Origin of the sequence: Streptomyces sp. NPDC032198, from assembly GCF_040636975.1 — a bacterium.
Lineage (GTDB): Bacteria > Actinomycetota > Actinomycetes > Streptomycetales > Streptomycetaceae > Streptomyces.
Genome location: NZ_JBEZVL010000002.1, coordinates 282,790 through 338,530, shown reverse-complemented (window position 1 = coordinate 338,530; position 55,741 = coordinate 282,790). Strand labels below are relative to the sequence as shown.

At 69.7% G+C, this 55,741-nt stretch carries 52 protein-coding genes and 1 tRNA gene; 21 read left to right on the top strand and 32 right to left on the bottom strand.

Going from position 1 to position 55,741, the window contains the following annotated elements:
• The first annotated feature begins 78 nt into the window (after positions 1–78).
• Positions 79–903, top strand: a complete 825-nt coding sequence (locus tag AB0E78_RS06710) for a maleylpyruvate isomerase family mycothiol-dependent enzyme (RefSeq protein ID WP_361829041.1) — start codon at positions 79–81, stop codon at positions 901–903.
• A gap of 20 nt (positions 904–923) precedes the next feature.
• Here the strand turns inward: AB0E78_RS06710 and AB0E78_RS06705 are convergent, their stop codons facing one another.
• Positions 924–2,231 carry an MFS transporter gene (locus tag AB0E78_RS06705; protein ID WP_361829039.1) on the bottom strand — a complete coding sequence of 436 codons (1,308 nt, stop codon included), beginning with the start codon at positions 2,229–2,231 and terminating at the stop codon, positions 924–926.
• A complete protein-coding gene (locus AB0E78_RS06700) occupies positions 2,228–2,902 on the bottom strand; it encodes a GntR family transcriptional regulator (RefSeq protein ID WP_361829037.1) in 675 nt (224 codons plus the stop codon). Before AB0E78_RS06700 ends, AB0E78_RS06705 begins: the two co-directional genes overlap by 4 nt.
• A 167-nt stretch (positions 2,903–3,069) precedes the next feature.
• On the opposite strand from AB0E78_RS06700, the gene AB0E78_RS06695 reads away from it, so the two are divergent.
• Complete coding sequence (locus tag AB0E78_RS06695; protein ID WP_361829036.1) at positions 3,070–3,960, top strand: D-alanyl-D-alanine carboxypeptidase; 891 nt, start codon at positions 3,070–3,072, stop codon at positions 3,958–3,960.
• 115 nt (positions 3,961–4,075) lie between these two features.
• Here the strand turns inward: AB0E78_RS06695 and AB0E78_RS06690 are convergent, their stop codons facing one another.
• From AB0E78_RS06690 to pdhA (AB0E78_RS06680), 3 genes are read right to left on the bottom strand one after another with little or no spacing between them, the layout of a single operon-like run.
• Entirely contained in the window at positions 4,076–5,599 is a 1,524-nt protein-coding gene (locus AB0E78_RS06690; RefSeq protein ID WP_361829035.1) for a dihydrolipoamide acetyltransferase family protein, read from the bottom strand.
• Between the two features lie 11 nt (positions 5,600–5,610).
• Positions 5,611–6,591 carry an alpha-ketoacid dehydrogenase subunit beta gene (locus AB0E78_RS06685; RefSeq protein WP_361829533.1) on the bottom strand — a complete coding sequence of 327 codons (981 nt, stop codon included), beginning with the start codon at positions 6,589–6,591 and terminating at the stop codon, positions 5,611–5,613.
• 2 nt (positions 6,592–6,593) lie between these two features.
• Positions 6,594–7,772: a pyruvate dehydrogenase (acetyl-transferring) E1 component subunit alpha gene (gene pdhA, locus AB0E78_RS06680; protein ID WP_361829033.1), complete on the bottom strand. Its 1,179-nt coding sequence runs from the start codon at positions 7,770–7,772 to the stop codon at positions 6,594–6,596.
• A gap of 381 nt (positions 7,773–8,153) precedes the next feature.
• Here pdhA (AB0E78_RS06680) and AB0E78_RS06675 point away from each other — a divergent pair, with 381 nt between their 5' ends.
• Positions 8,154–8,816, top strand: coding sequence for a response regulator transcription factor (locus tag AB0E78_RS06675; RefSeq protein WP_361829532.1), 663 nt, complete (start codon positions 8,154–8,156; stop codon positions 8,814–8,816).
• Between the two features lie 103 nt (positions 8,817–8,919).
• Positions 8,920–9,357: a pyridoxamine 5'-phosphate oxidase family protein gene (locus AB0E78_RS06670; RefSeq protein WP_361829032.1), complete on the top strand. Its 438-nt coding sequence runs from the start codon at positions 8,920–8,922 to the stop codon at positions 9,355–9,357.
• Between the two features lie 120 nt (positions 9,358–9,477).
• Here AB0E78_RS06670 and AB0E78_RS06665 read toward each other — a convergent pair whose 3' ends face one another.
• The gene (locus tag AB0E78_RS06665) at positions 9,478–11,058 is read right to left on the bottom strand and encodes a protein kinase (protein WP_361829030.1); all 1,581 of its coding nucleotides are present in this window, start codon (positions 11,056–11,058) and stop codon (positions 9,478–9,480) included.
• A gap of 295 nt (positions 11,059–11,353) precedes the next feature.
• Between AB0E78_RS06665 and AB0E78_RS06660 the strand changes: the two genes are divergently transcribed.
• Entirely contained in the window at positions 11,354–12,985 is a 1,632-nt protein-coding gene (locus tag AB0E78_RS06660) for a protein kinase (protein ID WP_361829028.1), read from the top strand.
• A gap of 94 nt (positions 12,986–13,079) precedes the next feature.
• Here the strand turns inward: AB0E78_RS06660 and AB0E78_RS06655 are convergent, their stop codons facing one another.
• The 9 genes from AB0E78_RS06655 to pdhA (AB0E78_RS06615) all read right to left on the bottom strand — a co-directional run bounded on the left by AB0E78_RS06655 (position 13,080) and on the right by pdhA (AB0E78_RS06615) (position 23,219).
• Positions 13,080–13,622 carry a bacterial proteasome activator family protein gene (locus AB0E78_RS06655; RefSeq protein WP_361829027.1) on the bottom strand — a complete coding sequence of 181 codons (543 nt, stop codon included), beginning with the start codon at positions 13,620–13,622 and terminating at the stop codon, positions 13,080–13,082.
• 120 nt (positions 13,623–13,742) lie between these two features.
• A complete protein-coding gene (locus AB0E78_RS06650; protein ID WP_361829025.1) occupies positions 13,743–14,174 on the bottom strand; it encodes a hypothetical protein in 432 nt (143 codons plus the stop codon).
• 186 nt (positions 14,175–14,360) lie between these two features.
• Entirely contained in the window at positions 14,361–15,338 is a 978-nt protein-coding gene (locus AB0E78_RS06645; protein WP_361829023.1) for an NAD(P)H-quinone oxidoreductase, read from the bottom strand.
• A gap of 39 nt (positions 15,339–15,377) precedes the next feature.
• The gene (locus tag AB0E78_RS06640) at positions 15,378–16,490 is read right to left on the bottom strand and encodes a potassium channel family protein (RefSeq protein WP_361829021.1); all 1,113 of its coding nucleotides are present in this window, start codon (positions 16,488–16,490) and stop codon (positions 15,378–15,380) included.
• Positions 16,487–18,076: a molybdopterin molybdotransferase MoeA gene (locus AB0E78_RS06635; RefSeq protein ID WP_361829019.1), complete on the bottom strand. Its 1,590-nt coding sequence runs from the start codon at positions 18,074–18,076 to the stop codon at positions 16,487–16,489. Before AB0E78_RS06635 ends, AB0E78_RS06640 begins: the two co-directional genes overlap by 4 nt.
• Positions 18,073–19,185 carry an NTP transferase domain-containing protein gene (locus AB0E78_RS06630; protein ID WP_361829018.1) on the bottom strand — a complete coding sequence of 371 codons (1,113 nt, stop codon included), beginning with the start codon at positions 19,183–19,185 and terminating at the stop codon, positions 18,073–18,075. Before AB0E78_RS06630 ends, AB0E78_RS06635 begins: the two co-directional genes overlap by 4 nt.
• A 340-nt stretch (positions 19,186–19,525) precedes the next feature.
• Entirely contained in the window at positions 19,526–21,031 is a 1,506-nt protein-coding gene (locus tag AB0E78_RS06625) for a dihydrolipoamide acetyltransferase family protein (RefSeq protein ID WP_361829017.1), read from the bottom strand.
• Positions 21,013–22,041, bottom strand: a complete 1,029-nt coding sequence (locus tag AB0E78_RS06620) for an alpha-ketoacid dehydrogenase subunit beta (RefSeq protein ID WP_361829016.1) — start codon at positions 22,039–22,041, stop codon at positions 21,013–21,015. The genes AB0E78_RS06625 and AB0E78_RS06620 overlap by 19 nt, the downstream gene beginning before the upstream one ends.
• On the bottom strand, positions 22,038–23,219 hold the full coding sequence (gene pdhA, locus AB0E78_RS06615) for a pyruvate dehydrogenase (acetyl-transferring) E1 component subunit alpha (protein WP_361829014.1): 1,182 nt from the start codon (positions 23,217–23,219) through the stop codon (positions 22,038–22,040). Before pdhA (AB0E78_RS06615) ends, AB0E78_RS06620 begins: the two co-directional genes overlap by 4 nt.
• A gap of 190 nt (positions 23,220–23,409) precedes the next feature.
• Between pdhA (AB0E78_RS06615) and AB0E78_RS06610 the strand changes: the two genes are divergently transcribed.
• Positions 23,410–23,934 carry an Lrp/AsnC family transcriptional regulator gene (locus tag AB0E78_RS06610; RefSeq protein WP_361829013.1) on the top strand — a complete coding sequence of 175 codons (525 nt, stop codon included), beginning with the start codon at positions 23,410–23,412 and terminating at the stop codon, positions 23,932–23,934.
• Positions 23,935–23,937: 3 nt separating this feature from the next.
• On the opposite strand, the gene AB0E78_RS06605 is transcribed toward AB0E78_RS06610, so the two are convergent.
• On the bottom strand, positions 23,938–24,531 hold the full coding sequence (locus tag AB0E78_RS06605) for a TetR/AcrR family transcriptional regulator (RefSeq protein WP_361829011.1): 594 nt from the start codon (positions 24,529–24,531) through the stop codon (positions 23,938–23,940).
• Positions 24,528–26,045: a 3-hydroxyacyl-CoA dehydrogenase gene (locus AB0E78_RS06600; protein ID WP_361829010.1), complete on the bottom strand. Its 1,518-nt coding sequence runs from the start codon at positions 26,043–26,045 to the stop codon at positions 24,528–24,530. Before AB0E78_RS06600 ends, AB0E78_RS06605 begins: the two co-directional genes overlap by 4 nt.
• 196 nt (positions 26,046–26,241) lie before the next feature.
• Between AB0E78_RS06600 and paaN the strand changes: the two genes are divergently transcribed.
• Positions 26,242–27,933, top strand: a complete 1,692-nt coding sequence (gene paaN, locus AB0E78_RS06595; protein WP_361829008.1) for a phenylacetic acid degradation protein PaaN — start codon at positions 26,242–26,244, stop codon at positions 27,931–27,933.
• A 22-nt stretch (positions 27,934–27,955) separates the two neighbouring features.
• On the opposite strand, the gene AB0E78_RS06590 is transcribed toward paaN, so the two are convergent.
• From AB0E78_RS06590 to AB0E78_RS06580, 3 genes are read right to left on the bottom strand one after another with little or no spacing between them, the layout of a single operon-like run.
• Positions 27,956–28,735 carry a TrmH family RNA methyltransferase gene (locus tag AB0E78_RS06590; RefSeq protein WP_361829007.1) on the bottom strand — a complete coding sequence of 260 codons (780 nt, stop codon included), beginning with the start codon at positions 28,733–28,735 and terminating at the stop codon, positions 27,956–27,958.
• 16 nt (positions 28,736–28,751) lie between these two features.
• Positions 28,752–30,017, bottom strand: coding sequence for an HTTM domain-containing protein (locus AB0E78_RS06585; protein WP_361829005.1), 1,266 nt, complete (start codon positions 30,015–30,017; stop codon positions 28,752–28,754).
• Entirely contained in the window at positions 30,014–30,838 is an 825-nt protein-coding gene (locus AB0E78_RS06580) for a DUF5819 family protein (RefSeq protein WP_361829004.1), read from the bottom strand. The genes AB0E78_RS06585 and AB0E78_RS06580 overlap by 4 nt, the downstream gene beginning before the upstream one ends.
• Positions 30,839–31,062: 224 nt before the next feature.
• Between AB0E78_RS06580 and paaA the strand changes: the two genes are divergently transcribed.
• The 6 genes from paaA (at position 31,063) to AB0E78_RS06550 (ending at position 35,916) form a co-directional block, all read left to right on the top strand.
• A complete protein-coding gene (gene paaA, locus AB0E78_RS06575; RefSeq protein WP_361829003.1) occupies positions 31,063–32,061 on the top strand; it encodes a 1,2-phenylacetyl-CoA epoxidase subunit PaaA in 999 nt (332 codons plus the stop codon).
• A complete protein-coding gene (gene paaB, locus AB0E78_RS06570; protein ID WP_160506146.1) occupies positions 32,058–32,348 on the top strand; it encodes a 1,2-phenylacetyl-CoA epoxidase subunit PaaB in 291 nt (96 codons plus the stop codon). Before paaA ends, paaB begins: the two co-directional genes overlap by 4 nt.
• Complete coding sequence (paaC, locus tag AB0E78_RS06565) at positions 32,345–33,094, top strand: 1,2-phenylacetyl-CoA epoxidase subunit PaaC (RefSeq protein ID WP_361829002.1); 750 nt, start codon at positions 32,345–32,347, stop codon at positions 33,092–33,094. Before paaB ends, paaC begins: the two co-directional genes overlap by 4 nt.
• Positions 33,088–33,579 (top strand): 1,2-phenylacetyl-CoA epoxidase subunit PaaD, encoded by a 492-nt coding sequence (gene paaD, locus AB0E78_RS06560; RefSeq protein WP_361829000.1) that lies wholly within the window; start codon positions 33,088–33,090, stop codon positions 33,577–33,579. The genes paaC and paaD overlap by 7 nt, the downstream gene beginning before the upstream one ends.
• Positions 33,579–34,655 carry a 1,2-phenylacetyl-CoA epoxidase subunit PaaE gene (gene paaE / locus AB0E78_RS06555; protein ID WP_361828999.1) on the top strand — a complete coding sequence of 359 codons (1,077 nt, stop codon included), beginning with the start codon at positions 33,579–33,581 and terminating at the stop codon, positions 34,653–34,655. Before paaD ends, paaE begins: the two co-directional genes overlap by 1 nt.
• 127 nt (positions 34,656–34,782) lie before the next feature.
• On the top strand, positions 34,783–35,916 hold the full coding sequence (locus AB0E78_RS06550; RefSeq protein ID WP_361828998.1) for an acyl-CoA dehydrogenase family protein: 1,134 nt from the start codon (positions 34,783–34,785) through the stop codon (positions 35,914–35,916).
• A 40-nt stretch (positions 35,917–35,956) separates the two neighbouring features.
• On the opposite strand, the gene AB0E78_RS06545 is transcribed toward AB0E78_RS06550, so the two are convergent.
• The 4 genes from AB0E78_RS06545 to AB0E78_RS06530 all read right to left on the bottom strand — a co-directional run bounded on the left by AB0E78_RS06545 (position 35,957) and on the right by AB0E78_RS06530 (position 39,139).
• Complete coding sequence (locus tag AB0E78_RS06545) at positions 35,957–36,304, bottom strand: rhodanese-like domain-containing protein (protein ID WP_361828997.1); 348 nt, start codon at positions 36,302–36,304, stop codon at positions 35,957–35,959.
• A 21-nt stretch (positions 36,305–36,325) separates the two neighbouring features.
• Complete coding sequence (locus AB0E78_RS06540) at positions 36,326–37,150, bottom strand: J domain-containing protein (protein WP_361829530.1); 825 nt, start codon at positions 37,148–37,150, stop codon at positions 36,326–36,328.
• A gap of 190 nt (positions 37,151–37,340) precedes the next feature.
• Complete coding sequence (locus tag AB0E78_RS06535; RefSeq protein WP_361828996.1) at positions 37,341–38,813, bottom strand: DUF2252 domain-containing protein; 1,473 nt, start codon at positions 38,811–38,813, stop codon at positions 37,341–37,343.
• Positions 38,814–39,052: 239 nt separating this feature from the next.
• A tRNA-Leu gene (locus AB0E78_RS06530) sits at positions 39,053–39,139 on the bottom strand.
• A gap of 393 nt (positions 39,140–39,532) precedes the next feature.
• Here AB0E78_RS06530 and AB0E78_RS06525 point away from each other — a divergent pair.
• From AB0E78_RS06525 to pknB, 6 genes are all read left to right on the top strand, one after another.
• The gene (locus AB0E78_RS06525) at positions 39,533–40,435 is read left to right on the top strand and encodes a DUF3662 and FHA domain-containing protein (protein WP_361828994.1); all 903 of its coding nucleotides are present in this window, start codon (positions 39,533–39,535) and stop codon (positions 40,433–40,435) included.
• A 10-nt stretch (positions 40,436–40,445) separates the two neighbouring features.
• Positions 40,446–40,970: an FHA domain-containing protein gene (locus AB0E78_RS06520; protein ID WP_361828992.1), complete on the top strand. Its 525-nt coding sequence runs from the start codon at positions 40,446–40,448 to the stop codon at positions 40,968–40,970.
• A 131-nt stretch (positions 40,971–41,101) separates the two neighbouring features.
• Positions 41,102–42,658, top strand: a complete 1,557-nt coding sequence (locus AB0E78_RS06515; protein WP_361828990.1) for a Stp1/IreP family PP2C-type Ser/Thr phosphatase — start codon at positions 41,102–41,104, stop codon at positions 42,656–42,658.
• A gap of 26 nt (positions 42,659–42,684) precedes the next feature.
• The gene (locus tag AB0E78_RS06510; RefSeq protein WP_361828988.1) at positions 42,685–44,112 is read left to right on the top strand and encodes an FtsW/RodA/SpoVE family cell cycle protein; all 1,428 of its coding nucleotides are present in this window, start codon (positions 42,685–42,687) and stop codon (positions 44,110–44,112) included.
• Between the two features lie 179 nt (positions 44,113–44,291).
• Positions 44,292–45,749: a penicillin-binding protein 2 gene (locus AB0E78_RS06505; protein ID WP_361828987.1), complete on the top strand. Its 1,458-nt coding sequence runs from the start codon at positions 44,292–44,294 to the stop codon at positions 45,747–45,749.
• Between the two features lie 168 nt (positions 45,750–45,917).
• Complete coding sequence (gene pknB, locus AB0E78_RS06500) at positions 45,918–47,924, top strand: Stk1 family PASTA domain-containing Ser/Thr kinase (RefSeq protein ID WP_361828985.1); 2,007 nt, start codon at positions 45,918–45,920, stop codon at positions 47,922–47,924.
• A gap of 132 nt (positions 47,925–48,056) precedes the next feature.
• On the opposite strand, the gene AB0E78_RS06495 is transcribed toward pknB, so the two are convergent.
• Genes AB0E78_RS06495 through AB0E78_RS06470 form a run of 6 tightly spaced genes read right to left on the bottom strand, consistent with a single transcriptional unit; the run spans position 48,057 to position 52,536 of the window.
• The gene (locus AB0E78_RS06495; protein WP_361828983.1) at positions 48,057–48,821 is read right to left on the bottom strand and encodes a class E sortase; all 765 of its coding nucleotides are present in this window, start codon (positions 48,819–48,821) and stop codon (positions 48,057–48,059) included.
• 24 nt (positions 48,822–48,845) lie between these two features.
• Entirely contained in the window at positions 48,846–50,168 is a 1,323-nt protein-coding gene (locus tag AB0E78_RS06490; RefSeq protein ID WP_361828981.1) for a class E sortase, read from the bottom strand.
• On the bottom strand, positions 50,165–50,818 hold the full coding sequence (locus AB0E78_RS06485) for an aminodeoxychorismate/anthranilate synthase component II (protein WP_361828979.1): 654 nt from the start codon (positions 50,816–50,818) through the stop codon (positions 50,165–50,167). Before AB0E78_RS06485 ends, AB0E78_RS06490 begins: the two co-directional genes overlap by 4 nt.
• Before the next feature lie 23 nt (positions 50,819–50,841).
• Positions 50,842–51,084: a hypothetical protein gene (locus AB0E78_RS06480; protein WP_361828977.1), complete on the bottom strand. Its 243-nt coding sequence runs from the start codon at positions 51,082–51,084 to the stop codon at positions 50,842–50,844.
• Positions 51,035–51,727: a class E sortase gene (locus tag AB0E78_RS06475; protein ID WP_361828975.1), complete on the bottom strand. Its 693-nt coding sequence runs from the start codon at positions 51,725–51,727 to the stop codon at positions 51,035–51,037. Before AB0E78_RS06475 ends, AB0E78_RS06480 begins: the two co-directional genes overlap by 50 nt.
• 38 nt (positions 51,728–51,765) lie before the next feature.
• A complete protein-coding gene (locus tag AB0E78_RS06470; protein WP_361828973.1) occupies positions 51,766–52,536 on the bottom strand; it encodes a DUF881 domain-containing protein in 771 nt (256 codons plus the stop codon).
• Positions 52,537–52,628: 92 nt separating this feature from the next.
• Here AB0E78_RS06470 and crgA point away from each other — a divergent pair, with 92 nt between their 5' ends.
• Positions 52,629–52,883, top strand: a complete 255-nt coding sequence (gene crgA, locus AB0E78_RS06465) for a cell division protein CrgA (RefSeq protein WP_160506128.1) — start codon at positions 52,629–52,631, stop codon at positions 52,881–52,883.
• 289 nt (positions 52,884–53,172) lie between these two features.
• On the opposite strand, the gene AB0E78_RS06460 is transcribed toward crgA, so the two are convergent.
• Together AB0E78_RS06460 and AB0E78_RS06455 are read right to left on the bottom strand one after the other, a co-directional pair.
• On the bottom strand, positions 53,173–54,069 hold the full coding sequence (locus AB0E78_RS06460; RefSeq protein WP_361828971.1) for a rhomboid family intramembrane serine protease: 897 nt from the start codon (positions 54,067–54,069) through the stop codon (positions 53,173–53,175).
• A gap of 118 nt (positions 54,070–54,187) precedes the next feature.
• Complete coding sequence (locus AB0E78_RS06455; RefSeq protein WP_361828969.1) at positions 54,188–54,721, bottom strand: peptidylprolyl isomerase; 534 nt, start codon at positions 54,719–54,721, stop codon at positions 54,188–54,190.
• 250 nt (positions 54,722–54,971) lie between these two features.
• Here AB0E78_RS06455 and AB0E78_RS06450 point away from each other — a divergent pair, with 250 nt between their 5' ends.
• Positions 54,972–55,694 carry a DUF5324 family protein gene (locus AB0E78_RS06450; protein WP_361828967.1) on the top strand — a complete coding sequence of 241 codons (723 nt, stop codon included), beginning with the start codon at positions 54,972–54,974 and terminating at the stop codon, positions 55,692–55,694.
• Positions 55,695–55,741 lie beyond the last annotated feature (47 nt).

Here is a 55,741-nt window from a genome sequence, read left to right as displayed (position 1 = left end):
ATTTTCCGGGGGACTCCCCCGGGCCCCCACAACGCGTCTCAGTCACCCACCGCCCGCGTACGACCGTCGAGGGGTCCCGTGAGTCTCCATCCCAGCCTGCAAACCTACGCCGACGCCTGGACCCAATCCGTATCAGCCATATCCGAGCTGGTGTCACCGCTCGCCGAGGGTGAGTGGAACTGGGCCACGCCCTGCCCCGGCTGGTCGGTGCGGGATGTCGTCTCCCACGTCATAGGCCTGGACTGCGAGATGCTGGGCGACCCGCGGCCCATCCACACCCTGCCCCGCGACCTGTACCACGTACAGACCGAGGGCCAGCGCTACATGGAGGTCCAGGTCGACGTCCGGCGCCACCACACCGCGCCCGAGATGACCTCCGAGCTGGAGTACACGATCATCCGCCGCTCGCGGCAGCTGCGGAACGAGTCGCGCGACCCCTCCCACAAGATCCGCGGCCCGCTCGGCACCGAGCAGACCCTCGAACTGGCCACGCGGATGCGGGCGTTCGACGTCTGGGTGCATGAGCAGGATCTGCGGGCGACGCTGAAGAAGCCCGGCAACCTCGACTCCCAGGGGGCGTACGTGGCGCGCGACCTCCTCCTGCACGGACTGCCCAAGGTGGTCGCCAAGAAGGCCGCGGCACCGGCGAACTCGGCGGTCGTGCTCGACGTCAGCGGCCCCGTCGAGTTCCTGCGCACGGTCCGTGTCGACGCCGACGGGCACGCGACGGTCGACAGCGCCCCCTCCCTCGGCCCGCTCGCCACGCTGAGCCTGGACTGGGAGACGTACTTCCGCCTCGCGTGCGGTCGCGTCACGTATGCCTCGGTGGCCGACCGGATCAAGATCGAGGGCGATCACGGTCTGGGCGAGGCGATCCTGCGGGAGTTCGCGGTCACGCCGTAGCCCTGGGGCCGGTTCCCGGCTCAGACAGGGACGTGCACGGCCTCGACGCGGCTGGCGACAAGACGCTCCTTCTCCCGGCGCACCGCGCGCGTCCGCAGCCGCAGGATCTGGCTGAGGCCGACCGCCTCCAGGACGAAGACGGCGGAGAAGGCGATCCGGTAGTTGTCGCCGGTCGCGTCCAGGAGCACGCCGATGGCGAGCAGCGTCGTCATGGAGGCGACGAAGCCGCCCATGTTCACGATGCCGGACGCGGTGCCCTGCCGCTCCGGCGGGTTCGCGGGCCGCGCGAAGTCGAAGCCGATCATGGACGCGGGCCCGCAGGCGCCGAGCACGGCGCACAGCGCGATGAGCAGGCCCATCGGGGCGTGGTCGCCGGGGTAGTGGATCGTGACCGCCCACATCGTGGCCGTGGCCGCGACGGTGCCGATGGCCAGGGGCGTGCGGGCCGCGTGGTGCCGGGCGACGATCTGGCCGTAGACCAGGCCCACCATCATGTTGGACAGCACGACGAGCGTGAGCAGCGTCCCGGCCGTCGCCCGCGAGAGCCCCTGCGCCTCGACGAGGAACGGCAGCCCCCAGAGCAACAGGAACACCATCGCGGGGAACTGCGTGGTGAAGTGCACCCACAGCCCCAGCCGGGTGCCGGGCTCGCGCCAGCTCAGGGCGATCTGCTTGCGCACGAAGGCCCCGCCGGTGTGCCGCGCCGGCTCCGGCTCGTGCCCCTCGGGGTGGTCCTTGAGGAAGAGGGTCATCAGGACGAGGACGACGACCCCGCAGAGGGCGCTGCCCGCGAAGGCCGCGGTCCAGCCGACGGAGTGCAGGAGCCGGGCGAGGACGAGGGTGGAGACGAGGTTGCCCGCCATGCCGACCAGGCCCGCGAGCTGGGCGACCAGGGGGCCGCGGCGGGCCGGGAACCAGCGGGTGCCCAGGCGCAGCACGCTGATGAAGGTCAGCGCGTCACCGCAGCCGAGCAGCGCGCGGGACGCGAGCGCCATTCCGTACGAGGGGGAGAACGCGAAGCCGAGCTGCCCGAGCGTGAAGAGCACGACTCCGATGGTCAGCACGCGCTTGGTGCCGAGCCGGTCGACCATCAGGCCGACGGGTATCTGCATGCCCGCGTAGACGAGGAGCTGGAGGATCGAGAAGGTCGAGAGCGCGGACGCGTTGACGTGGAACCGGTCGGCGGCGTCGAGCCCGGCGACCCCGAGGGAGGTCCGGAAGATGACGGCGACGAAGTAGACGGCGACACCGATCCCCCAGACGAGCACGGCCTTCTTGCCACCGGGAGGGTCACCGGGGAGGGAAACGGGGGCGGAGGCCGAGCTCATCGCACATCCCCTCGCGCGAGATTCTGGAACCACCCGACGTGCCGGGTGACCACCGCCTCCGCGGCATCCGCGTCCCCGCCGCGCAGGGCGTTCAGGATCTCCTCGTGCTCGGCGAGCGTCTTGGCGATCCGGTCGGGATGGGAGTGCATCACGGCGACGCCCATCCGCAGCTGCCGGTCACGGAGCTGGTCGTAGAGACGGGCAAGGATTTCGTTCCCGCCGCTCCGCACGATCTCGGCATGGAAGCACCGGTCGGTCACGGCGGCGGCGGAGAGGTCCCCGGCGGCGGCCTGCTCGCGCTGCTGCCGCAGCAGCTCCTCGAGGCGGGCGATCAGCGCCCCGGGCGCGGGCACCGCCTTGCGCACCGAGTGCGTCTCCACCAGGAGCCGCGTCTCGACGACATCGGCGATCTCCTGCACGGACACCGGCAGGACCAGCGCACCCTTCTTCGGATAGAGCCGGAGAAGCCCCTCCACCTCCAGCTTCAGGAGGGCCTCGCGCACCGGCGTGCGGGACACCCCGACGGCTTCGGCGAGCTCACCTTCGGTGAGCAGCGTGCCGCCCTCGTACCGGCGGTCGAGTACCCCTTGCTTGACATGCGCGTACACACGCTCGGCGGCGGGCGGTTGCTTCAGGGCGCGAGTGGGGGGCGAGGCGGGTGCGACAGGCATGCGCACAGCATAGATACAACACGTACCCATGAGGTCGTCCATTCCACGATCCGGACATCACCCATATAGGACCTCGTTCAGACGCATCCATTTGCCTCTCTCGTGTGTCTCACTATCAAGCGGCACCCTCATGTGGCCGCATTCCAGGGGCATTTGGAGCATTGAACTTGAAAACCCCCATTAAGGGCATTCGCCGCGCATCGGCCGTTATCGTCACCGCGAGTGCGGTTCTCGCGGGCGGAGCCCTCACGACCCCGGCCCATGCGGCCTCGCTGCCCAAGCCGTCGATCGTCGCCAAGGGCGGCTTCGTCATGAACAACGGCACGGGCAAGACGCTCTTCACCAAGTCGGCGGACACACGCCGGTCCACCGGCTCCACCACCAAGATCATGACGGCGAAGGTGGTGCTCTCGCAGCCGAACCTCAACCTCAACTCCAAGGTCAAGATCGAAAAGGCCTACAGCGACTACATCGTCAGGAACACCGCCTCGTCGGCCCGGCTGATCGTCGGCGACAAGGTCACCGTCCGCCAGCTCCTGTACGGCCTGATGCTGCCGTCCGGCTGCGACGCGGCGTACGCCCTCGCGGATAAGTTCGGCAAGGGCTCCACCCGCTCCGCCCGCGTGAAGTCGTTCATCGGCAAGATGAACACCCAGGCCAGGAGCCTCGGTCTGCGCAACACGCACTTCGACTCGTTCGACGGCATCGGCGGCGCGGGCAACTACTCGACGCCCCGCGATCTGACGAAGCTCGCCAGCAGCGCGATGAAGAGCTCCACGTTCCGTACGGTCGTGAAGACGAAGTCGACGAAGCAGAAGGTCACCACGAAGAGCGGCGGCTACCGCTACATGTCGTGGTCGAACACGAACAACCTGCTCAGCAGCTACAGCGGCGCCATCGGCGTGAAGACCGGCTCCGGCCCGCAGGCCAAGTACTGCCTGGTCTTCGCCGCGACCCGCAACGGCAAGACGGTCATCGGCACGGTCCTGACCTCGTCCTCCGTGAACAACCGCACGAAGGACGCGAAGAAGCTGATGGACTACGGCTTCAAGGTGTAGCCCGGAAGCAGCACTTAAGCAGTTCTTGCGATACGCCGACGGGGCCCCGCCACGATGTGTGGCGGGGCCCCGTCGGCGTATGCGTCCAGGTGTACCCGGACGCTGTACTCAGGTGCTATGCCCAGCTGATGAGCCGCTTGGGCTGCTCCAGGATGGCCGCCACATCGGCGAGCACCTTGGAGCCGAGCTCGCCGTCGACCAGGCGGTGGTCGAAGGAGAGCGCGAGCGTCGTCACCTGGCGCGGCTTGACCTTGCCCTTGTGGACCCAGGGCTGGAGCTTGATCGTGCCGACCGCGAGGATCGCGGACTCGCCGGGGTTCAGGATCGGCGTGCCGGTGTCGACCCCGAAGACGCCGACGTTCGTGATGGTGACCGTGCCGCCCTGCATCGCGCCCGGCGACGTCTTGCCCTCGCGGGCCGTGGACACCAACTCGCCGAGCGACTCGGCCAGTTCGGGCAGCGTCTTGGCGTGCGCGTCCTTGATGTTCGGGACGACCAGGCCGCGCGGTGTCGCGGCGGCGATGCCCAGGTTCACGTAGTGCTTCTGGACGATCTCCTGATTCGCCTCGTCCCAGGACGCGTTGACCTCCGGGTTCCGCCGGATCGCCACGAGCAGCGCCTTGGAGATGAGCAGCAGCGGATTGACCCGCAGGCCCGTGAAGCCGTACTTGTCTGCGTCTCGCTTCAGCTCATCGACCAGCTTCATCGTGCGCGTCACGTCCACCGTCACGAACTCCGTGACGTGCGGCGCCGTGAAGGCCGAGCCGACCATCGCCTGGGCGATCGCCTTGCGGACGCCCTTGACGGGGATGCGGGTCTCGCGGGCGTCACCGCTCACCCCGGGGGCGGCGACCGGTGCTTCGGCCTGCGTCCGCTGCGGGGCGGGGGCGGGGGCTTCCGCGGGTGCCGCCGGCGCGGAGGCTGCCGGTGCGGCGGAGACCGGGGCCACCGCCGCGTGCACGTCCTCGCGCGTGATGATCCCGTCGGCCCCGGACGGCACGATGGCCGCGAGGTCGACGCCCAGGTCCTTGGCGAGCTTGCGCACCGGCGGCTTGGCCAACGGCCTGCTGCCCACCGGGGCGGTGGGAGCGGGGGCCTGGGGCGCGGCAGCCGTCCCTGAGCCGTTCAGCTCGGCCTGGACCGCGGCCGCGTAGTACGTCCCGGCCGCATCGGCCTGGTCCTGCGCCGACTTGCGCGCGCGGCGCTTCGTCGAGGACTCGGCGACCCCATAGCCGACCAGCACCGGCTGGCGGCCCTGCGGAGCCTCCTCCTCGGCATCGGGCTCCTGGGGAGCGGCTTCGCGGGGAGCGGCTTCGCGGGGAGCGGCTTCCTGCGCCGGGGCGGCGGCTGCCTCCGCGGACGCGGCGGGCGCGCTGCCGCCGGAGACGTCCACCGCGATGATCACCTGGCCGACATCGACCGTGGTGCCCTCGGGGAAGCGCAGTTCACGCACGACACCGTTGAACGGAATGGGCAGCTCGACGGCGGCCTTGGCCGTCTCGACCTCGCACACCACCTGCCCGTCGGTGACCGTGTCGCCGGGCGCCACGAACCACTTGAGGATCTCCGCCTCGGTGAGCCCCTCGCCCACGTCGGGCATCTTGAACTCGGCCAGCGCAGCGTCTGTCATCGTCGTCACGACCCTCTCCCTCAGAACGCCAGCGAGCGGTCGACAGTGTCGAGCACCCGGTCGAGACCCGGCAGGTACTCCTCTTCCAACCGCGCCGGCGGATACGGCGCGTGGAAACCGCCGACCCGCAGCACGGGAGCCTCAAGGTGGTAGAAGCAGCGCTCGGTGATGCGCGCCGCGATCTCCGCGCCCGCACCCAGGAACACCGGGGCCTCATGGACCACGACGAGCCGCCGCGTCTTCTCGACCGACGTCTGCACCGCGTCGAAGTCCATCGGCGACATGGAGCGCAGGTCGACGACCTCGAGGGACTTGCCCTCTTCGGCGGCTGCCGCGGCGGCCTCCAGACAGACCTTCACCATCGGGCCGTACGCGACGAGCGTCAGGTCCGTGCCCTCACGGGCGACGCGCGCCTTGTGCAGCGGCGCCGGGATGGCTTCGGTGTCGACCTCGCTCTTGTCCCAGTAACGCCGCTTCGGCTCGAAGAAGATCACCGGGTCATCGCTCTGGATGGCCTGCTGCATCATCCAGTAGGCATCCGACGAGTTCGACGGCGAGACGACCTTGAGGCCCGCCACGTGCGCGAACAGCGCCTCGGGCGACTCGCTGTGGTGCTCGACGGCGCCGATGCCGCCGCCGTACGGAATGCGGATGACGACCGGCATCTTGATCTTGCCGAGCGCGCGGGCGTGCATCTTCGCGAGCTGCGTGACGATCTGGTCGTACGCCGGGAAGACGAAGCCGTCGAACTGGATCTCCACCACCGGGCGGTAACCCCGGAGAGCCAGGCCGATGGCCGTGCCGACGATGCCCGACTCGGCGAGCGGGGTGTCGATGACACGGTCCTCGCCGAAGTCCTTCTGCAGCCCGTCCGTCACCCGGAAGACGCCGCCGAGCTTGCCGACGTCCTCGCCCATGATGAGGACCTTGGGGTCGGTGTCCAGCGCCGTACGCAGCGATTCGTTGATCGCTTTGGCAAGGGGAAATTTCTGTACGCCCATGGTCACTTACCGCCTTCTTCAGCGAAAGACGCCTGGTAGGCGGCGAACTGCGCGCGCTCCTCGTCGACCAGCGCATGCCCGTCCGCATACGCGTTCTCGAAGATCGCCATCAGATCCGGATCCGGCATCGCCCGCACCACCTCTCGCACTCGCTTGCCCAACGCTTCGCTCTCCGCCTCGAGTTCCGCGAAAAATCCCTCATCCGCGTGACCTTCGGCCTCGAGGTAGGTCCGCAGGCGCAGGATCGGGTCCTTCGCCTCCCAGGCCTCGCGCTCGTCGTCGCTGCGGTACTTGGTCGGGTCGTCCGAAGTGGTGTGGGCGCCCATGCGGTAGGTGAACGCCTCGATGAGCGCCGGTCCCTCGCCCGTACGCGCCCTCTCCAGGGCCCACTTGGTGACGGCGAGCACGGCGAGGACGTCGTTGCCGTCGACCCGCACACCCGGGAAGCCGAAGCCCTGCGCACGCTGGTAGAGCGGCACCCGGGTCTGCTTCTCGGTGGGCTCGGAGATCGCCCACTGGTTGTTCTGGCAGAAGAACACGACGGGAGCGTTGTAGACCGCCGAGAAGGTGAAGGCCTCGGCGACGTCGCCCTGGCTGGAGGCGCCGTCCCCGAAGTACGCGATCACGGCCGAGTCCGCACCGTCCTTGGCCACACCCATCGCGTAACCGGTGGCGTGCAGGGTCTGCGAGCCGATGACGATCGTGTACAGGTGGAAGTTGTTGGTGTTCGGGTCCCAGCCACCGTGGTTCACACCGCGGAACATCCCGAGCAGATTGGTCGGGTCGACCCCGCGGCACCAGGCGACGCCGTGCTCGCGGTAGGTCGGGAAGACGTAGTCGTCCTGGCGCGTGGCACGGCCGGAGCCGATCTGGGCGGCCTCCTGGCCGAGCAGAGACGCCCACAGGCCCAGCTCGCCCTGGCGCTGCAGGGAGGTGGCCTCGGCGTCGAAGCGGCGGGTGAGGACCATGTCGCGGTACAGGGCGCGCAGGTCATCGGCGGTGATCCCGGCGACGTACTGGTCGTACTCGGCGTTCTTGACCCTCTTGCCCTCGGGGGTCAGCAGCTGTACGAGCTGGGGCTCCGTGCTCTTCTTCGGCGCGGCCTTCTTGGCGCTGGCGCGCTTCCCGCCGCTCGTACTGCTGCGGCGCGGTGTGCGCGCGGCGGTGCTCTCCACGGTCACGTGTGCTCCTCCGTCGGTCCGGCCCCCGGGATTACCGGGTAAGCCAGTGCGGCTCGCCTGATCCGTGCCCGCGCACGGGGTGGGTGCGACTCGGCCGGGAACAGGCGTGACAGGTGCCCCGGCGAGCGCCCTGCACAATGCACGTTACCCAGTGCTTCCCAATTCTGTGAAACCCCATCTGACCTGCGAATTTGCTTGGATTTCCAAGTATCTGACTGCTTGGATTTCCGAGTAAATGCAGAAAGTCGGGAACAGTTCCTGGTCACAGCACTGATCACAGCCTGGCAGGGGGCCGGAACACCGGCACGTTATCCCGGCCACCCCGCGCACGGGAAGAGTTCAGCTCAGGCACTGGGAGAGATCATGTGTGAGACTGGCTCCGTGCGCGAAGACGGAAAAATTACGGTATTTCTCCTCGACGACCATGAAGTGGTCCGCCGTGGAGTCCATGAGCTGCTCTCCGTGGAATCCGACATCGAGGTGGTCGGAGAAGCCGGAACAGCGGCGGACGCCCTGGTCAGGATCCCGGCGACACGGCCGGACGTGGCCGTTCTCGACGTGCGCCTGCCGGACGGCAGCGGCGTGGAGGTCTGCCGCGAGATCCGTTCGCAGAACGAGGACATCAAATGCCTGATGCTCACCTCGTTCGCTGACGACGAGGCTCTCTTCGACGCGATCATGGCCGGCGCTTCCGGCTATGTCCTGAAGGCCATTCGCGGCAATGAACTCCTCTCCGCCGTTCGCGACGTGGCAGCCGGAAAGTCCCTGCTCGACCCCGTCGCCACGGCCCGCGTCCTGGAGCGGCTGCGCGACGGGAACACCCCCAAGGGCGACGACCGTCTTGCGAACCTCACGGACCAGGAGCGGAAGATCCTCGACCTGATCGGCGAGGGACTGACCAACCGGGTGATCGGTGAACGGCTGCACCTCGCCGAGAAGACGATCAAGAACTATGTGTCCAGCCTGCTCTCCAAGCTCGGCATGGAACGCCGCTCCCAGGCCGCCGCGTACGTGGCACGCATGCAGGCGGAACAACAGCACTGACACGCTCGGTCACGTTTTGTGACCGAAAAGGGGACTTACGTCCCCGTCCCCTAGGGGCGGGATCCCCTTCCCCGGCCCCCCGCCGGTGCCCGAGGGTGGACGCATGCCCTCCGAAGATCAGGAACAGGACGAACGGCTCGCCTTCGAACTGCTCGACCGCACCGACTACGGCCGGGTGGCGACCAGCATGCGTGCGCTGCCCTTCCTCGCCGCGGCCCGCCACGTCGTCGTGGACGGGCGCATCCTCCTGCGGATGCACAAGGGATACGGCTACCACGAGGCCTGCATCGGCAGTGTCGTCGCCTACGGGGCGGACAACCTCAGCGCGGAGACCGCGCGCACGGGCCAGTGGACCGTGCAGTTCGTCGGCCTCTGCGAGGCCTTCGAGCCGACCACCGCCGAGCTCGAACTCTTCGGCCCCGGCCCGCACTACGTGGACGGCGAGCTCTACGACCCGGTCTACATGCGCATCGAACCGCAGCTGGCCACGGTGCACACCCTCCACGGCGGCCGGCAGCGACAGCTCCAGCGCACCTTCTGAACGAGTGACTCTCCGAGACGACTGACTCTCTGAGGCGACTGAAGACGACGCACGCGCGCGTGGGGCCCTTTCGGGGCTCCACGCGCGCGTGCGTCTCGTTTACGGGCTGTGCGCCTGGGCTCAGCCGTCACCCTCGTTACCGGCGACGTCACCGGTGCCGCCGTTCGTCACCGGCGGGTCCTCGCTCTCCGGGGAGCTGGGGTCGTCCGTCGGCTCGGTGGGGTCGTCCGTCGGCTCGGTGGGCTCGTCCGTCGGCTGCGTCGGGTCGTCCGACGGCTCGGTCTCGGTCGGCGTCGTGGGCGCCGTCGGGCCGGTGGTGTTCGGCGCGGACGGGGTCCAGTCGCCCTGACCGCCGGAGCCGTCGCCGGGCGTCGCGGAATCGTCCGAGGTCTCCTCGTCCGCGCTCTTGCTCGGCTTCTTCGACTCCGACTGCTTCGTCGGCGCCTTGGTCGGGGTGTCCTTGTCCTTCGTCTTGTCGTCGCCGGCCGTCAGCGCGAACGCGACACCCACGGCGATCGCGATGACCGCGAGCACGGCGAGGATCCACACCTTGCCGCGGCCGCCGCCGTTCCCGTCGCGGTGACCGCCCTCGAAGCCGCCGTCGTCGCCGCCCGGCGGGCGCAGCATGGCGCCCGGGATCTGCGCGGTGCCGGAGTCGCCCGGGTGCTGCATCGCGGTGGTGCCCGCGACGCCCATCGCCGGGGTGCTGCCGCCCTCGTGCATGCCCGCCACGCCGACGGGGCCGGTGTTCCAGGTCCCGGTGTGGCTGCCCTGCTCGTGCAGCATCTGCAGGCCGTACTGGACCAGGCCGCGCATCTCCTCGGCCGTCTGGAACCGGTCGTCCGGGTCCTTGGCGAGCGAACGCATCACCAGGCCGTCCAGCTCCGGCGGCGACCCGTCAGAGGTCTCCGACGGCGGTACGGGGATGTCCTGGACGTGCTGGTAGACCACGGAGAGCGGCGTCTCACCGGTGAACGGGGGCCGCAGCGCGAGGAGTTCGTAGAGCAGACAGCCGGTCGCGTAAAGGTCGGAGCGGTGGTCGACCGCCTTGCCGAGCGCCTGCTCCGGGGAGAGGTACTGGGGCGTGCCCATGACCATGCCGGTCTGGGTCATCGTCGACTGCGCGCCGTGCAGCGCACGGGCGATGCCGAAGTCCATCACCTTCACCGCGCCGGTGTCGGTGATGATCACGTTGGCGGGCTTGATGTCGCGGTGCACGATGCCGTGCTGGTGCGAGTACGCGAGCGCCTCGAGTACCCCGGAGACGATGATCAGGGCCTGCTCGGGGCCCGGCGCCTCCGCGTTGAGCAGCAGATCGCGGATCGTCCGGCCCTCGACGATCTCCATGACGATGTACGGGACGACACTCGGCCCGACGACGTCCTCGCCGGAGTCGTAGACCGCCACCACCGCATGGTGGTTGAGCCCCGCCACCGACTGGGCCTCACGCGTGAAGCGGGCCTTGGAGACCGGGTCCTCCGCGAGGTCGGAGCGGAGGAGCTTGACGGCGACCGTACGGCCGAGACGTACGTCCTCGGCCGCGAACACCTCCGCCATGCCGCCCCGGCCGAGTCTGTGGGTCAGCCGATAACGGCCGTCTCCAACAAGTCCGCCGTTACCCCACAACTCCGGCGCGTCTGACATGCCGCCGCCACTCGCCTCGGGGTCGGACGGGCCCTGAGCGCGCTGCGTCTGTGCCATCAGTCCTCGCCGTCGTTTCTGGTCGTGGTGCTCGGTGGTACCGGGGGAACCCCGCCGGGCCACGCTACAGCCTTCGCGCGGCGCGGCGGTTCGAGGTGGACCGGACATCAAACCCGCCGAGTGCTCTCCCGCGCAAACTTGTAACGCTTCCGAGACGCTTCTTGCGCGTACGGTCACGGAACGGGCATCGAGCTTGACGTGTCGGTGCCCTCGGGCAGACTTGGCCAGGAATAGCGGGAATCGATCACAGATCGCGGAGCCGTCCGGCACACCGCGCCGATGGGGGACGCACGACATGAGCAGCCAGGACGGCGCACAGGGACGGTATGCGGGACGCTCGCTGGCCGGTGGCCGGTACCAGCTGCGCGATCTTCTCGGTGAAGGCGGCATGGCCTCCGTTCACCTGGCGTACGACTCGGTGCTCGACCGTCAAGTAGCGATCAAGACGCTTCACACCGAGCTCGGCCGCGAACAGTCCTTCCGCGAGCGCTTCCGCCGCGAGGCCCAGTCGGTGGCCAAGCTCACGCACACGAACATCGTGTCGGTCTTCGACACCGGCGAGGACGACCTCGACGGCGCGACCATGCCGTACATCGTCATGGAGTACGTGGAGGGCAAGCCGCTCGGCTCCGTGCTCGACGCGTCCGTCGCCCAGTTCGGCGCGATGCCCACCGACCAGGCGCTGAAGATCACGGCCGATGTGCTGGCCGCTCTCGAGATCAGCCACGAGATGGGCCTCGTCCACCGCGACATCAAGCCCGGCAACGTGATGATGACGAAGCGCAACGTCGTCAAGGTCATGGACTTCGGCATCGCCCGCGCCATGCAGTCCGGCGTCACCTCCATGACGCAGACCGGCATGGTCGTCGGCACCCCCCAGTACCTCTCCCCGGAGCAGGCGCTCGGCCGCGGCGTGGACGCCCGGTCCGACCTCTACTCCGTCGGCATCATGCTCTTCCAGCTGACGACCGGGCGGCTGCCCTTCGAGGCGGACTCGCCGCTGGCCATCGCGTACGCGCACGTCCAGGAGGAGCCGATCGCTCCGTCCTCGATCAACCGCTCGCTGCCGCCCGCGGTCGACGCGATCATCGCCCGCGCGCTCAAGAAGAACCCGAACGAGCGCTTCCCCACCGCCGAGGCCATGCGCGACGAGTGCCTGCGCGTCGCCCAGTCCCTGCAGGCCGCCACGCCGAGCATCGTGCCGGGCGCCCAGACCGCGAGCGGCGCGGGCGTCGGCGCCGCCGTCTTCCCGCCGGTCGACTCCTCGCTCCCGCAGCAGGGCGGCGTCCAGACGCCGTACCAGTCGGGTCCTTACGGCCCGCCCACCCCTGCCCCGGGCCCCGTCACGCCGGGGTACGGCTACCCGCAGCAGGGTGGCTACCAGACCCCGGCGCCCGTGAACGCGTACGCCCCGCAGTCCGCGCAGACCCCGCCGCCGTACTCCCTCACGCCGCAGCAGCCGACGCAGACGTCGGCGCAGGGCGGTGGCTCGGGCGGCGGCAAGCGGAACATGCCGGTGATCGTGGGCTCGATCATCGTCGCGCTGCTCGCCATCGGCGGCCTGATCACGGTGATGTCCCTGAACGGCGACGACGACAAGGGCGACAAGGGCAAGGAGTCGAAGGCGCCGGTGGCGGGGCACCGCGGTCCGGACCGGTCGAAGACGATCGACACCGAAGAGTGCACCGAGCCCGACACGGCGTACAACGACGAGACCAAGATCAAGGTCCCTGACTTCACGTTCCAGGACTGGCGTTCCGTGCAGAAGTGCCTGCAGGCGGCGGGCTGGCAGTTCGACAAGCGCACGGTGGACGAGAACACCTACGGGCAGGACACGGTCATGATGCAGTCCCCCAAGGAGGGCTCGGACATCGACCCGGACGACGTGAACATCGAGTTCACCATCTCCACGGGCAACCCGGCCTGATCTGCCTCAGCCGCAGCCGCAGCCGCAGCCGCAGTAATCGAAGCGAAGGGCCCGGTCACAAGGTGACCGGGCCCTTCGCGTTGTTTCAGAAGGCTTAGAGGTAAGGCCCTCCGGTCCGTCCCGCGATACCGCCGTCCTCTTCCTCCTCGCCGCCGCCCACGCCGGGCGGCAACGCACGCCGCATCGACTCCAGCTGCGCCCGCGCCGCCATCTGCTGCGCGAAGAGAGCCGTCTGGATCCCGTGGAAGAGACCTTCGAGCCACCCCACCAGCTGGGCCTGCGCGATACGCAGCTCGGCGTCGCTGGGCACTCCCTCGTCGGTGAAGGGGAGGGAGAGACGCTCCAGTTCCTCGACGAGCTCGGGGGCGAGACCGTCCTCGAGCTCCTTGACCGAACTGGCGTGGATCTCCTTGAGCCGCACTCGGCTCGCCTCGTCGAGAGGTGCCGCCCGCACCTCCTCGAGCAGCTGCTTGATCATGCTGCCGATGCGCATGACCTTCGCCGGCTGTTCGACCATGTCCGTCACCGGGACCTCGCGGGATTCGTCGTCTCCGCCGCCGCCGAGCGCCATTCCGTCCTGTCCAACGACCAGGACCTGGGGGCTCTCCGGCGACCTTTCGTTCCTCGGCATCTCCATGCCGCCATTCTCTCGCACCCGTACGTCACACATCGGTGGTGCCCCCATTTGCCACTGATCCACCCTGTACGACCGTGTACGAAGGGTCCGGTCGTGTCGGCGTCCGCCGGTCCGTCCGGGTCAGCCCCGCCGCAGCCGCACGGCGAAGGACCCGAGACCGAGGCCGATGAGGACCAGGCCGCTGCCGAGCGGGAGCACACGGAGGCCGGGCACAGCGGGCTGGGCTGCTGTCCGCCGGGTGATGTCGGACGCGGTGGTGGACTGCCCCGGGGGCCGAACCGGCTGCGCCGGCCGTACCGGCTCTACCGGCTGTGCGGGCTTCACCGCGGGCGTGGGGGCCTGCGTCGCCGGCCTCGGGGGCGGCAGGGACGTCGCGGCCGACGGCGCGGGGTCATCACGGCCGGGCCTGGCACGGCCCTCGCCGGGGACGCTTCCGGCACGGGTCTCACGGGGTGAGGGCTCGACCGCGTATGCGAGGGAGCACGCGAAGGAGACAGGTGCGACGGCGATCAGCACCGTAAGGATCAACAAGGGGCGAAGCCATGGAGTCACCGCGCCGACTCCCTCCCGCTACCGGGTCGGAGAGATCACTGAAGCGTGGATCAAGCCTCACATGGTGACGCTCGTCCGGCATCTCGAGTTCCCCGCGCCCAAGGTGGGGCGCGGGGAACCGCGCGACACGCCACGGATCACCCGCAGCCAACGGCAGCGCTCAGCGGACGTCCTCAGCGCCCGCCCTCAGCGGACGAGCAGCACCTTCCCGATGTGGTTGCTCTCCTCCAGTACGCGATGGGCGGTCGCCGCGTCATTCATCGGCACCGTCTGGTCGACGATCGGGCGAACGTGTCCCGCGGCGATCAGCGGCCACACGTGCTCGCGCACCGCGGCAACGATCGACGCCTTCTCCTCGGCGGGCCGCCCGCGCAGCGACGTCGCGGTGACGGCGGCGCGCTTGGTGAGGAGTGCGCCGATGTTCAGCTCGCCCTTGGCGCCGCCCTGCATGCCGATGATCGCGAGACGACCGTTGGTGGCAAGGGACTGCACGTTCCGGTCCAGGTATTTGGCGCCCATGTTGTCGAGGATGACGTCCGCGCCCGCGCCGTCCGTCGCGTTCTTGATCTCCTCGACGAAGTCCTGCTCGCGGTAGTTGATGAGGATGTCCGCGCCGAGCTCCGCGCAGAAGCCGAGCTTCTCCTTGGTGCCCGCGGTGACCGCCACCCTGGCGCCGACGGCCTTCGCCAGCTGGATCGCCATGGTGCCGATACCGCTGGAACCGCCGTGCACGAGGAACGTCTCGCCGGGCCGGAGGTGGGAAATCATGAAGACGTTGGACCAGACCGTCGACGTCACCTCGGGCAGCGCGGCCGCGGTGACGAGATCGACGCCCTCGGGAACGGGCAGCAACTGACCGGCGGGGACGACGACCTGTTCGGCGTAACCGCCGCCGGCGAGCAGCGCGCACACCTCGTCGCCGATCTTCCAGCCGGAGACGCCCGGCCCGATGTCGGTGACGCGGCCCGCGCACTCGAGCCCCGGATACGGGGACGAGCCGGGTGGCGGGTTGTAGAAGCCCTGGCGCTGGAGCAGGTCGGCGCGGTTCACGGCGCTGGCCACGACGTCGACCAGCACCTCACCCTCACCGGGTACGGGATCGGGGACCTCGGCCCATACGAGCGCTTCGGGTCCACCGGCTTCGGGGATCGTGATCGCATGCATGCGGGCGAGGCTACTCCCTGCGCATTCCGGCCGGTCCGACTACGTGCGCAGGCCTCCGCGCGGCGGATTCGACCGGGCGTCGGGTGCCATCGGTGACGTCGGCGTCGCCCGCACGATGGTGATCAGACGGTCCATCAACTGCAGCTTCCCGACGGCCGGATCGTCGTACCCGAGCACCCGGTGCCCGCGTACGACACTGACGACGAGGTCGTCCGTCTCGCGCACGCCGAGCCCCACCTCGGCCTTTATCACCGGCCGCTCGACGAGATCGAGGCCGCTGCCCTGCTGGATCAGGTCCTCCATGACCATGCCCGCGCTGGGGCTGAGCACGGAGAGGCCGAGCAGCCGTCCCGCCGCGCTGGCGCTGGTGATCACCGCGTCGGCGCCGGACTGCCGAAGCAGCGGCGCGTTCTCCTCCTCGCGCACCGCGGCCACGATCTTCGCCGCGCGGTTCATCTGCCGGGCGGTCAGCGTCACCAGGACGGCGGTGTCGTCCCGCTGGGTCGCGATGATGATCTGCCGGGCGCGCTGCACCTCGGCACGGAGGAGCACGTCGCTGCGCGTCGCATCGCCGATGACGCCCGCGTACCCCTCCGCTGTGGCGGCGTCGACGACCTTCGCGCTCGGGTCGACCACCACGATCTGCTCGGGCTTCAGACCGGTCGCGCAGACGGTCTGGATCGCCGAGCGACCCTTGGTGCCGAAGCCGACGACGACGGTGTGTTCACGCAAGTTGGACCTCCAGCGGTTCAGACGCCATTCCTCGCGCGTACGTTCCGTGAGTACTTCAAGGGTGGTGCCGACCAGGATGATCAGGAAGAGCACGCGCAACGGCGTGATCAGGAGGATGTTGCTGAGCCGCGCGCTGTCGCTGTACGGGACGATGTCGCCGTAGCCGGTGGTCGAGAGCGTGACGGTGGAGTAGTAGGCGGCGTCGAGGAAGTCGAGCCTGTCGTCGGAGTTGTCGTGATAGCCGCCGCGGTCGATCCAGACGATGAAGGTCGTCAGGGCGAGCACCGCGAGCGCCATCAGCAGCCGCTTGCCGACCTGCAGCAGGGGCCGCTCGACGACCCGGCGGGGCAGCTTGATCCGGTGGGTGACGAGGTGCTCGTCGGGGTTGCGGGCGATGGCGTCGTGGCCGGGAAGTTTCACGTGAAACACTCCCCGGCCGGGTCAGCGCCTGCCTGAGGTCCTGCGTTTGTGGCGCCTTGGGTGGTTGCTTGGCCAGTTGCTTCCGGCAGAGCCCAAGGGAGGTCGAGGACCTCCAGCTCCTGGCCCCGGCGCGCGCCGCCCGGCGGGACCACCGCGAGCCCGTCGGCCACCGCGATCCCGCGCAGCATCGCCGGACCGTTGTAGCGCAGGGGCACGGCGTGATCGGCGTGGAGGGTGACGGGGACGAGGCGGGTGTCGTGCGGGTGCCCGTGGACGTCCTCGCGCAGCACCGCGGTGTACGGCGATGTGGCGGGGCGCCCGGAGAGCGTGCGCAGCAGGGGCTCGGCCAGGGTCAGCAGGCCGGAGACCGCGGCCAGCGGATTGCCGGGCAGGCCGACGAGGTGCTGGTCGGGGCGGATGCGGGCGAGCAGCATGGGGTGCCCCGGGCGCACCGCGACGCCGTCCACGAGGAGCTCGGCGCCGATGCGGCTCAGGGTGGGGTGGACGTGGTCCACCGGGCCGGAGGCGGTACCGCCGGTGGTGACGATGAGGTCGGCGGCGGAGGTGGTGATCGCCTGGTGGAGCGCCTCGGCGTCGTCACCGAGCCTGCGTACGGCGATGACGTCCACGCCGAGCGAGCGCAGCCAGGGCGGCAGCATGGGCCCGAGCGCGTCCCGGATGAGGCCCTCGTGGGGGAGTCCGTCGGTGAGCAGCTCATCGCCCAGGATCAGCACTTCGGCGCTGGGCCGGGGGACCACGGGCAGTTCGTCGTATCCGGCGGCTGCCGCGAGCCCGAGCACCGCTGGGGTCACGAGGGAGCCGGGCGGCAGGAGGTGTTCTCCGGAGCGGCACTCCTGGCCGCGGGGCCGGATGTCCTGGCCCTGCGTGACGTCACGCCGGGGGTGCAGCCGCCCCTTGTCGTCGGTGAGGCCGTGCTCGCTGCGGATGACGGCGGTGGCCTCTTGCGGGATCCGCGCGCCGGTCGCGATGCGCACGGCTTCCCCGTCGGAGAGCGAATCCGGCCGCTCGTGCCCGGCGAGGATTCCGTCGGCCTGGACTTCCCAGGGGCCTGGCCCCGCGACGACCCAGCCGTCCATCGCGGAGGTGTCGAAGGAGGGGAGGTCGGTGAGGGCGACCAGGGGCGCGGCGAGAACGAGACCGAGCGCCTGCCCCAGAGGGACGGTGACGGCCGCGGAGGTGGAGGGCACTGGCCGCGGGGCCCGCCCGGCGGCGGTGCGGGCCGCGGGCCAGGGGGTGGTCTTGGGGTCGTCGGGGTTGCCGGGATTGCCGGGGTGGACGGGGTCGTCGGGGTGGCCGGGGTTGCTGTTCGGGGTCGGCCCTTGCCTTCGGGGGGCCGGGGCGGCGGATGCGGTGGGGGCGGGCGTGGCCGACGGGTGGGGCCCGCTGCCGTGCCCACTGTCCTGCCCTCTGTCGTGCCCCGCGTCGCCCGAGGCATCCGGCGTGCCCCGAAGGTCACCGCCGACGGGCTCGTCGTCGGCGCGCCTGCCGGTCCTGCGGCCATGGTCGTCGTTCACCAGGGCAAGAGCCTCGTCGAGCTCGGCGTCCGGCGCGGGCTGCCCACTCATCCGGCGTCCGGCCGCATGTCGGCCCTCGCGTCCTGACCCGGGTCGGGGTGGTCGCCCGGCGACGTCAGATCCGGCCCAGCCGCCGGTTTTCCGGCGACCGCACCCGGCGCCCCGCCGGCCCCCGCGTCGGGCGCCGAGTCAGGCTTCGAGTCGGGCGCCGAGTCGGGATCGCCCTCCTCCGCCCACCGCGTGGCCAGCGCCGCCGCCTTACGGACGGCCGCGGCCACCGCTTCGGGCCCACCGCCCTCGGAGGCCCGCGCCGCCGCGTATCCCACCAGGAAGGTGGTCAGCGGAGCCGCAGGCCTGGCCACACCGTGCGCGGCGTCGCGGGCGAGGTCGAGCAGGAGGCCGGTGTCGACGTCGAGCTCGATGCCCAGTTCGTCCTTGACTGCGGTAATCCATTCATCCAGCACGTGACCATGCTCCCTGATACGGGCCCTGGCGGCCGTGATGTCGTCCCAGGTGTCGCAGTCGAAGGACGCCACGGCGTCGGTGACCCTGGTGAGTTCGAGCCGCGCGGTGAGCGATCGCAGCGGAAGGCCCGTCAGACCGTCGTGCCCGGCGGCGAGCTCCGCGATCTCACGCTTCAGCGAGGCACTGCGATAGGCCGCGACCAGCGGCTGGTCCCGGCCGCCGGGATCTCTCAGCACCGCACCGTCCGCGCCGCTCTCGCGCAGCGCGGTGAGGAGTCCGCCCACCGTCCGCTCCTCCAGGAACGGCAGATCGGCGGAGAGCACCACCACCTGCTCCGCCCCGGTACACCGCAGCCCCGCGTCGAGCGCGGCGAGCGGCCCCGCCCCCACGGGTTCCTCGCGCGCCCACACCACGGGGCGGGCGGTCGAACGGGGTGCGGCGACAACCACGGTCGTCCCAGCGCCGGAACACGCGCCGAGCACCCGGTCCAGCAGTGCGCGGCCGCCCACCCGAAGGCCCGGCTTGTCCACACCGCCGAGCCGTCTGGCACCGCCGCCCGCGAGCACCACCGCGTCGTACGGGATGACGTGCGGCGAGGCGTGCGAGCCATCGGAAGGGGCGGCGCTCGGGACGTCGGTCGGGGCGGCGTGCGAGGCGGCGGATTCGGCGCCACCCGGGGCCCTCTGCGCGGTCATCCCCCGAGTATGGGCGTACGAAGGATCAATGCCACCCTCCGTACGGGCTCTCACCTCACCTCTGTACGCAGACTCACACCGCCGCTGTACGCAGACTCACCCGATCTCTGTACGCAGGTTCACGTCACCTCCTCCGCCGCTGTTCGCCTCTGTCCGCAGAATCACGTCACCGCTGTCCGCAGAATCACGTCACCGCTGTCCGCAGAATCACGTCACCGCTGTACGCAGACTCGCGTCACCGCTGTACGCGACTCGCGTCACCGCTGTACGCGACTCGCGTCACCGCTGTACGCAGACTCGCGGGACCGCGCCAGGGTGCACACCGCCGCCCTGGGCCTCCTCACACCGCCCGCAGCAGGACCGCGGGCTGCTCCACGCAGTCCGCCACGAACCGCAGGAACCCGCCCGCGGTGCCGCCGTCGCACACCCGGTGGTCGAAGGTGAGCGAGAGCTGCACGACGTGCCGCACCGCCAACTCCCCTTGGTGCACCCACGGCTTGGGCACGATCCGGCCCACGCCGAGCATGGCCGCCTCGGGGTGATTGATGATCGGCGTGGAGCCGTCGACCCCGAACACCCCGTAGTTGTTCAACGTGAACGTGCCGCCCGTCAGTTCCCCCGGCGTCAGCTTTCCGTCCCGCGCCGACTCCGTGAGCCGGATCAGCTCGTCGTTGACCGATTCGGTGGTCCGCGTGTTCGTGTTCCGGACCACGGGGACGACCAGACCACGGTCGGTCTGCGCCGCGAAGCCGAGGTGGACGTCGGCGAGCCGGACCACCTCCCGCGCCTCCATGTCCACGGTGGAGTTGAGCATCGGGTAGCGGGCCAGTGCGGCCACGCTGATGCGGGCAAACAGCGCGAGCAGCGAGATCTTGTGCCCCTCGCCCTGCTTGACGGCGGCGTTCATCGCGGCGCGCGCCGCGAGCAGTTCCGTCGCGTCGGCGTCGACCCAGCAGGTGGCTTCCGGTATCTCGCGCCTGCTGCGGGACATCTTGTCCGCGACGAGGCCCCGGATGCCGGTCAGCGGATAGCGCTCTTCCCCCGCCGTGCCCGCTCCCGCTGCCGCCGGCGTGGGCGTGACCGAGGTGGTGGGGGTGACCGAGGCAGCGGGCGCGGCCGTCGGCCCCGCCGCTATGGCCAGCTCCGCCGCGATGGCCGCCTCCACGTCGGCGCGCATGATCAGCCCGTCCGGGCCGGTCCCCGTCAGCTCGCGGAGCTCCACGCCGTTCTCACGCGCCAGCTTGCGCACGAGAGGGGAGATCACCGGTATCGGACCGTCCGGGCGCTGCAGGGCGCCAGGGCCCGCGGCGGCGCAGGTCCCGGCGAGCTCCTGCGGGGCGGACGGGAGTGGTGGGGCAGGTCGCGCGGCAGGCTTCGGTGTGCCGTTCGTGACGGCTCCCGCAGCCCGCACCCTCCTGCGCCGCGCGGGCGCCGCCGCCGTGCCGTACCCGACCAGGACGTTGCCGGAGGACTCCTCGGCGGCAGCCGACTGCAGGGCTCGCTCCGCCGGCTCCTCGGGAGCCGGAGCCTGAGCCTGAGCCGCGGCCGCGGCCCCGTCCCCGGCAGGTGCGCCGACGGCGACCGTCAACAGCGGCGCTCCCACCGGCAGTTCCGACCCCTCCTCACCGAAGCGGGCCGTCACCACGCCTCCGTACGGGCAGGGCACCTCCACCATCGCCTTGGCCGTCTCCACCTCGACCACGGGCTGGTCCACGGCGACGACGTCACCGACCTGCACGAGCCAGCGGGTGATCTCCGCCTCCGTGAGCCCCTCACCGAGATCGGGCAGCTTGAACTCGAGGCTGTTCACACTCAGACCGGGCGCCATCAGTTGTCCGCCTCCCACTGCAACCGCGCGACCGCGTCCAGGATCCGGTCCACGCCCGGCAGATGATGCCGCTCGAGCATTGGCGGCGGATAGGGAATGTCGAAGCCGGCGACGCGCAACACCGGCGCCTCCAGGTGGTGGAAGCACCGCTCGGTGACGCGAGCGGCGATCTCTCCGCCGGGTCCGCCGAAGCCGCCCGACTCGTGCACGACGACCGCGCGCCCGGTCCGCCGCACGGAGGCGGCCACCGTCTCGTCGTCGAAGGGGACGAGGGAGCGCAGATCGACCACTTCGAGGTCCCACCCCTCGGCGACCGCGGCCTCGGCCGCCTCCATGCAGACGGGCACGGACGGCCCGTACGTGAGGAGGGTGGCGCTGCGCCCGGTGCGCCGCACCACTGCCTTGCCTATGGGTTCAACGGCCTGCGGCGCGTCCGGGTTCCAGTCCGCCTTGGACCAGTAGAGGCGCTTCGGCTCCAGGAAGACGACCGGGTCGTCGGAGGCGATGGAGGCCCGCAGCAGGCCATACGCGTCGGCGACCGTGGCGGGCGTGACGACATGGAGCCCCGGAGTCGCCATGTAGTACGCCTCGGAGGAGTCGCTGTGGTGCTCGACGCCGCCGATGCCACCGCCGTAGGGCACGCGCACCGTGATGGGCATCGGCATCGCGCCCCTGGTGCGGTTCCGCATCCGCGCCACATGGGAGATGAGCTGCTCGAAGGCGGGGTAGGCGAACGCGTCGAACTGCATCTCGACGACGGGCCGGAGTCCGTACATCGCCATGCCGACGGCTGTGCCCAGGATGCCCGCCTCGGCGAGCGGGGTGTCCGTACAGCGGTCCTCGCCGAACTCCTTGGTGAGTCCGTCGGTGACCCGGAAGACTCCGCCGAGCGCCCCGACGTCCTCTCCGAGGACGTGCACGGCCGGGTCCTCGGCCAGGGAGTCGCGCAGCGCGCGCCCGAGCGCCTGCGCCATGGTGGCCGGTTTGGCTGCCTTCTTGGTGGCCCGTTCGGCCGCGACCGTACTCATCGCGCGTTCTCCTCGCCGTCCGTGCCGTCTGTTCCGTCTGTTCCGTCTGTGTGCTCTTCGTTCGACGCCTCGAGCTCGGCCCGCAACTGGGCCGCCTGCTCGCGCAGTTGTGTCGTCTGCTCGGCGTACACATGGCGGAAGAGGTCCATGGGGTCGAGTTCGGGGTCCTGGTTCATCCGCCCCCGCAGGTCGGCCGCCATGGCCTCGGCGTCGTCGCGGGCCGCCCGCATCCGGTCCTCGTCGAGGAGCCCGCGCTCGGTCAGCTCCCGCTCCAGGAGCACGATCGGGTCGTGCGCGCGCCAGGCCTCGACCTCGGCGTCCCCGCGGTAGCGCGTGGCGTCATCGGCGTTCGTGTGGGCGTCCATGCGGTACGTCACCGCCTCGACGAGCGTGGGGCCGCCGCCCTCACGCGCGCGGGAGACCGCTTCGCCCAACACCTCGTGCACCGCCGCCGCGTCGTTGCCGTCCACCAGGCGTCCCGGCATTCCGTACCCGACGGCCTTGTGGGCCAGGGACGGGGCGGCCGTCTGCTTGTCGAGCGGCACGGAGATCGCGAAGCCGTTGTTCTGCACCAGGAAGACGACGGGCGCCTGCCAGACGGCCGCGAAGTTCAGCGCCTCGTGGAAGTCGCCCTCGCTGGTGCCGCCGTCGCCCACCATGGCGAGCGCGACCACGTCGTCGCCCTTCAGGCGGGCGGCGTGCGCGAGCCCCACGGCGTGCGGGAGCTGGGTGGCCAGCGGGGTGCACAGGGGAGCTATGCGGTACTCACGCGGGTCGTAACCGGTGTGCCAGTCGCCGCGCAGCAGGGTCAGTGCCTGGACGGGGTCGAGGCCGCGGGCGACCGCGGCGAGCGTGTCCCGGTAGCTGGGGAAGAGCCAGTCCCGCTCCTCCAGGACGAGCGCGGCGGCGACCTCACACGCCTCCTGGCCGGTGCTGGAGGGGTAGACGGCGAGCCTGCCCTGCTTGGTGAGGGCGGTCGCCTGCGTGTTGTACCGCCGTCCGCGCACCAGCTGGGCGTACAGGCGGCCCAGGAGCTCCTCATCGGCCTTGCCCGCGGCCTCGGTACCCAGGACGCGGTACGGCTCGGCGTCGGGCAGCAGCGGGGCGGGATCGGTCCTGAGCTGCCATGCGGGTGGCGGGGTGGGCCGGTAGACGCCCCGCTGCTCCATGACCGTCATGTCGGCACCTCCATGTGGAAGCGATCTCCTCTTGGGAGCGGCAAAAGAGGCGCGGCAATGTGAGGCGCCTCACCTACCGATTGTTCGGTCGTCGGCACATTTTGGCTACAGGCACCTCCAGGCTGTGGACAAACGGTTCTGCACAGCCTGGGATGGATGCAGTACGTCCATGGTAGGGAGGCGGGGGGACATGGCATCTGAACGAATGGCCGACGGACGCGACGGTGATCGTCCGGAGGTTCGGCCCGGCGACCGTCAGGAGCCCCTGCCCCGGCCGCTGGACTCGATCGACCGCGACATCCTGCAGATCCTGCACACGGACGGTCGCGCGTCGATACGGGCCGTGGCCGAGCGGGTGCACGTGTCGCGCGCCAACGCGTACGCGCGCATCAACCGCCTCATCGACGACGGGGTCATACGCGGATTCGGCGCCCGGATCAACCATGAACGAGCAGGTCAGGGCGCTTCCGCGTACATCACGCTCAAGATCGTCCAGAACACCTGGCGCACGGTCCGCGAGCATCTGCGCACACTGCCGGGCGCCTCTCACATCGCGCTGGTCAGCGGCGACTTCGACGTGCTGCTCCTGGTGCACACGCCGGACAACCGCGCGCTGCGCGAGCTGGTCCTGACCCGGCTGCAGTCCATCCCCGAAGTGCTCAGCACGCGTACGTTGCTGGTCTTCGAGGAGGACGACCTGGAGCCGGAGAAATGACCCTCAGATACCGCTGCGCAGCCCCGCGAAGGCCATCTGCACGACGGCGTCGGCGACCTGCTCGCCCGAGGAGGCACCCCGGGCGTCGGGGCGGTACCACTCCACGATGGAGTTGATCATGCCGAAGAGCAGCCGGGTGGCGAGGCGCAGCTCGACGTCGGAGCGCAGGTCGCCGTCGGCGACGGCTTCCTTGAGCAGGTCGGCGACCTGCTGGTCGAACTCCCTGCGCCGCTCCATGGCCCACCGCTCGGTGTCCGTGTTGCCGCGCACGCGCAGCAGCAGCGTCACATAGGGCAGTTCCGCGATCAGCACCTCGACGGTGCGCCGCGTGACGTGCTCCAGGCGCTGCACGGCGGTGCCCACGCGCGCGTGCTCCTCGGCGAGGATCCCGAAGAGACCGTCGAGCGCACGGCTCACCGCGCGGCGCAGCAGCTCCTCCTTGCCGGAGACGTGGTGGTAGATCGACGACTTGGAGATGCCGGCCGCCTTGGAGAGGTGCTCCATGGAGGTGCCGTCGTACCCGCGCTCGTTGAAGACCCGGACCGCCACCGTGAGGAGGGTCTCCGGGGTGTACGTGTCGCGCCTGGTGGTGGTCATGCGTTGAGGTCCTCTCGCGCTGCCGCGCGGCGCAGCGCCTGGGACGGCGCGTAGCGGCCGGTGGGGTACTCCTGGTGCAGGCATTCCAGGGTGTCGATGGCCCAGAGCGCGCCGAGCGCCTCGCCCCATGCGAGCGGTCCGCGGGGGTAGTTGACGCCCAGGAGCATCGCCGTGTCGATGTCTTCTCTGCTGGCGACACCGCGCGCGACGGCGTCCTGGGCGAAGTCGACGAGCATGGCGACGGTACGGGCCACGATCATCCCCGGGACATCGGCTATGACGCTGACCTGCTTGCCCAGCGCCTGGAAGAGGCCCACGGCCTCCTGGAGCTGGTCCTCGCCCACCGCCGCGGAGGGAGCCAGGGCGATCCTGGTCGCGGAAGGGTAGTCCAGCGCGAGATCGAACTGGATCACCGCCGTCTCGGCGTCGTTCCCGGTGGAGCCGTCGCTCAGGAACATCCGCACGCCGCTGGGCAGTTCGATCCAGCCGGGGCGGTCGGGGTCGAAGGGCTCCTTGTGCACGAGGTCGATCCCGGCGTCGTCGATCAGCCCGACAAGGTCGTGCGCCTGGAACAGGTCCCCGTGCACCGCGACGGACGCCGGGGCCGGTGCGGGCGCCGCCGTGTGCGGCTCCGCGCGCGGGGCGTCGTCGCCGTACGCATACCAGCCCTGACCCGACTTGCGGCCCAGGCGGCGGGATTCGACGAGGCGGCGCTGGGCGAGTGACGGCGTGAACTTGGGGTCCTGGAAGAAGGACTCCCACACGGAGCGGGTGACGGCCTCGTTCACGTCCTGGCCGATGAGGTCGGTGAGCTCGAAGGGGCCCATCTTGAAGCCGCCGCATTCGCGAAGGACGGCGTCGATGGTGGCCGGGTCGGCGGCCCGCTCCTCGTGGAGGCGCAGCGCCTCGGCGTAGAAGGGGCGGGCGATCCGGTTGACGATGAAGCCGGGGGTGTCCGCGCTGCGCACCGGCGTCTTGCCCCAGGCCCGCGCTGTCTCGTACGCGCGCGTGGCGGCCGTTTCGTCGGTCGCGAATCCGCTGACGACCTCGACGAGGGGGAGGAGCGGGGCGGGGTTGAAGAAGTGCAGGCCGACGAAACGGCCGGGCTTCTTGAGGGTGCCCGCGATGGCGGTGACGGAGAGGGAGGACGTGTTCGTGGCGAGGAGACAGTCCTCGGCGAGGGCCTCTTCCAGCTCTTCGAAGAGGCGCTGTTTGACGGCCAGTCGCTCCAGGATCGCCTCGATGACGAGTCCGCACCCGGCCAGCTCGGCGAGGCTCTCGACCGGCGCGAGGCGCTCCCCCGCGGCGGACCGGTCGCCGGCAGTGAGCCTGCCCTTTTCGACCAGTCGGTCCAGGCGTGCGGCGATCGTGGCGGCCGCGGCCTTGGCCTGGCCCTCCACGGCGTCGTACAGCCGCACGGGGTGGCCCGCCAGCAGGGCGACCTGGGCGATGCCCTGGCCCATGGTGCCGGTGCCGACCACGGCAACGGGGCTGCTGAGCTCGAGTGCTGTCATGCTCGCGATCCTCCCGCACGAGGTGTCCGCCGGAGGGTGCGGGGGTGCCCGGCGAGAAGTTGTCCACAGGTTCGGCGGACCCCCTTGTCCCGACCGATCGTTCGGTTACTCTAGCTCTGTCCGTCCGTTCCTGCCCACTGCCCTGCCCAGCTCGCCGGCTCGACGAAGAGCCGGCTCGACGAGGAGTTGGTCCGATATGGCCGCCGAACTCACCGCGCACCAGCTGATCGCCACGCACCGGCCCACACTCGACCAGGCGCTGGAGACGATCCGCACGCGCGCGTACTGGTCGCCGCACCCCGAGCACCCCAAGGCCTATGGAGAGAACGGCAGCCTGAGCCTGCCCGAGGGCAAAGCCGCCTTCGACGCCCTCCTGGGCAGCCGCTTCGAGCTCGGCCAGCCGGGCACGGACGACTGGACGGGCGCGGAAGTCTCTCCGTACGGGCCCGAGTTGGGCATCACGTACCCCCACCCGGACATCGACACGCTGCTGCCCGCCATGCGCACCGGAATGCGCGCCTGGCGCGACGCGGGCGCGGAAGTGCGCGCGATGGTCTGTCTGGAGATCCTGTCGCGCATCAGCGCGCGCACGCACGAGCTGGCGCACGCGGTCATGCACACCAGCGGCCAGGCCTTCATGATGGCCTTCCAGGCGGGCGGCCCGCACGCCCAGGACCGCGGCCTCGAAGCGGTGGCGTACGCGTACGTGGAGCAGGCCCGCACCCCGGACAACGCGGAGTGGTCCAAGCCCCAGGGCAAGCGCGACCCGATCGCCCTGGACAAGCGCTTCACGCCCGTGGGGCGGGGTATCGCGCTCCTGATCGGCTGCAACACCTTCCCGACGTGGAACGGCTATCCGGGCCTGTTCGCCTCCCTGGCCACCGGCAACCCCGTCCTGGTCAAGCCCCACCCGCGGGCGGTGCTCCCGCTCGCGCTGACGGTGCGCATCGCGCGCGAGGCCCTCGCCGACGCGGGCTTCGACCCGAACCTGGTGTGCCTGGCCGCCGAGCGGCCGGGCGAAGGCATCGCCAAGACCCTCGCCGTCCGCCCCGAGGTCAAGATCATCGACTACACAGGTTCGACGGCCTTCGGTGACTGGCTGGAGACCAACGCCCGCCAGGCGCAGGTCTACACGGAGAAGGCCGGCGTGAACACGGTCGTCGTCGACTCGACGGACAACTACAAGGGGATGCTGTCCAACCTGGCCTTCTCCCTGTCCCTCTACAGCGGCCAGATGTGCACGACCCCGCAGAACCTCCTGATCCCCCGGGACGGCATCACGACGGACGCCGGCGCGAAGTCGTACGACGACGTGGTGTCCGACCTGGCCGCGTCGGTGAACGGCCTGCTCGGCGACGACGCCCGGGCGAACGGCATCCTCGGCGCCCTGGTCAACCCGGATGTGAAGGCCCGCCTGGAGGCCGCGTCCGGACTCGGCGAAGTGGCTCTCCCCTCACGGGAGATCAGCAACCCCGAGTTCCCGGACGCTGTGGTCCGCACCCCGGTCATCGTCAAGCTGGACGGCGCGAAGCCGGACTCCGAGGCGGTCTATCTGAACGAGTGCTTCGGACCCGTCTCCTTCGCGGTCGCGGTCGACTCGTCCTCGGACGCCGTGGACTTGCTGCGCCGCACGGTGCGCGACAAGGGCGCGATGACGGTCGGCGCGTACACGACGTCGGACGAGGTGTCCGGCGCCGTGGAGGAGACCTGCCTGGAGGAGTGCGCCCAGCTCTCCTTGAACCTCACGGGCGGCGTCTATGTGAACCAGACGGCGGCGTTCTCGGACTTCCACGGCTCGGGCGGCAACCCGGCCGCGAACGCCGCCCTGTGCGACGGCGCCTTCGTGGCCAACCGCTTCCGTGTGGTGGAGATCCGCAGGGACGCCTGATTCCTGACGCCTGACGGCGGGTTCAGGCCTCCGCGCCCGGGGGCCTGCCCGCCGACCAGTGGAAGAGCGTCATCCCGACGCTGGTGGCCAGGTTGTAGCTGGAGACCTGGGGCCGCATCGGCAGGGACACCAGGTGATCGGCGCGCTCCCGCAGCCGCGCGGACAGCCCGCTCCGCTCGGACCCGAAGGCCAGCACGGCGTCGTCCGGCAGCTTGAGGCCCCGGATGTCCACGCCTTCCGCGTCGAGCGCGTACACCGGGCCCTGCGGCAGCTCGTCGACGTCCATCCGCTCGACGGCCGTGGCGAAGTGCAGGCCCGCGCCACCGCGTACGACCGTGGGATGCCAGGGGTCGAGCGTGCCGGTCGTGACGACGCCTGTCGTCCCGAACCCCGCGGCGAGCCGGATCACGGCCCCGGCGTTGCCCAGATTGCGCGGATCGTCGAGGACGACGACCGGCGCGGTCCTCGGCATGCGGGCCAGGGCGTCAAGGTTGGCCGCCCGGGACGGCCGTACCGCGAGAGCGGCCACCCCCGTGGGGTGCAGACGCGGCACAAGGGCGCGCAGGGCGGCGTCCGCGACCTGGACGAGGAGCGTGTCGAGGGCGTCCTTGACGTCGGGCGCGAGCTCGTCGGCGAGGGCGAGGACGGCGGCCTTGTCGCTGGTCAGCGCCGAAGGGATGAGCGCCTCGAACCGCAACGCGTGCTTGATGGCGTGGAAGCCGTCGAGCAGCACCGAGGTGTCGGCGAGCCCCCGCCAGGCACGGACGGCGCCGTCCGGGTCACTCTGCCGCGTCCCGTTCATCCCGCACACGTCCCGTTCACGAAGGAAAGCCTACGCGCGCGTGCTCGACGGATTCCGGTGCCGGTTCCTCGTCCGCCCCGCGCTGCCCCGGCACCGCCCCACCGCGCGGCAACCGCGAGAACAGCGCGTCACGCGCGCGCGTGACCTGGCCGCCGACGCGGCGCAGGAACGACGTCGGCAGGAACACCGCGTCGGCCGCGATCATGGCGAGCGAGAAGAACGGCAGGCCGAGGACGACCGCGATGACCGCGTGCTCGAAGATCATGGCAGCCAGAAGGACGTTCTTGACCCGCCTGTTGAAGAGAGTGAAGGGGAAGGCGACCTGCACGGCAACCGTCCCGTACGTCACCAGCATCACCATGAGACCGTGCGAGGCGAGCAGGTCGGAGAGCGCGGGCCAGGGGGAGAAGTAGTCCAGGCGCAGCGGGTAGTAGATGGCCGTGCCGTCCTGCCAGCGGCTGCCCTGGATCTTGTACCAGCCGGCCGTCGCGTAGATCAGACACGCCTCGACCATGATCACCAGCAGTGCGGCGTTGTGCGCGAGCCTGATGATGACGTCGAGCAACTCGCGCGCCTCGCCGTCGGGCGCGCGCCGTCCGACGGCCCACCACAGGCCGTGCGCGAGCCACAGCCCCCAGAAGACCAGCAGCCAGCCCCCGCTGAGCTCCCCCATGAACGTCACCACGGAGAGAGCGAGCCCCAGGACCCACCACAGGACGGGGCCGGTCCTGTCGGCCTTGTCGACGGGGCGGGCCGTCTTCTCCAGGTCGAGCGGTGCCTCCCCTGGCTCGGCAGGCGCCCTACGCGCGCGTGCCGCGCGCCGGGCGTCGAGCGACCAGACCTGGCCACAGCGCGTGAACACCAGGTAGGTGGCCATGAGGTGTATGACGTTGTCGCCGCCGTCGCCCATGAAGATGGAGCGGTTCTGCAGCGAGAGCACGCCGATCATGAAGAGCACGGACATCGTGCGGGTGCGCCAGCCGAGCACCAGCAGGGCGCTGCTGAGGACGGCGAGGGCGTAGACGACCTCGAACCAGAGGCGCCCGTCCGACCACATCAGGACCGTGAAGGCGTCGTTCTCCGCGATGAGCTGCTGGGCCATGTCCCAGTTCCACGGGCCGTCGGGCCCGTAGAGCTCATGGCGGTGGGGGAGTTCGCGCAGCAGGAAGAGCAGCCAGGTGGCGGCGAATCCGATGCGGATCACGGCGGTCTGATAGGGCCCGAGAGCGGACGCGGTGATCCGTTCGATGCCGCGCCCGAGCAGGGAGCCGAAGCGGTTCATCGGGCGTCCCCCTCGGTTCCCTGCGCCTTGCCCAGGGGCATGTCGTCGGGCGTCACGGACCACCACGGCAGCTGGCGGAGCGCCGGTTTCGTCGTGACTTTCTCATCGCTCCACTCGGGGGGCGGCACGTTCGTGGTTCTGGAGCGGACCTGGACGCGCTCGACGGTGGCGCCCCGGTCCAGGGCCCCCTCACGCTCGACGCGCATCATCGCGATGCGGCGGATGTAGCGCTCCGAGAGCTGTCCGCGCAGGCCGCGGGGACGATTCTGCGTGTCGTGGGCGGCGACGTAGAAGTCCCAGGCCCTGCGCAGTTCGTTCTGCTGCGTGTGGCTGGGCAGCAGATTGCCGTCGATGGCGGCGCCGTCACGTGCGGAGAGGTCGTACCAGCCGGTGGTCCGGGTGGTTCCGTCCTTTGTACGGATCTGGGCGCGGGCCTGCACAGCGATGTTCTGCTGCATCGGGTTGGGCGCGAAGAGCTTCCAGTTCTGCTCGAACTCGGGGTAGATCCAGTCGTCGACGGCCTGCCCGTGCTGCTTGGTCATGGTGTTCGCGGGGGCGACGTGGAGGAAGAGCATCCCGACGTGGACGCAGGCCGTGACGGCGATGAGCGCGAGCGCGAGGGCGGCCGCCACCTGGTAGCGCGGGGAGAGGGCGGCGATGCCGCTGCGGGGCGCGGGTGCGGGCGCGATGCCGCTGCGGGGTGCGGGCGCGATGCCGGGGGCCGGGGGCGGCGGGGCGGCGGTGTTGCCGTCGGGAGACGCGTGGACGGCGTCGAAGGACGGGGACGGCGGCTCGCTCGCGTTGCTGTCGTTAGCGTCCATTCCGCCCCGATTCCCGATTCCGCACGGTGATGCGCCTGTCGGCCCGCCCGTCACACGGCTCTCTGCCCGCCCGTCGCAGCGGAACGGTACTCATGCCTGCGCGCCAGGCACAGCGTCCGTGAAGTTATCCACAGGGTTGACACCTTATGGCGCTGAGCCGCACCATTGAATTCCACGAACCGAACGATCGGTCGGTAGCTAGCTAAAGGTCGAGGGGGACCGCGATGGCGACAGCAGCCGAGCATCAGACGGCCCGGTCCGAGCCGGACCAGGCAGCGGCCGACGCCGCACGCACGGCGGAGCACGAGGCGGCCTTCGACGCCGCCGTCGCGGCCGACGAGCGCATCGAGCCGCGGGACTGGATGCCCGACGCCTATCGCGCCTCGCTGGTCAGGCAGATAGCGCAGCACGCGCACTCCGAGATCATCGGCATGCAGCCGGAGGCCAACTGGATCACGCGCGCCCCGTCCCTGCGGCGCAAGGCGATCCTGATGGCCAAAGTGCAGGACGAGGCCGGCCACGGCCTGTATCTGTACAGCGCGGCCGAGACCCTGGGCACCAGCCGGGAAGAGCTGCTCGACAAACTGCACTCGGGCCGCCAGAAGTACTCATCGATCTTCAACTACCCGACGCTGACCTGGGCCGACGTCGGCGCGATCGGCTGGCTGGTGGACGGCGCCGCGATCACGAACCAGGTCCCGCTCTGCCGCTGTTCGTACGGCCCCTATGCCCGCGCGATGGTCCGCGTCTGCAAGGAGGAGTCGTTCCACCAGCGCCAGGGATATGAGTCCCTGCTCGCCCTCAGCCGGGGCACCGAGGCCCAGCACGCGATGGCGCAGGACGCCGTGGACCGCTGGTGGTGGCCTTCCCTGATGATGTTCGGCCCGCCCGACGACGAGTCGTCGCACTCCGAGCAGTCGATGACCTGGAAGATCAAGCGCCACTCGAACGACGAGCTGCGCCAGCGCTTCGTGGACATCTGCGTCCCCCAGGCCGAGTCCCTCGGGCTCACGCTGCCCGACCCGGACCTCGTGTGGAACGAGGAGCGGGGACAGCACGACTTCGGCGCGATCGACTGGACGGAATTCTGGGCGGTCCTGAAGGGGAACGGCCCCTGCAACGAACAGCGGATCACTCAGCGCAGGAGCGCGCACGAAGAAGGCTCGTGGGTGCGCGAGGCAGCAGCGGCATTCGCCGCCAAGCACGGGGAGGCGAAGGCATGAGCAGCTCGACCGACTGGCCGCTGTGGGAGGTGTTCGTGCGCTCCCGCCGCGGGCTCTCCCACACCCACGCGGGCAGCCTGCACGCGCCGGACGCGGAAATGGCCCTGCGCAACGCCCGCGACCTGTACACCCGCAGAAGCGAAGGCGTCTCGATCTGGGTCGTGCCGTCCACCCAGATCACCGCCTCCTCGCCCGACGAGAAGGACTCCTTCTTCGAACCGGCGGGCGACAAGCCCTACCGCCACCCGACCTTCTACGACATCCCGGACGGGGTGAAGCACCTGTGACCGCACCGCTGGCCCCGACGGCCACCGCCACCGCCCTGGCTCTGGGCGATGACGCGCTGGTGCTCTCGCACCGGCTGGGGGAGTGGGCGGGCCACGCCCCCGTCCTCGAGGAAGAGGTCGCCCTGGCGAACATCGCCCTCGACCTGCTCGGCCAGGCACGCGTCCTGCTCTCCCTGGCCGGGGACGAGGACGAACTGGCCTACCTCCGCGAGGAGCGCGCCTTCCGCAACCTCCAGCTGGTCGAGCAGCCGAACGGCGACTTCGCCCACACGATCGCCCGCCAGCTCTATTTCTCCACGTACCAAACGCTGCTGTACGGCCAGTTGGCGACCGGAGAGAGCACGTTCGCCCCGCTGGCGGCGAAGGCGGTCAAGGAAGTCGCCTACCACCAGGACCACGCGGAGCAGTGGACACTGCGGCTCGGCGACGGCACGGCGGAGAGCCACGAGCGGATGCAGCGCGGGATCGACGCGCTCTGGCGGTTCACCGGCGAGATGTTCCAGCCGGTCGAGGGCCTCGACGGCGTGGACGGCTCCGCGAGCATCGACTGGTCGGCGCTGCACACCAGTTGGACGGCCTCGGTGACCTCCGTCATCGAGAAGGCGACCTTGACCGTGCCCACCGGCCCGCAGGAAGGGGCCTGGGCCGCCGGTGCGGGCCGCCAGGGCCTGCACACCGAATCCTTCGGGCGGATGCTCGCCGAGATGCAGCACCTGCACCGCAGCCACCCGGGGGCGTCATGGTGACCACCGCCCTGGAGGAAGAGCTTCTGGCCCTAGCGGGCTCCGTGCCCGACCCGGAGCTGCCGGTCATCACGTTGGCCGAGCTCGGAGTGCTGCGCGGCGTGCACGTCCGCGGCATCGGCAAGGTCGACGTCGAACTGACCCCCACGTACACCGGCTGTCCGGCCATCGAGGCCATGACCGCCGACATCGAGCAGGTCCTGCGTGCCCGCGGCATGGCGGAGGTCTCCGTGCGCACCGTGCTCTCCCCCGCCTGGTCGACGGACGACATCAGCGCCGAGGGCCGCCGCAAACTGGCGGAGTTCGGCATCGCGCCCCCGCGCCCGCACAGCGCGGGCGGGCCGATACCCCTCACCCTCTCCGTCCGCTGCCCGCACTGCGGATCGACCGACACCGAGCTGCTCAGCCGTTTCTCGTCGACGGCCTGCAAGGCCCTGCGCCGCTGCGTCTCCTGCCGCGAACCGTTCGACCACTTCAAGGAGTTGTGATGGCGCGCTTCCACCAGCTCCGGGTAGCGGCCATCGAGCGGCTCACCGACGACTCCGTGACGCTGACCTTCGACGTGCCCCCCGCCCTGCGCGAGGAGTACCGCTTCGTACCGGGCCAGCACCTCGCCCTCCGCCGCTTCGTCGACGGCACCGAGATCCGGCGTACGTACTCGATCTGCGCACCCGCGCCCCGCCCCGAAAGCCCCTCCGAGCCGCGGACCCTGCGGGTCGGAGTGCGCTTCGTCGAAGGCGGCGCCTTCTCGACGTACGCCCTGAAGGAAATCGCCGTCGGCGATGAACTCGAGGTCATGACCCCGGCCGGGCGCTTCACGCTGGACCCGGCACCCGGGCGCTATGCGGCGGTCGTCGGCGGCAGCGGGATCACCCCGGTGCTTTCCATCGTCACGACGCTCCTCGAACGCGAACCGCAGGCCACGTTCTGCCTCATCCGCAGCGACCGCACGGCCGCGTCGACGATGTTCCTGGAGGAGGTCGCCGACCTCAAGGATCGCTGGCCGGACCGGTTCCAGCTGGTCACCGTGCTCTCCCGGGAGGAGCAGCAGTCCGGGCTCGACTCCGGGCGGCTCGACGAGGAGCGGCTCGGCAGGCTGCTGCCGGCCCTGTTGCCCGTCGAGGAGGTCGCGGGCTGGTTCCTGTGCGGTCCGTTCGGTCTGGTGCAGGGCGCGGAGAAGACGCTGCGCGGCCTGGGCGTGCCAAGGCAGCGCATCCACGAGGAGATATTCCACGTGGACGGCGGCCTCACGACCCCGGTCCCCGCAGCCACGACGGCCGCCCCCGCGCACAGCACCGTGACGGTAACGCTCGACGGGCGCTCCGGCACGTGGCCGGTCCAGGACGGGGAATCCCTCCTCGAGACCGTGCTCCGCAACCGCGCGGACGCTCCGTACGCCTGCAAGGGCGGGGTGTGCGGGACCTGCCGGGCCTTCCGGGTCTCGGGCGAGGTGCGGATGGACCGCAACTTCGCCCTGGAGCCGGAGGAGACCGAGGCGGGGTATGTGCTCGCGTGCCAGTCCCATCCGGCCACGGACACGGTGGAGTTGGACTTCGACCGCTGAGTGCTCCAGCGGCTCGGAAGGCCGCCACTGTTCCCTTCCCGTAGAACCTGTTCTATCTTGACGACCCGTCAGAAACGGCGGGCGCAGCAAGGACAGACCGTCGGGCCGGTGCGCGGGAGGACAAGCAGTGGACTTCACCTTCACCGAGGAACAGCAGGCGGCCGTCGAGGCGGCGAAGGCGCTCTTCGCCTCCGTCGCACCCGACGAAGTGCCGAGTCCCGCCCTCGTGCCGGGCGCCGTCGCCGAGGACTTCGACCGCACCCTGTGGGCCAAGCTCGCCGGAGCCGATCTACTGAGCCTGCTCATCGACCCCGAGCACGGCGGTGCCGGCCTCGACGCCATCGCCCTCTGCCTGGTCCTGCGCGAATCGGCGAAAAAACTCGCCCGCGTCCCGCTCCTGGAAAGCAGCGCAGCCGCGTATGCCGTACAGACCCACGGCAGCGAGGAGTTGAAGCAGCGGATCCTGCCGAAAGCCGCCCGCGGCGAGCTCGTCCTGACCGTCGCGGCGAACGGCCGCAGCGGGCACGACCCCGCCGAACTCGCCGTCACCGCACGGCAGGACGGCGACGACTGGCTGCTCGACGGCACACAGACGGCCGTGCCCTGGGCACAGAACGCCGACCTCATCGTGGTGCCCGCCCACACACCGGCCGGCCGGACCGTCCTCACCCTGATCCCCCGCGAGCACGACGGCCTCACCCTCGCCGACCAGGTGTCCACCAGCGGTGAGCGCCTCGGCGAGCTCAGCCTGGAGTCCGTCCGGATCGTCGGCGCCGACGTCATCGAGGCCGAAGGGGCCTGGGACTGGCTGCGCGACCTGCTCGCCACCGGGACGTGCGCGCTCGCACTCGGCCTCGGTGAGGGCGTACTGAGCATGACCAGCGAATACACCGGAAAACGCGAGCAGTTCGGCTTCCCCGTCGCCACCTTCCAGGCCGTGGCCGTGCAGGCGGCCGACCGTTATATCGACCTGCGCGCGATGGAGGTCACCCTCTGGCAGGCCGCCTGGCGCATCAGCACCGGCGCGAGCGGCGCCCTGCCCGCCTCGGGAGACGTGGCCGTCGCCAAGATCTGGGCGTCGGACGGCGTACGCCGGGTGGTGCAGACGGCACAGCATCTGCACGGCGGCTTCGGCTCCGACACCGACTACCCCCTCCACCGCTACCACGCATGGGCCAAGCAGCTGGAGCTGTCCCTCGGCCCGGCAGCGGCACACGAGGAGGCACTGGGCGACCTACTGGCCGCCCACCCCCTCGGCTGAAGCCGAAGCCGAACCAACCGAACCAGCGGAAGCCGACGAACTAGATGACGACGCCCGGCTGGCCCTTGTCGTCGACGACGGGCCGGCCCGCGGCCTCCCAGCTCTGCATGCCGCCGTCCACGTTCAGCGCGTCGATGCCCTGCTGGACGAGGTACATGGCGACCTGCGCCGAACGTCCGCCGACCCGGCAGATGACATTGACCTTGCCGTCCTGAGGGGCCGCCTCGGTCAACTCGCCGAAGCGGGCGACGAACTCGCTCATCGGGATGTGCAGCGCACCCGCCGCGTGGCCCGCCTGCCATTCCTCGTCCTCGCGGACGTCGAGGATGAAGGCGTCGGGCGCGAGTTCGCCGATCCCGACCGTGGGCACCTGTGATCCGAAAGCCATGCCCCGACGCTACCCGACCGGCTAAGCGCTCAGCCGCGCAAGCTCCGCCTCGCGCTCGGTGACCTGCGAGAGCAACTGCTCGGCGATCTCGTCGAGGAGCTGGTCCGGATCGTCCGGAGCCATCCGCAGCATCGCGCCGATCGCCCCTTCCTCCAGCTCCCGGGCGACGACCGTGAGCAGCTCCTTGCGCTGGGAGAGCCACTCGAGACGGGCGTAGAGCTCTTCGCTCTTGCTCGGCCACTGCTGCTCGGGCACCGGTCCCGCGGCCCACTCCTCGGACAGCTCCCGCAGCAGGGGCTCGTCGCCACGCGCGTACGCGGCGTTCACCCGCGTGATGAACTCCTCGCGCCGAGCGCGTTCCTGGTCGTCCTGGGCCAGGTCGGGGTGGGACTTGCGGACGAGCTCGCGGTAGAGCTTGCGGGCCTCGTCGCTGGGCCGCACCCGCTGCGGCGGCCGCACCGACTGATCGGTCAGCATCGCGGCGGCCTCCGGATAGAGGCCGTCGCCGTCCATCCAGCCGTGGAACAGCTCCTCGACCCCGGGCATCGGCATGACCCGCGCCCGCGCCTCGTCCGCCGTGCGCCGGTCCTCCGGGTCACCACTGAGGGCGGCCCGGGCCTCGGCGATCTCCGCGTCCAGCTCGTCGAGGCGCGCGTACATCGGGCCGAGCTTCTGGTGGTGCAGCCGGGAGAAGTTCTCCACCTCGACGCGGAACGTCTCGACGGCGATCTCGTACTCGATCAGCGCCTGCTCGGCCGCCCGGACGGCCTTCTCCAGCCGGTCCTCCGGCCGCGCGGCACCGCCCTGCCCCGCCGCCCCGTCAGGAGCCTCGCGACCGGCGGTCACGGGATCGGGATCGGGCGTCTGGGGCTGCGTAGGCTCGGCTTCCGGGGTCGTCACCCGTCCAGCGTAGGCCACCGCGACACCGCCCTGTCAGCGTGCTGGCCCATGCCGCCCGAGGCCCGCCGAAGCCTCGCCACCCAACCTCTCCGGGGGGCCTCCCCTCCCCCCTCCCCACCCCCTCACCCCACCCCCCTCAAACCCCCGCCTCCGCCTCCACCCGTCCCTCCTTGACCGCGCGCACGAGCTCCGCGTGGTCGGCCTCGGTGCGGTTCGCGTAGGTCACGGCGAACGCGGACACCGCCGTGTCCAGCTCGTCGTTCTTGCCGACGTATCCCGCGATGAGCCGTGGGTCGGCGCTGTGCGCGTGGGCGCGGGCCAGCAGGGCTCCGGTCATCCGGCCGTAGTCGTCGATCTGGTCGGCTGCCAGCGCCGCCGGGTCCACGCTGCCCTTGCGGTTTCTGAACTGCCGTACCTGGAAGGCCCGCCCGGCCACCGTCGTCCACCCCAGCAGGAAGTCGCTGACCACCTGCATCCGCTTCTGTCCGAGCACCACCCGGTGTCCTTCGTGCGCGACCTCGGGCACCGTGAAGCCCACCGTGGGCAGATGCGGAAGCAGCGCGGAGGGCCGTGCCTCCTTGACCTGGAGGACCAGCGGCTCGCCCCGGTGGTCGAGCAGCAGCACCACGTACGACCGCAGGCCGACGCTGCCCGTGCCCACGACGCGGAACGCCACGTCCTGGACCGCGTACCGCTCGAGCAGCGGCAGCCGGTCCTCGGGCAGCGTGCTCACGTACTCCGCGAGGGCGGACGCGACCTCGGCCGCTTCCGCGTCCGGTATTCGCCGCAGCACCGGCGGGGCGTCGACGAAGCGGCGTACCGCGTGGCCGGCCTCGTCCTCGACGCGCTCGGTCGACTTGGCGGCGAACCGGGCGCTGGTGTTCTGCCGTGCCTTCTCGGAGACGCTCTCCAGGGTGCCGAGGAGGTCCCGCGCGTCCGTGTGGGAGACCAGTTCCTCGTCCGCGATGGCGTTCCAGGCGTCGAGCGCGGGGAGTTTCGCGAGCAGCCGCATCGTGCGCCGGTACGCCCCCACCGCGTCGAACGCCGCTTCCTTGCAGATGTCCTCGTCGGCTCCCGCCTCGCGTCCCGCGAGCACGAGGGATGCCGCGAGGCGCTTCACGTCCCACTCCCAGGGTGCGTGCACCGTCTCGTCGAAGTCGTTCAGGTCGATGACGAGGCCGCCGCGCGCGTCCGCGTAGAGACCGAAGTTCGCGGCGTGGGCGTCTCCGCATATCTGGGCGCCGATCCCCGTCACGGGGGTCCGCGCGAGGTCGTACGCCATCAGTCCGGCGGCTCCGCGCAGGAAGGCGAAGGGCGACGCGGCCATCCTGCCCATGCGGATCGGTGTGAGCTCGGGGAGCCTGCTTCGGTTGGACTCCTCCACGGCTTCGACCGGATCGGGGCGGTTGTCGTCCTCGGCGAACCACTCGTGCGAGGCACGGCTGACGCGTGCCCGCAGCGCCTTGCCCTCCCGCTTCGGCGAACCCGCCGAGCCGGAACCGCCCGAGCCCGCCGAGCCGTCAGAACCGCCCGAAGCCGCCCCGCTCTGTGAGGGCCACCGCGCGAACCCCTTTACGTAAGGCAGCCGCGCACCCTTGAACTCCGTCATGCCCACCCCCAGCCGTCCGGGCGGCCCCCCGAGGGCCTCACCTGGCATGAAGGTACCGCCGGGTGCCGAACAGCGTCAGAGCCTGTGGACAACCCGCGGCGTGTGGACAACTCGGCGCACCGAACCGATGGCCGGTGACATACATCACCGTGCGGGGGCGCCCACGGCACGGCACCCCGCGACACAACGAGAAGCGGGCCCCCACCAGGACTTTCATCCTGGTGGAGACCCGCTCCACATGGTGCGCGAGGGGGGAGTTGAACCCCCACGCCCTTTCGGGCACTGGAACCTGAATCCAGCGCGTCTGCCTATTCCGCCACCCGCGCATGGGTGTTGTCTTGGGTCTCTCACCGCTTGGTGTGTGGTGCGAGCGCCTGCCGACATCCAGAAGATTAGCACGCTGCAGACGGTGGATTCACATCCGTATTCGCGGGCACCTGCCCTGGTGATCCGGAGAGATACGGGCCCGGCCGACCGACTTGCGCCGTACCCGGCGATGGTCCGCAGTCGGGTGCGCGACACTGGTTTGAGGCCCCCTCTACGATCCCTGGTAGAGGAGCCTGAGAGGAGCCCGGACGGATCCCGGAACCCTGGTGCGGGCATGCCTTGTGAGAGGCGACACTCATCGACTGGGCGGACAGGGGGAACCAGCCGATTTCCCGGCGCGTGGATACGATCAGTAAGCAGTACCAGGATGACTACGACGGAGGAGGTGCCCCATGGGAGTCATGAAGAAGTTCGAGCAGCGACTCGAAGGTCTCGTCAACGGCACCTTCGCCAAGGTGTTCAAGTCCGAGGTCCAGCCCGTCGAGATCGCCGGCGCCCTGCAGCGCGAGTGCGACAACAACGCGACGATCTGGAACCGCGAGCGGACCGTCGTCCCCAATGACTTCATCGTGGAGCTCAGCGCGCCCGACTTCGAGCGCCTGAGCCCCTACTCGGGGCAGCTCGGCGACGAGCTCTCCGGGATGGTGCGCGAGTACGCCAAGCAGCAGCGGTACAGCTTCATGGGTCCCATCAAGGTCCACCTGGAGAAGGCCGAGGACCTCGACACGGGCCTGTACCGGGTGCGCAGCCGCACGCTCGCGTCCAGCAGCTCGCAGAGCCCTGAGCGTGCCCCTGCGGGCCCCTCGGGTCCCGCGGGCGCCGGCCACAGTCCCGCCAGGCCGCCAGCCGGCGGCGCAGGCGGCGCGGGTGGCGGCTACGGCTACCCACAGCCCCCTCAGCCCTCCAGTGCCCCTCCCATGCCCGCCGCGCCGCCTCCTGGCGGTCGTCCCGGCGGGGCCGCACCGGCTCCGAGCCGCCCTCAGGGGTCCGGCGCGGGGCCTCTTCCGGGTGCGCAGGTGCGGCGCTGGGTCGAGATCAACGGCAATCGCCATCAGATCTCCCGCCCGACGCTGGTGCTGGGACGCAGCACCGACGCCGATGTGCGGATCGACGACCCCGGCGTATCGCGCCGGCACTGTGAGATCCGGACCGGAACGCCCTCGACGATCCAGGATCTCGGGTCTACCAACGGCATCGTGGTAGACGGGCAGCACACCACCCGCGCTACGCTCCGCGACGGCTCGCGGATCGTCGTGGGCCAAACCACCATCGTTTACCGGCAAGCCGAAGGGTGAAGCGGGGGCAATGTCAGAGCTGACCCTGACGGTCATGCGGCTGGGTTTCCTAGCCGTTCTGTGGCTGTTCGTGATCGTGGCCGTCCAGGTCATCCGCAGCGACCTGTTCGGTACGCGCGTCACACAGCGCGGTTCGCGCCGTGAGAACGCACGACCGCAGCAGGCCGCACGCCAGCAACAGCAGGCGGCGACACCACCTCCCCAGCGCCAGCAGCAGGGCGGCGGGCGGCAGCGCCGTGGCGCCCCCAGCAAGCTGGTCGTATCCGAAGGGATCCTGGCGGGCACGACGGTCGCCCTGCAGGGTCAGACGATCACGCTGGGCCGTGCGCACGATTCGACGATCGTGCTGGACGACGACTACGCGTCCAGCAGGCATGCCAGGATCTACCCGGACCGTGACGGCCAGTGGATCGTCGAGGATCTCGGGTCCACCAACGGCACGTATCTGGACCGGACCCGACTCACCACCCCGACGCCCGTTCCGCTGGGCGCGCCGATCCGCATCGGCAAGACCGTCATCGAGCTGCGGAAGTAGTACTACGTCATGACAGAGCGCGAGCGGAGCGAGCGAGCCGAAACGGCTGTCCACACACTGGACGCCAGCGCGCTCCCGACCGGAGGGTGGGCACCGTGCGGATGTACCCGGAGCCGACGGGCGAGGTGCGCATGAGTCTGTCTTTGCGCTTCGCCGCCGGATCGCACAAAGGCATGATCCGGGAGGGGAACGAGGACTCCGGTTACGCCGGTCCGCGTCTCCTCGCGATTGCCGACGGCATGGGGGGCCAGGCCGCGGGTGAGGTGGCGAGCTCCGAGGTGATCTCGACGCTCGTCACTCTCGACGACGACGTACCGGGGTCGGACATCCTCACGTCGCTCGGCACGGCCGTGCAGCGGGCCAACGACCAGCTGCGTCTGATGGTCGAGGAGGACCCCCAGCTCGAGGGCATGGGGACGACCCTGACCGCGCTGCTGTGGACGGGGCAGCGCCTCGGTCTCGTGCATGTCGGTGACTCACGCGCCTATCTCCTTCGGGACGGCGTCCTCACGCAGATCACTCAGGACCACACCTGGGTGCAGCGGCTGGTCGACGAGGGCCGGATCACCGAGGAGGAGGCCACCACTCACCCGCAGCGTTCCTTGCTGATGCGCGCGCTGGGCAGTGGTGAGCACGTCGAGCCGGACCTCTCCATCCGTGAAGTCCGCGCCGGCGACCGTTACTTGATCTGCTCGGACGGTCTCTCGGGCGTCGTGTCGCACCAGACGATGGAAGACACCCTCGCGAGCTACCAGGGCCCTCAGGAGACCGTGCAGGAGCTCATCCAGCTCGCTCTGCGCGGTGGCGGCCCCGACAACATCACGGTGATCATCGCCGATGTCCTGGACATCGACAGCGGTGACACCCTCGCAGGACAGCTCTCCGACACCCCCGTGGTCGTCGGCGCGGTCGCCGAGAACCAGCTCCAGGCGCAGGACGACGGCGCGATGCAGACCCCCGCGGGCCGCGCGTCGGGTCTCGGCCGTCCGGTGCCGCCGCAGCCTTCCGGAGGCGGCTTCGGACCGCCCGGGAGCGGCGACACGGCGGGGTACGTGCCGGAGGGGAGCTTCGGCACGTACAGCGACGAGGACTTCGTGAAGCCCCGTGGCGGCCGTAAGTGGCTCAAGAGATCGCTGTACACCGTGCTCGCTCTGGCGGTCATCGGCGGCGGTCTCTACGGCGGTTACCGCTGGACCCAGACGCAGTACTACGTGGGCACGAACGAAGAGAACGTCGCCCTGTACCGCGGCATCGACCAGGATCTGGCGTGGGTCAGCCTGTCGAAGGTCGAGCAGGACTACCCCAAGATCGAACTCAAGTACCTGCCGCCGTATCAGCGCAAGCAGGTCGAGGCGACCATCGCCGAGGGCAATCTCGACGACGCCAAGAGCAAGATCGAGGAGCTCGGCCTGCAGGCATCGGCCTGTGAGAAGGACGCGAAGCGCCGCGAGGCCGAGCGCGAGAACGCCAAGCCCGGCGAGGGCGAGGCGGGCGGTACGACCGGTCTGGCGGCCAAGGCTCCCAGTGACGATCCGACCGACCCGGCGGGCAAGAACGACAAGAGCGACACGAACGACAAGAACAGCTCGACCGACAAGAACAAGTCCAAGACCGCGCCGACTCCCACACCCGGCCCCAGCCTCTCCGACGATGAGGAGAAGCTGGTCCCGCTGTGCGGTAAGCAGTAAGCAGCCGTTGGGGGCCTCTGCACGCCATGAGCAGTAGCACTACACACACGTCGACCATCGGCGCGATCGGAGCGCCCAGCAGGCGCAACACCGAGCTCGCGCTCCTCGCGTTCGCCGTCGTCATCCCGCTGTTCGCCTACATCAACGTAGGCCTGGCGATCGACGGCGAGCTGCCGTCCGGCATGCTCGGGTACGGGGCGGGAATCGGTCTCCTCGCCGGCATCTCCCACTTCGTGGTGCGCAAGTTCGCCCCGTATGCCGACCCTCTGCTGCTGCCCCTGGCGACGCTGCTCAACGGGCTCGGTCTGGTGGTCATCTGGCGGCTCGACCAGTCGAAGCGGCTGCAGGCGCTGCCCAACTTCAGCCCTGCCGCGCCGAACCAGCTCATGTACTCCGCGGTGGGCATCGCCCTGTTCGTCGGTGTGCTGCTTCTACTGAAGGACCACCGTGTCCTGCAGCGCTATACATACATCTCGATGGTCGGCGCGCTGATCCTGCTGCTGCTGCCCCTGGTTCCCGGCCTCGGCATGAACGTGTTCGGTGCCAAGATCTGGATCCACGTCGGTGGGTTCTCCATCCAGCCCGGTGAGTTCGCGAAGATCGTCATCGCCATCTTCTTCGCGGGCTACCTCATGGTGAAGCGCGATGCCCTGGCGCTGGCCAGCCGCCGTTTCATGGGCCTGTACCTGCCGCGTGGCCGTGACCTGGGTCCGATCGTCGTCATCTGGATCATCTCGATCCTGATCCTGGTCTTCGAGACCGACCTCGGTACGTCGCTGCTGTTCTTCGGCATGTTCGTCGTGATGCTGTACGTGGCCACGGAGCGCACCAGTTGGATCGTGTTCGGCATGCTGATGTCCGCGGTCGGCGCGGTCGGCGTCGCGTCGTTCGAGCCGCACGTCAAGCAGCGTGTCGACGCGTGGCTCGACCCCATGCGCGAGTACACGCTGAGCCAGGACGGTGTGGTCGGCCACTCCGAGCAGGCGATGCAGGCCCTGTGGGCCTTCGGTTCCGGCGGCACGCTCGGTACGGGCCTCGGTCAGGGCAACTCCGACCTCATCAAGTTCGCCGCCAACTCGGACTTCATCCTCGCGACCTTCGGCGAGGAGCTCGGTCTCGCCGGGATCATGGCGATCCTGCTGATCTACGGTCTGATCGTGGAGCGCGGTGTCCGCACCGCCCTCGCCGCGCGTGACCCGTTCGGCAAGCTCCTGGCGATCGGCCTGTCCGGCGCCTTCGCCATTCAGGTCTTCGTGGTCGCCGGCGGCGTCATGAGCCTGATCCCGCTGACGGGTATGACGATGCCCTTCCTTGCGTACGGCGGTTCATCGGTGATCGCCAACTGGGCGCTGATCGGGATCCTGATCCGGATCAGCGACACGGCCCGCCGTCCCGCGCCCGCCCCTGCCCCGAATCCCGATGCCGAGATGACCCAGGTGGTCCGGCCTGGCTGAGCCGCGTGGCGGGCGAGTGTGAGGGCGCCCGCCCTGTCCGCCGCCCGGGGAAATGCCGTGCTGTACGGCTCTGTTCCGCCTCCGGGCTGCCCGTAATCACTCACCGTAAGGCGACAGGCTCTGGTACTAGAATCTTCCGGACCTGGCCATGGTGACCGCAAGTCGAAGAGGTTCGGACCGTGAACAAACCGCTACGCCGGATCGCTATCTTCTGTGGTCTGCTCGTCCTGGCCCTGATCGTCCGGGACAACTGGCTCCAGTACGTTCAGGCCGACACCCTCGCCAAGGACGAGAAGAACCGCCGCGTGACCATCGAGCGGTACGGCACTCCGCGCGGCGACATCATCGTGGACGGCAAGCCGGTGACGGGCTCCAAGGAGACGAGCGGCGGCAACGACCTCAAGTACCAGCGGACGTACACGAACGGTTCCATGTGGTCCCCGGTCACCGGCTTCGCGTCGCAGAGCGTCGGCGCGACGCAGCTGGAGTCCATCGAGGACGGCATCCTGACCGGCAATGACGACCGTCTCTTCTTCCGCCGCAGCCTCGACATGCTGACCGGCAAGAAGAAGGAGGGCGGCAATGTCGTCACGACCCTCGACTCGGGCGCGCAGAAGGCCGCGTACGACGGTCTGAAGGGCCTCGGCAAGGGTGCGGTCGCCGCGCTCGACCCGTCGACGGGCGCGATCCTGGCGCTGGCCTCCGCGCCGTCGTACGACCCGTCCACCTTCGCGGGGTCCGACGGCAAGGCCTTCCAGAAGCTGGACAAGAACAAGAACAAGCCGATGCTGAACCGCGCCCTGCGTGAGACGTATCCGCCCGGCTCCACCTTCAAGGCGGTCACCGCCGCCGCGGCCCTGGAGCACGGCCTGTACGACGGCATCGACTCGCCGACCAAGTCGCCGCTGCCCTGGACGATGCCCGACACCCAGACGCCGCTGCCGAACGAGGGCAACATCCCCTGCAAGAACGCCACGCTGCGCGAGGCGCTGCGGGTGTCCTGCAACACCGTGTTCGGCAAGATCGGCTCGGACCTCGGCAAGGACAAGATGCTCGAGACGGCCGAGAAGTTCGGCTTCAACGAAGAGCAGTTCGTGCCGGTCCGCTCGAACGCCTCCGTCTTCCCCAAGAAGATGGACAGGCCGCAGACCGCGCTCTCCTCCATCGGCCAGTTCGAGACGGCTGCCACGCCGCTCCAGATGGCCATGGTCGCCTCTGCCATCGCCAACGACGGCAAGCTGATGGAGCCGTACATGGTCAGCGAGCTGCAGGCCCCGAACCTGGACGTGATCGAGAAGCACGCGCCCAAGGAGATGAGCCGGCCGCTCTCCGAGGAGAACGCGCAGAAGCTGCAGGACATGATGGAGACGGTCGTCAACGACGGCACCGGTGCGAACGCCAAGATCCCTGGTGCCACGGTCGGCGGCAAGACGGGTACGGCCCAGCACGGTGTCGCGAACAGCGAGAACCCGTACGCCTGGTTCATCAGCTACGCCAAGACCGACTCCGGTTCGCCGGTGGCCGTCGCCGTGGTCGTCGAGGACAGTGACGCCGGCCGCGACGACATCTCCGGTGGTGGTCTGGCCGCCCCCATCGCCAAGGACGTGATGAAGGCGGTTCTCGACAGCAAGAAGTGACCCCCGTCACGGCCTCTTCGCATCAGTGCACGTTGCGATACCGGTCATGTATCGGGTGACGGTCGTGGCCGGGTCACGTAAGGCGAGCCGGGTACGGTATGCCCGGACAGCACACCGCCGGACCACACAAGGGTGCGGTCGGGACCGACGGAGAGGGCTGGATTAGCTATGGAAGAGCCGCGTCGCCTCGGCGGGCGGTACGAGCTGGGCCAGGTGCTCGGCCGAGGCGGGATGGCGGAGGTATACCTCGCGCACGACACCCGCCTCGGACGCACCGTGGCGGTGAAGACGCTGCGCGTTGACCTCGCGCGCGACCCGTCATTCCAGGCCCGGTTCCGCCGCGAGGCCCAGTCGGCCGCCTCGCTCAACCATCCTGCGATCGTCGCGGTCTACGACACCGGCGAGGACTACGTGGACGGGGTCTCGATCCCGTACATCGTGATGGAGTACGTCGACGGCTCCACCCTGCGTGAGCTGCTGCACTCCGGGCGCAAGCTACTGCCCGAGCGCGCCATGGAGATGACGATCGGCATCCTCCAGGCCCTTGAGTACTCCCACCGCAACGGCATCGTCCACCGTGACATCAAGCCCGCGAACGTCATGCTGACGCGCAACGGCCAGGTCAAGGTCATGGACTTCGGCATCGCCCGCGCCATGGGCGACTCCGGGATGACGATGACGCAGACCGCGGCGGTCATCGGCACCGCGCAGTACCTCTCGCCGGAGCAGGCCAAGGGCGAGCAGGTGGACGCGCGAAGCGACCTCTACTCGACGGGCTGCCTGCTCTATGAGCTCCTTACGGTGCGCCCGCCGTTCGTCGGGGACTCCCCGGTGGCGGTCGCCTACCAGCACGTACGGGAAGAGCCCCAGGCCCCCAGCGTCTTCGACGGCGAGATCACGCCGGAGATGGACGCCATCGTCCTGAAGGCCCTCACCAAGGACCCGGACTACCGCTACCAGTCGGCCGACGACATGCGCGCCGACATCGAGGCCTGCCTCGACGGCCAGCCCGTCCAGGCGACGGCCGCCATGGGCGCGGTCGGCTACGGCGGCCACCCGGATGACCAGCAGACGGCGATGCTGCGCCCGCAGAACGGCGGCGGCCAGACATCGATGATGCCGCCGGTCGGCCCGGACGACGGCTACGACGACCACTCGCGGCGCCGCCAGAAGAAGAGCAACACCTCCACGATCCTGCTGGTCGTGGCGGGGCTGCTCGTCCTGGTCGGCGCGATCCTCATCGGGAAGTGGGCGTTCACCGGCGGCGGTGGCGGCAACGACTCGCTCAAGGCCCCGAACTTCGTGGGCGAGAAGGTCGCGGACGCCAAGGAGTCCGCCGAGAACGTGGACCTCGTCCTGGACGCCTCCACCCACAAGCGGTGCGCGAAGTACCCCAAGGGTGAGATCTGCTCCCAGGACCCGGGCGCGAACGCCACGGTCAACAAGGGCGACACGATCTCCGTGACGGTTTCCACGGGCGCGCCGAAGGTCTCCGTGCCCAAGGTCATCGGCCTGGACATCGACGCCGCCACGAAGAAGCTGGAGAGCCCCAAGTACCAGTTCGACGTCGACACGAAGCCCGTGGAGTCCAGCGGTACGGCGGGCGAGGTCCTCGACCAGGACCCGTTCGCGGGTACCGATGTGGAGAAGGGCAGCAAGATCACCCTTGAGGTGGCGAAGAAGGCCGACAAGGCCACGGTGCCCGACGTCACCGGCAAGACCTGCGACGAGGCCAAGGCCCAGCTGCAGACCAACGACCTCGTCGGCACCTGCGAGGAAGAAGAGAGCGACTCCGTCGACCCCGGCAAGGTCATCTCGCAGAGTCTCGCCCCGCAGAGCCAGGCCGACCCGGGCTCGACGGTGACGCTGAAGGTCGCCAAGAAGGCCGAACAGGCCACCGTCCCGGCCCTCACCGGCCAGAAGCTCAAGGACGCCCGCAAGGCCATCGAGGACGCCGGCCTGACGGTCGGCAACATCCAGGGCCCGCAGGATGACAACGCCCTCGTGGTCCTCTCGGATCCGCCCGCCAACCAGCAGGTCGATCCCGACACCGCGATCAACCTGACCACGGCCGGCGGCAACCAGGGCGACAACGGCGGAGGCAACGGCGGGGACGACGGCGGAGGCACCCTCTTCGGAGGCGGCATGGGCTTCTCCCGCGACAACGAGAACTGACGAGTCCAGGAACCCCCAGCAGTACGGAGAAGAGCCCCGGACACCGGCCAGCAGGCGCGGTGTCCGGGGCTCTTTCGTATGCGTCGGATGCGTTCGTATGCGTTCGTATGCGTGCGGCTACGTGCCGGGCGGCTAGTTCAGCTCCGCCGGCGGCGTGCGCTTGTTGTCGACCTTTTCGATGCGCTCCAGCTCGCCCCACACCACGTAGCGGTAGTTGGACGTGTAGACCGGCGTGCACGTCGTCAGGGTGATGTAGCGGCCGGGCTTCTTCGCGCCCGATTCCTTCGGGACCGGATTCAGGACCTTCACGTTGTACTTCGAGGTCTCGGGGAGCGTCGAGTACACCTTGTACACGTACCACTTGTCCCGGGACTCGTAGACGATCGCGTCGCCCTTCTTGATCTTGTCGATCTTGTGGAACTTCGCGCCGTGGCCGTCGCGGTGCGCGGCCAGCGTGAAGTTGCCTTCCTTGTCCTCGGGGAGAGCCGACTTGACGGGGTCCTCGTAGTAGCCCGCGACACCGTGGTTGAGCACCTTGCTGCTGGTGCCCTTCGTGACCAGGACCTCGCCGTTGCCCATCGCGGGCACGTGCAGGAAGCCGATGCCGTCCTTGGTGTTCAGGTTCCCCGGGCCGCCCGCCCAGCGGTCGCGCACCCTGTCGCCCTGCTTGTGCGCCTCGCGGTCCGCGACGACGTTGGTCCACCACAGGGAGTAGACGACGAAGAGGCCGAGCACCAGGCCCGCGGTGATGAGGAGTTCACCGAAGACGCTGACGGCCGTGGCGACGGGACCGCGTCCCCGTGGACGTGGTGCGCGGGAGGGCGCGGGCTTCTCGGCCTGCTGCTCCTCGGACCGCTCCTCGGCCTGCTCCTCGTCGTTGTCGGTCGTGGCTGCCACTGGTTCCGCCCCGTTCTCACCGTTCTAATTGACGAGCGCGCTCGGTTTGCCCTTGCCGCGCGGTCGTTCCTCGACCATCTTGCCCCAGACGATCATTCGATACTTACTCGTGAATTCCGGGGTGCAGGTGGTCAGTGTGATGTACCGGCCCTCTTTGGTGAAGCCCGACCCCGGCGGTACCGGCCCGATCACCGAGGTGTTGCTGGGCTGGGTCTGCGGCAGGATGCTGGCCATCTTGTAGACGAAGTACTTGTCCTGCGTCTCCACGATGATGGGGTCGCCCGGTTCGAGCTGATTGATGTAACGGAACGGCTCACCATGGGTGTTGCGGTGCCCGGCGAGCGCGAAGTTGCCCTTCTTGGCGTCCGGCATGGGCGTCTTGGTGCCGCCCTCGTTGTAGTGCCCGACCATGCCTCGGTCCAGGACCTTCGACTTGTCGATGCCCTCGGCGATCGGTACGACCACGTCGAGGCGAGGGATGTGCAGGAGCGCGAAGCCCTGTCCGGGCTCGAACGCGCCCGGCTTGCCCTTGCCCTTCGCCCACTGCTCCTGAAGGTCGCTGGCGGCACCGTTGGCCTGCTGGTGGGCGCGGATGTTCGTCCACCACAGCTGGTACGTGACGAAGAGGAGCATCAGGACGCCGACGGTGATGAACAGCTCGCCGATCCCCCGGCTCACCACGGCACCCGCGGTGGGCTTGCGTGCGCGCTCGGCGCGACGGGCCTCCACGCGGGAGAGGGGGGCTGCGGAGCCCGCGGTGGCGCTGGGGCTGCCGGAGGCGCCGGAGCTGCCTGAGGGCCGCGGGGAGCCCTTCCTGGCGGCCTTGCGGCGCGCGGCCCTGCCTCCGCCTTCCAGCGGTGCGTCGTGGGCCGGTTCCGGATCGGCTATTCGGCGCGTGTCCGCCGTACGCAGGCCTACGGTCTCGTCGTCGACCGGCGGCTGGGGCTGCGGATGGGACTGCGGCTGGGGCTGGGGCTGCGGCTGCGGCTGCGGGGCTTCGGGTGCCGACTGCTGAGGGGCGTACGCGCCGTACAGCTCCTCGTACGTCGGTTCCCGCATGCCGTACCAGTCGCGGGCGTACCCCTCGGGGTCGTACCACTCCCGCTCCTGAGGCTGCTCCGGCTGCTGCGGCGGTGGCGCCGACTGCGGCTCCGGCTCGGCGGGCCCGCTGCGGAACCACGGCGAAGGGTGCTGACCCGGCAGTGGATCGGTCAGCGGATCGGCGAGGTGATCGACAGCCGCCTCGAACGCCCCGGGCTCCTCAAACGCCCCAGGCTCTCCGTACGACGCGTACTGCTCGTCGTACGGAACTCCGGAGGAATCGCGCTCGGGACGCAAGGCGGTCACGCCGTGGCCCTGCCCACCACCGGGGCAAGCCCGCTCGACCGGCCGACCGCCCCCTTGTCGCCGCACTGGACGAGCCAGTTGGCGAGCATCAGATGGCCGTGCTCGGTGAGGACGGACTCGGGGTGGAACTGCACGCCCTCGACGAGCAGTTCACGGTGGCGCAGGCCCATGATGATGCCGTCCTGCGTGCGCGCGGTCACTTCGAGCTCGGCCGGCACCGTGGCCGGTTCGGCGGCGAGCGAGTGATAGCGCGTCGCGATGAACGGCGACGGCAGACCGGCGAAGACGCCCTTGCCCTCGTGGACCACCGGGGACGTCTTGCCGTGCAGCAACTCCGGCGCACGGTCCACCACTCCGCCGTACGCCACCGCCATCGACTGCATGCCGAGGCAGACGCCGAACACGGGCACACCGGTGCCGGCGCAGTGGCGCACCATGTCGACGCAGACACCCGCCTGCTCGGGGGTGCCCGGTCCCGGGGACAGCAGGACGCCGTCGAAGCCGTCCTGTGCGTGGCGCAGCTCGACCTCGTCGTTGCGCACGACCTCGCACTCGGCCCCGAGCTGGTAGAGGTACTGGACGAGGTTGAAGACGAAGCTGTCGTAGTTGTCGACGACGAGGATGCGGCGGGGGCGCTCTTCGGTACTCACAGGGCTCACCGGGCTCACAGGACTCACTGGCCGTCCACCGTCACATCGTTGAAGGGAAGCAGCGGCTCGGCCCAGGGGAAGACGTACTGGAAGAGCACGTAGACCACAGCGAAGACGAGCATCAGCGAAAGCAGCGCCCTTACCCAAGCGTTTCCCGGCAGATGCCGCCAGATCCAGCCGTACATGCCGTCCCTTCCGTAGCCGTACGGCACCAGACTAACGGCGCAGTGCCTCCGGTTTCCCGGCCTCGACGGGCTGGGTGGCATCAAGGTGTGCCCAGACGATCAACCGGTGGCTGTGGCCCCACTCCGGCTCACAGGTGGTAAGCGTCAGGTAACGGCCCGGCCCCTCGTATCCGGACTTGCGCGGAACCGGATCGATGACACCGATGTCGCCGGGCAGCGTTTTGTACGGCTTCTTGTCGATGCGGTACGTGAACCACGTGGTGCCGTCGGTCAGGACCACGGGGTCGTCCGGCCGCAGCTCGGGGAAGTCCTTGAACGGGTCTCCGTAGGTGCGGCGATGGCCCGCCACGGAGAAGTTGCCCCGCTGGCCGAGCTGCGCGGTGTCCCCGTAGTGACCGAGGCCCTTCTTGAGTACGTCGGTGCCCGTGCCCTGGAGCACCGGCTTGTTCCACGTGAAACCAAAGCGCGGGATGTACATCACGGCGAAGGGCTTGCCGTCTTCATAAGAAGGGGGCCGCTTCGGGGACGACGTCTCCGAAGGCGCGTCATCCGCCTGCGCCGGCACCGAGCCCTGCGCCCACTGGTCCTGCAGCGTGTCGATCTGGCTGTCCATGGCGTTGTCGGCCTTCACGCCGGTCCAGAACAGGACGTACACCACGAAGAGCACGATCAATGTGCCGACGGTGATGCACAGTTCGCTGAATGTCCTGACGAGCACTCGCACCGACACAGGCTCCCCCAGCGGCTTGCTCGACGGGCTGCTTACTCCACGGGCTTCGCGTAGTGGAGATCCACTGTGCCCGAGTAGCCGGGAAGAGTCATCGCCCCGTCGTCATCGACTTTCCAGCCGAGGCCGTACGCGTTGACGTACAGCATGTAGTTCTGGATCTCGGGGGACGCGGCGAGCGCCGTCTTGAGCTTCTCCGGGTCGCCGATCGCGGTCACCTTGTACGGGGGCGAGTAGACGCGTCCCTGGAGGATCAGGGTGTTTCCCACGCAGCGGACGGCGCTGGTGGAGATGAGCCGCTGGTCCATGACCTTGATGCCCTCGGCGCCGCCCTGCCAGAGGGCGTTGACGACGGCTTGGAGGTCCTGCTGGTGGATGACCAGGTCGTTCGGCTGGGGCTCGGGGTAGCCGGGGAGCTTGGCGGTGGCGTTCGGCGGGGCGTCGGCGAGGGTGACGGAGACCGCGTCACCGCTGAGCTTCTTGGTGCCCGCGTTCTTCTCCAGGGCCTTGAGCCGCGCCTCGTCGGCCTTGGTGCCGCCGTTGTCGCGCTCGGCCAGGGACTCGACGTCGTCGCGCAGCGAGCCGTTGGACTCGTCCAGCTTGCCGTTCTTGTGGCTGCGCTCCTGGATCAGGTCGGAGAGCTTCAGGAGAGAGGCGTCGGTACGGATGTTCGTGCCCTTGGCCGTGTTGAAGCTGGTGAAGAAGATGAGACCCGCGAGGGCGAAAACGGCGGCCGTCAGCAACCGGACCGGCCGCCAGCGAGGGCGACGACCCGGACCTGTGGGGGAGTCGGCAGAATTGCTCAACGTACCCTTATCTCCTTCAGCGCCGCGGAAGCACTACGCTAACGGACGCCCGGGGGAGGGCTCAGCTCCCCGTATCGACAGGAGAGACCCTCGTGCCGAAGTCACGGATCCGCAAGAAGGCCGACGATTACACGCCGCCCGCGAAGAAGGCGACGAACATCAAGCTGACCAGCCGTAGCTGGGTGGCTCCGGTGATGCTCGCGATGTTCCTCATCGGGCTCGCCTGGATCGTCGTCTTCTACGTCACCGACGGCAAGCTGCCGATCGACCCGCTGGGCAACTGGAACATCGTGGTCGGCTTCGGCTTCATCGCTGCCGGGTTCGGCGTCTCCACACAGTGGAAGTAGCCCCACCCCCGCAGGGCTGTGCGCAAGCCTTGCCCTGAGTTATCCACAGCGCTATCCACATTCCGGCGCCAGCTGGGGAAAAGAACGACGATCTGTGGATAACCCTCTCGGTGTTGACGCCGGTATGACTGGCTGATCGCCCGTAAGCCCTCACAGGCCCCTTGTCCTTCCTGGGGAAACCCAGGTCAGCGACAAGGGGCACTGTTGTTCCCCACAGAATGCACAAGCGCGGGCACACGCTGTGGACAACTTTGGCCATCGGACGACACCGGGGCCGCTCCGGGGGCTCTCAGACGAGCTGAGCGGTCCTGACGACCACGGTCACCAGGATGACGGCCAGCACCACGGCGCAGGTCCCCCACTGCACGAGCGTCCGCCGCTCGCGGGGCGCGTGCACCATCCCGTACGCGATCGCGACACCGGCGACCAGACCGCCGACGTGCGCCTCCCAGGCGATGCCGCTCCAGGTGAAGGTGAAGAGCAGGTTCAGCGCGAGCAGCGCGATGACGGGGCGCATGTCGTAGTTCAGGCGCCGCATCAGGACCGCCGTCGCGCCGAGCAGCCCGAAGATCGCCCCGGACGCCCCGAGCGAGGCCTGGTCCGGGGCCGCGACGACATACGTCAGTGCGCCGCCGGCCAGGCCGGACAGCAGGTAGAGCGAGAGGTAGCGGGCGCGGCCGAGCGCTGCTTCCAGGGGGGCGCCGAGCCACCACAGGCCGAGCATGTTGAACGCGATGTGCCAGACCTCCTGGTGCGTGAACATCGACGTGACCAGGCGGTACCACTGGCCTTCGGCGACGCCTTCGGTCGGCACGAAGGGTTCCGGCGGCCACGACCCGACCAGGACCAGCTCATTGACCAGGCGGTCGCCCATGGCGAGGACGGCGATGAACACCGCGACGTTCAGACCGAGCAGGATCTTGGTGACCAGGCGCGGGTCGGCGGTGATCGAGCCGCCCGCGAGTGTGCGCGGCTGGTTCGCGGCGGGCGCGTGGCCGGTGCCCGATCCCTCGCTCACGCACTCGGGGCACTGGAAGCCGACCGAGGCGCTGATCATGCACTCCGGGCAGATCGGACGCTCGCAGCGGGTGCAGCTGATCCCTGTCTCGCGGTCCGGGTGCCGATAGCAGCCGGGGAGGCTCGATGCGTCCTTCGGCCCCTGCGGGCTGCCTGGTGCCTGGTCCATGGGGGTCCCCTCAATATCCGTACGAAGGCACGGCGACGCCCACGCGTGCGAACGCACCGCCCCGCCCTTCCTTACGGATGAGCGGGGCGGTTTGGTTCCCTGGTGGGATGCGCCGCTGTCAGGCGTCGCGGGTCTCGATGACGACGGACTCGATGACCACGTCGTTCACCGGGCGGTCGGTGCGCGGGTTGGTCTGCGTGGCCGCGATCTCGTCGACGACCTTCTGGCTCGCCGGGTCCGTGACCTCACCGAAGATGGTGTGCTTGCGGGTGAGCCAAGCGGTCGGGGAGACCGTCACGAAGAACTGGGAGCCGTTGGTGCCCGGACCGGCGTTGGCCATGGCGAGCAGGTAGGGCTTGTCGAAGGCGAGGTCGGGGTGGAACTCGTCCGCGAACTCGTAGCCAGGGCCGCCCGTGCCGTTGCCCAGCGGGTCGCCGCCCTGGATCATGAAGCCGCTGATGACGCGGTGGAAGACCGTGCCGTCGTAGAGCCGGTCCGTGGTCTTCTTGCCGGTCGCCGGGTGGACCCACTCACGCTCGCCCTGAGCGAGCTCGACAAAGTTCTTGACCGTCTTCGGCGTGTGGTTGGGGTGCAGCAGCACCTCGATGTCGCCTCGGTTGGTCTTCAGGGTGGCGTAAAGCTGCTCGGCCACGGTCTGCCTTCCGTTGTCCTCTGTGACGTTCGATCCTCCCACGGACCGGTTTGCGACGAGTAGTCACCGAGTGGGCGCGCGCCGCGACGATCCGTGGCATTGTCGGCAAAGCACTCTCCTTGTACCGATTTGATCAGAATGATCGCACCCGGATGCCCGGCTGCGTCATGCCTCGGAGCGATCCGGAAGGCATGATCCTTGAAAGGGTGGAAAGGTGACATACCTATAAGCCACCGAGGAGGAGGATCCTGTGACCCGCATCGACAGCGTGCGCGCCGCGACCGGTTCGGCTAGGGACAGCGTGCGGCATGCCGCGGAGGCGGTGGCCCCTTACGCCGGAACGGCCAAGGAGCAGGCCGTCCATTACGCGCACGAAAGCCGTGCCCGCCTCGCGCCCAAGGTGTCGCAGGCCGCCGAGCAAGCCCGTGTCCAGTACGGCGCTCACGTCGGCCCGCGCATCGAGCAGGCCCGCACGCATGTGCCGCCGAAGGTCGACCATGCCGCGCACGAAGCCGCTGTCCGCACCCGCAAGGCGGCCAAGCAGACCCGCAAGGCCGCCAAGCAGGCCGCCGACTACTCAAAGCCCCGGATCGAGCACGCCGTAGCCGTGGCTCAGCCCGTCCGCGACGAGGCGGCGTCCCGCGGGGCCGCGGCGCTCGCCGCGCTGCGCGGTGAGGTCACTCCCAAGGAGATCCAGCGGCTGACCCGCAAGCACAACCGCCGGGCACGCGCCGGGCGCATCGCCAAGGGCTTCGTGGTCCTGGGCGTCCTCGCGGGTGGTGCGGTCGCCGCCTGGAAGTGGTGGGACAAGCAGGCGAACCCGGACTGGCTCGTCGAGCCGCCGGCGGCGACGGAGGTTCCCGACAGTGCGCCGCTGACTTCGGTCGACGGCAGTGGTCAGGCCTCACTCGACCCCGAGGTCCAGGCCAAGCAGGCCGAGTCGGAGGCGTCGGAGCGCGACGACTCGCGCTGACCTGCGCCGATGTGCGCTGACCTGTACTGAAAACGCCGTAGGGCGGG

What these genes read in the sequence shown, in the direction of transcription:
- AB0E78_RS06510 (WP_361828988.1), top strand. Translation starts at nt 42,685, where the DNA reads ATGAGCAGTAGCACTACACACACGTCGACCATCGGCGCGATCGGAGCG.
- AB0E78_RS06600 (WP_361829010.1), bottom strand. Translation starts at nt 26,045, where the DNA reads ATGACAGCACTCGAGCTCAGCAGCCCCGTTGCCGTGGTCGGCACCGGC.
- AB0E78_RS06610 (WP_361829013.1), top strand. Translation starts at nt 23,410, where the DNA reads ATGGCATCTGAACGAATGGCCGACGGACGCGACGGTGATCGTCCGGAG.
- AB0E78_RS06605 (WP_361829011.1), bottom strand. Translation starts at nt 24,531, where the DNA reads ATGACCACCACCAGGCGCGACACGTACACCCCGGAGACCCTCCTCACG.
- AB0E78_RS06645 (WP_361829023.1), bottom strand. Translation starts at nt 15,338, where the DNA reads ATGCATGCGATCACGATCCCCGAAGCCGGTGGACCCGAAGCGCTCGTA.
- AB0E78_RS06655 (WP_361829027.1), bottom strand. Translation starts at nt 13,622, where the DNA reads ATGGAGATGCCGAGGAACGAAAGGTCGCCGGAGAGCCCCCAGGTCCTG.
- paaE (WP_361828999.1), top strand. Translation starts at nt 33,579, where the DNA reads ATGGCGCGCTTCCACCAGCTCCGGGTAGCGGCCATCGAGCGGCTCACC.
- AB0E78_RS06635 (WP_361829019.1), bottom strand. Translation starts at nt 18,076, where the DNA reads ATGAGTGGGCAGCCCGCGCCGGACGCCGAGCTCGACGAGGCTCTTGCC.
- AB0E78_RS06660 (WP_361829028.1), top strand. Translation starts at nt 11,354, where the DNA reads ATGAGCAGCCAGGACGGCGCACAGGGACGGTATGCGGGACGCTCGCTG.
- AB0E78_RS06590 (WP_361829007.1), bottom strand. Translation starts at nt 28,735, where the DNA reads ATGAACGGGACGCGGCAGAGTGACCCGGACGGCGCCGTCCGTGCCTGG.
- AB0E78_RS06535 (WP_361828996.1), bottom strand. Translation starts at nt 38,813, where the DNA reads ATGACGGAGTTCAAGGGTGCGCGGCTGCCTTACGTAAAGGGGTTCGCG.
- AB0E78_RS06525 (WP_361828994.1), top strand. Translation starts at nt 39,533, where the DNA reads ATGGGAGTCATGAAGAAGTTCGAGCAGCGACTCGAAGGTCTCGTCAAC.
- AB0E78_RS06460 (WP_361828971.1), bottom strand. Translation starts at nt 54,069, where the DNA reads ATGGACCAGGCACCAGGCAGCCCGCAGGGGCCGAAGGACGCATCGAGC.
- AB0E78_RS06705 (WP_361829039.1), bottom strand. Translation starts at nt 2,231, where the DNA reads ATGAGCTCGGCCTCCGCCCCCGTTTCCCTCCCCGGTGACCCTCCCGGT.
- paaB (WP_160506146.1), top strand. Translation starts at nt 32,058, where the DNA reads ATGAGCAGCTCGACCGACTGGCCGCTGTGGGAGGTGTTCGTGCGCTCC.
- AB0E78_RS06700 (WP_361829037.1), bottom strand. Translation starts at nt 2,902, where the DNA reads ATGCCTGTCGCACCCGCCTCGCCCCCCACTCGCGCCCTGAAGCAACCG.
- pknB (WP_361828985.1), top strand. Translation starts at nt 45,918, where the DNA reads ATGGAAGAGCCGCGTCGCCTCGGCGGGCGGTACGAGCTGGGCCAGGTG.
- AB0E78_RS06665 (WP_361829030.1), bottom strand. Translation starts at nt 11,058, where the DNA reads ATGGCACAGACGCAGCGCGCTCAGGGCCCGTCCGACCCCGAGGCGAGT.
- AB0E78_RS06515 (WP_361828990.1), top strand. Translation starts at nt 41,102, where the DNA reads ATGAGTCTGTCTTTGCGCTTCGCCGCCGGATCGCACAAAGGCATGATC.
- pdhA (WP_361829014.1), bottom strand. Translation starts at nt 23,219, where the DNA reads ATGACGGTCATGGAGCAGCGGGGCGTCTACCGGCCCACCCCGCCACCC.
- AB0E78_RS06545 (WP_361828997.1), bottom strand. Translation starts at nt 36,304, where the DNA reads ATGGCTTTCGGATCACAGGTGCCCACGGTCGGGATCGGCGAACTCGCG.
- AB0E78_RS06670 (WP_361829032.1), top strand. Translation starts at nt 8,920, where the DNA reads ATGCCCTCCGAAGATCAGGAACAGGACGAACGGCTCGCCTTCGAACTG.
- AB0E78_RS06630 (WP_361829018.1), bottom strand. Translation starts at nt 19,185, where the DNA reads ATGACCGCGCAGAGGGCCCCGGGTGGCGCCGAATCCGCCGCCTCGCAC.
- AB0E78_RS06620 (WP_361829016.1), bottom strand. Translation starts at nt 22,041, where the DNA reads ATGAGTACGGTCGCGGCCGAACGGGCCACCAAGAAGGCAGCCAAACCG.
- paaN (WP_361829008.1), top strand. Translation starts at nt 26,242, where the DNA reads ATGGCCGCCGAACTCACCGCGCACCAGCTGATCGCCACGCACCGGCCC.
- paaD (WP_361829000.1), top strand. Translation starts at nt 33,088, where the DNA reads ATGGTGACCACCGCCCTGGAGGAAGAGCTTCTGGCCCTAGCGGGCTCC.
- AB0E78_RS06480 (WP_361828977.1), bottom strand. Translation starts at nt 51,084, where the DNA reads ATGCCACCCAGCCCGTCGAGGCCGGGAAACCGGAGGCACTGCGCCGTT.
- AB0E78_RS06685 (WP_361829533.1), bottom strand. Translation starts at nt 6,591, where the DNA reads ATGGGCGTACAGAAATTTCCCCTTGCCAAAGCGATCAACGAATCGCTG.
- AB0E78_RS06580 (WP_361829004.1), bottom strand. Translation starts at nt 30,838, where the DNA reads ATGGACGCTAACGACAGCAACGCGAGCGAGCCGCCGTCCCCGTCCTTC.
- AB0E78_RS06520 (WP_361828992.1), top strand. Translation starts at nt 40,446, where the DNA reads ATGTCAGAGCTGACCCTGACGGTCATGCGGCTGGGTTTCCTAGCCGTT.
- AB0E78_RS06585 (WP_361829005.1), bottom strand. Translation starts at nt 30,017, where the DNA reads ATGAACCGCTTCGGCTCCCTGCTCGGGCGCGGCATCGAACGGATCACC.
- paaA (WP_361829003.1), top strand. Translation starts at nt 31,063, where the DNA reads ATGGCGACAGCAGCCGAGCATCAGACGGCCCGGTCCGAGCCGGACCAG.